This window comes from Lapillicoccus sp. (assembly GCF_046595215.1).
Taxonomy (GTDB): domain Bacteria; phylum Actinomycetota; class Actinomycetes; order Actinomycetales; family Dermatophilaceae; genus Lapillicoccus.
The window spans coordinates 1-48,675 of sequence record NZ_JBKJPP010000024.1; the positions used below are offsets into that span (position 1 = coordinate 1).

General features: G+C 71.4%; 47 protein-coding genes. 37 read left to right on the forward strand and 10 right to left on the reverse strand.

All coding sequences use genetic code 11. The annotated features are described in order from the left end of the window. Positions 1-71 precede the first annotated feature (71 nt). From ACLL9L_RS02250 to ilvA, 4 genes are read left to right on the forward strand one after another with little or no spacing between them, the layout of a single operon-like run. Positions 72-1,259, forward strand: a complete 1,188-nt coding sequence (locus tag ACLL9L_RS02250) for a cystathionine gamma-synthase (RefSeq protein ID WP_411283019.1) — start codon at positions 72-74, stop codon at positions 1,257-1,259. A gap of 3 nt (positions 1,260-1,262) precedes the next feature. Continuing rightward, positions 1,263-2,576, forward strand: coding sequence for a glutamate mutase L (locus tag ACLL9L_RS02255; protein WP_411283020.1), 1,314 nt, complete (start codon positions 1,263-1,265; stop codon positions 2,574-2,576). A 9-nt stretch (positions 2,577-2,585) separates the two neighbouring features. Beyond that, complete coding sequence (locus ACLL9L_RS02260; protein ID WP_411283021.1) at positions 2,586-3,341, forward strand: VanZ family protein; 756 nt, start codon at positions 2,586-2,588, stop codon at positions 3,339-3,341. 9 nt (positions 3,342-3,350) lie between these two features. Continuing rightward, complete coding sequence (gene ilvA, locus ACLL9L_RS02265) at positions 3,351-4,568, forward strand: threonine ammonia-lyase (protein WP_411283022.1); 1,218 nt, start codon at positions 3,351-3,353, stop codon at positions 4,566-4,568. 29 nt (positions 4,569-4,597) lie between these two features. On the opposite strand, the gene greA is transcribed toward ilvA, so the two are convergent. Together greA and ACLL9L_RS02275 are read right to left on the reverse strand one after the other, a co-directional pair. Beyond that, positions 4,598-5,086 carry a transcription elongation factor GreA gene (gene greA, locus ACLL9L_RS02270; RefSeq protein ID WP_411283023.1) on the reverse strand — a complete coding sequence of 163 codons (489 nt, stop codon included), beginning with the start codon at positions 5,084-5,086 and terminating at the stop codon, positions 4,598-4,600. A 228-nt stretch (positions 5,087-5,314) separates the two neighbouring features. Next, positions 5,315-5,692 carry a DUF4307 domain-containing protein gene (locus tag ACLL9L_RS02275; RefSeq protein WP_411283024.1) on the reverse strand — a complete coding sequence of 126 codons (378 nt, stop codon included), beginning with the start codon at positions 5,690-5,692 and terminating at the stop codon, positions 5,315-5,317. A gap of 120 nt (positions 5,693-5,812) precedes the next feature. On the opposite strand from ACLL9L_RS02275, the gene mca reads away from it, so the two are divergent. The 3 genes from mca to ACLL9L_RS02290 all read left to right on the forward strand — a co-directional run bounded on the left by mca (position 5,813) and on the right by ACLL9L_RS02290 (position 7,677). Beyond that, a complete protein-coding gene (gene mca / locus ACLL9L_RS02280) occupies positions 5,813-6,790 on the forward strand; it encodes a mycothiol conjugate amidase Mca (RefSeq protein WP_411283064.1) in 978 nt (325 codons plus the stop codon). Beyond that, on the forward strand, positions 6,790-7,047 hold the full coding sequence (locus tag ACLL9L_RS02285; RefSeq protein WP_411283025.1) for a hypothetical protein: 258 nt from the start codon (positions 6,790-6,792) through the stop codon (positions 7,045-7,047). Before mca ends, ACLL9L_RS02285 begins: the two co-directional genes overlap by 1 nt. A gap of 240 nt (positions 7,048-7,287) precedes the next feature. Then, positions 7,288-7,677: a VOC family protein gene (locus tag ACLL9L_RS02290; RefSeq protein ID WP_411283026.1), complete on the forward strand. Its 390-nt coding sequence runs from the start codon at positions 7,288-7,290 to the stop codon at positions 7,675-7,677. Between the two features lie 13 nt (positions 7,678-7,690). Here the strand turns inward: ACLL9L_RS02290 and trhA are convergent, their stop codons facing one another. Beyond that, complete coding sequence (gene trhA / locus ACLL9L_RS02295; protein ID WP_411283027.1) at positions 7,691-8,389, reverse strand: PAQR family membrane homeostasis protein TrhA; 699 nt, start codon at positions 8,387-8,389, stop codon at positions 7,691-7,693. A gap of 128 nt (positions 8,390-8,517) precedes the next feature. On the opposite strand from trhA, the gene ACLL9L_RS02300 reads away from it, so the two are divergent. The 3 genes from ACLL9L_RS02300 (at position 8,518) to ACLL9L_RS02310 (ending at position 12,070) form a co-directional block, all read left to right on the forward strand. Then, a complete protein-coding gene (locus tag ACLL9L_RS02300) occupies positions 8,518-9,279 on the forward strand; it encodes an isoprenyl transferase (RefSeq protein ID WP_411283028.1) in 762 nt (253 codons plus the stop codon). 439 nt (positions 9,280-9,718) lie between these two features. Beyond that, positions 9,719-10,954, forward strand: a complete 1,236-nt coding sequence (locus ACLL9L_RS02305; protein WP_411283065.1) for a PhoH family protein — start codon at positions 9,719-9,721, stop codon at positions 10,952-10,954. Between the two features lie 363 nt (positions 10,955-11,317). Continuing rightward, the gene (locus ACLL9L_RS02310; RefSeq protein WP_411283029.1) at positions 11,318-12,070 is read left to right on the forward strand and encodes a hypothetical protein; all 753 of its coding nucleotides are present in this window, start codon (positions 11,318-11,320) and stop codon (positions 12,068-12,070) included. A 111-nt stretch (positions 12,071-12,181) separates the two neighbouring features. Here the strand turns inward: ACLL9L_RS02310 and coaA are convergent, their stop codons facing one another. Then, positions 12,182-13,147 carry a type I pantothenate kinase gene (coaA, locus tag ACLL9L_RS02315; protein WP_411283030.1) on the reverse strand — a complete coding sequence of 322 codons (966 nt, stop codon included), beginning with the start codon at positions 13,145-13,147 and terminating at the stop codon, positions 12,182-12,184. A 41-nt stretch (positions 13,148-13,188) separates the two neighbouring features. On the opposite strand from coaA, the gene glmS reads away from it, so the two are divergent. From glmS to ACLL9L_RS02370, 11 genes are all read left to right on the forward strand, one after another. Beyond that, positions 13,189-15,048 (forward strand): glutamine--fructose-6-phosphate transaminase (isomerizing), encoded by a 1,860-nt coding sequence (gene glmS, locus ACLL9L_RS02320; RefSeq protein ID WP_411283031.1) that lies wholly within the window; start codon positions 13,189-13,191, stop codon positions 15,046-15,048. A 22-nt stretch (positions 15,049-15,070) separates the two neighbouring features. Beyond that, on the forward strand, positions 15,071-15,421 hold the full coding sequence (locus tag ACLL9L_RS02325; protein WP_411283032.1) for a holo-ACP synthase: 351 nt from the start codon (positions 15,071-15,073) through the stop codon (positions 15,419-15,421). Positions 15,422-15,424: 3 nt separating this feature from the next. After that, the gene (locus ACLL9L_RS02330) at positions 15,425-16,909 is read left to right on the forward strand and encodes a bifunctional ADP-dependent NAD(P)H-hydrate dehydratase/NAD(P)H-hydrate epimerase (RefSeq protein WP_411283033.1); all 1,485 of its coding nucleotides are present in this window, start codon (positions 15,425-15,427) and stop codon (positions 16,907-16,909) included. A gap of 79 nt (positions 16,910-16,988) precedes the next feature. Continuing rightward, positions 16,989-18,170 carry an alanine racemase gene (gene alr / locus ACLL9L_RS02335; protein ID WP_411283034.1) on the forward strand — a complete coding sequence of 394 codons (1,182 nt, stop codon included), beginning with the start codon at positions 16,989-16,991 and terminating at the stop codon, positions 18,168-18,170. Then, entirely contained in the window at positions 18,167-19,387 is a 1,221-nt protein-coding gene (locus tag ACLL9L_RS02340; RefSeq protein WP_411283035.1) for an alpha/beta fold hydrolase, read from the forward strand. The genes alr and ACLL9L_RS02340 overlap by 4 nt, the downstream gene beginning before the upstream one ends. After that, on the forward strand, positions 19,377-19,943 hold the full coding sequence (tsaE, locus tag ACLL9L_RS02345; RefSeq protein ID WP_411283036.1) for a tRNA (adenosine(37)-N6)-threonylcarbamoyltransferase complex ATPase subunit type 1 TsaE: 567 nt from the start codon (positions 19,377-19,379) through the stop codon (positions 19,941-19,943). Before ACLL9L_RS02340 ends, tsaE begins: the two co-directional genes overlap by 11 nt. Before the next feature lie 10 nt (positions 19,944-19,953). After that, positions 19,954-20,628, forward strand: coding sequence for a tRNA (adenosine(37)-N6)-threonylcarbamoyltransferase complex dimerization subunit type 1 TsaB (tsaB, locus tag ACLL9L_RS02350; protein ID WP_411283037.1), 675 nt, complete (start codon positions 19,954-19,956; stop codon positions 20,626-20,628). Continuing rightward, positions 20,625-21,077, forward strand: a complete 453-nt coding sequence (rimI, locus tag ACLL9L_RS02355) for a ribosomal protein S18-alanine N-acetyltransferase (protein ID WP_411283038.1) — start codon at positions 20,625-20,627, stop codon at positions 21,075-21,077. The genes tsaB and rimI overlap by 4 nt, the downstream gene beginning before the upstream one ends. Next, complete coding sequence (tsaD, locus tag ACLL9L_RS02360) at positions 21,074-22,120, forward strand: tRNA (adenosine(37)-N6)-threonylcarbamoyltransferase complex transferase subunit TsaD (protein ID WP_411283039.1); 1,047 nt, start codon at positions 21,074-21,076, stop codon at positions 22,118-22,120. Before rimI ends, tsaD begins: the two co-directional genes overlap by 4 nt. 169 nt (positions 22,121-22,289) lie before the next feature. Beyond that, a complete protein-coding gene (locus tag ACLL9L_RS02365) occupies positions 22,290-23,321 on the forward strand; it encodes a nucleoside hydrolase (RefSeq protein ID WP_411283040.1) in 1,032 nt (343 codons plus the stop codon). Positions 23,322-23,411: 90 nt separating this feature from the next. Continuing rightward, a complete protein-coding gene (locus ACLL9L_RS02370; protein WP_411283041.1) occupies positions 23,412-24,236 on the forward strand; it encodes a ribokinase in 825 nt (274 codons plus the stop codon). A 72-nt stretch (positions 24,237-24,308) separates the two neighbouring features. Here ACLL9L_RS02370 and ACLL9L_RS02375 read toward each other — a convergent pair whose 3' ends face one another. Continuing rightward, positions 24,309-25,535 (reverse strand): THUMP-like domain-containing protein, encoded by a 1,227-nt coding sequence (locus tag ACLL9L_RS02375; protein WP_411283042.1) that lies wholly within the window; start codon positions 25,533-25,535, stop codon positions 24,309-24,311. 214 nt (positions 25,536-25,749) lie between these two features. Here ACLL9L_RS02375 and groES point away from each other — a divergent pair, with 214 nt between their 5' ends. Continuing rightward, on the forward strand, positions 25,750-26,043 hold the full coding sequence (groES, locus tag ACLL9L_RS02380) for a co-chaperone GroES (RefSeq protein ID WP_411283043.1): 294 nt from the start codon (positions 25,750-25,752) through the stop codon (positions 26,041-26,043). 156 nt (positions 26,044-26,199) lie between these two features. Then, positions 26,200-27,819 (forward strand): chaperonin GroEL, encoded by a 1,620-nt coding sequence (gene groL, locus ACLL9L_RS02385; protein WP_411283044.1) that lies wholly within the window; start codon positions 26,200-26,202, stop codon positions 27,817-27,819. 164 nt (positions 27,820-27,983) lie between these two features. On the opposite strand, the gene ACLL9L_RS02390 is transcribed toward groL, so the two are convergent. After that, positions 27,984-28,280, reverse strand: a complete 297-nt coding sequence (locus tag ACLL9L_RS02390; RefSeq protein WP_411283045.1) for a WhiB family transcriptional regulator — start codon at positions 28,278-28,280, stop codon at positions 27,984-27,986. Between the two features lie 276 nt (positions 28,281-28,556). On the opposite strand from ACLL9L_RS02390, the gene ACLL9L_RS02395 reads away from it, so the two are divergent. From ACLL9L_RS02395 to ACLL9L_RS02410, 4 genes are all read left to right on the forward strand, one after another. Continuing rightward, complete coding sequence (locus tag ACLL9L_RS02395; protein WP_411283046.1) at positions 28,557-30,371, forward strand: PHP domain-containing protein; 1,815 nt, start codon at positions 28,557-28,559, stop codon at positions 30,369-30,371. Beyond that, entirely contained in the window at positions 30,368-30,973 is a 606-nt protein-coding gene (locus ACLL9L_RS02400; protein WP_411283047.1) for a hypothetical protein, read from the forward strand. Before ACLL9L_RS02395 ends, ACLL9L_RS02400 begins: the two co-directional genes overlap by 4 nt. Positions 30,974-31,043: 70 nt before the next feature. Continuing rightward, positions 31,044-32,561 carry an IMP dehydrogenase gene (gene guaB / locus ACLL9L_RS02405; protein WP_411283048.1) on the forward strand — a complete coding sequence of 506 codons (1,518 nt, stop codon included), beginning with the start codon at positions 31,044-31,046 and terminating at the stop codon, positions 32,559-32,561. 7 nt (positions 32,562-32,568) lie between these two features. Further along, positions 32,569-33,492 carry an acyltransferase domain-containing protein gene (locus ACLL9L_RS02410; protein ID WP_411283049.1) on the forward strand — a complete coding sequence of 308 codons (924 nt, stop codon included), beginning with the start codon at positions 32,569-32,571 and terminating at the stop codon, positions 33,490-33,492. Between the two features lie 34 nt (positions 33,493-33,526). Here the strand turns inward: ACLL9L_RS02410 and ACLL9L_RS02415 are convergent, their stop codons facing one another. Beyond that, positions 33,527-34,300, reverse strand: a complete 774-nt coding sequence (locus tag ACLL9L_RS02415; protein WP_411283050.1) for a hypothetical protein — start codon at positions 34,298-34,300, stop codon at positions 33,527-33,529. A 91-nt stretch (positions 34,301-34,391) separates the two neighbouring features. Here ACLL9L_RS02415 and ACLL9L_RS02420 point away from each other — a divergent pair, with 91 nt between their 5' ends. Both ACLL9L_RS02420 and ACLL9L_RS02425 read left to right on the forward strand, forming a co-directional pair. Then, a complete protein-coding gene (locus ACLL9L_RS02420) occupies positions 34,392-35,513 on the forward strand; it encodes a GuaB3 family IMP dehydrogenase-related protein (protein WP_411283051.1) in 1,122 nt (373 codons plus the stop codon). A gap of 56 nt (positions 35,514-35,569) precedes the next feature. Continuing rightward, positions 35,570-37,162, forward strand: a complete 1,593-nt coding sequence (locus ACLL9L_RS02425) for a succinic semialdehyde dehydrogenase (protein ID WP_411283052.1) — start codon at positions 35,570-35,572, stop codon at positions 37,160-37,162. A gap of 595 nt (positions 37,163-37,757) precedes the next feature. Here ACLL9L_RS02425 and ACLL9L_RS02430 read toward each other — a convergent pair. After that, positions 37,758-38,381, reverse strand: a complete 624-nt coding sequence (locus tag ACLL9L_RS02430; protein ID WP_411283053.1) for an RpiB/LacA/LacB family sugar-phosphate isomerase — start codon at positions 38,379-38,381, stop codon at positions 37,758-37,760. A 52-nt stretch (positions 38,382-38,433) separates the two neighbouring features. Then, entirely contained in the window at positions 38,434-39,534 is a 1,101-nt protein-coding gene (locus ACLL9L_RS02435; RefSeq protein WP_411283054.1) for an alcohol dehydrogenase catalytic domain-containing protein, read from the reverse strand. Positions 39,535-39,723: 189 nt separating this feature from the next. Between ACLL9L_RS02435 and ACLL9L_RS02440 the strand changes: the two genes are divergently transcribed. From ACLL9L_RS02440 to ACLL9L_RS02470, 7 genes are all read left to right on the forward strand, one after another. Next, positions 39,724-40,515, forward strand: coding sequence for a triose-phosphate isomerase (locus tag ACLL9L_RS02440; protein WP_411283055.1), 792 nt, complete (start codon positions 39,724-39,726; stop codon positions 40,513-40,515). Between the two features lie 109 nt (positions 40,516-40,624). Continuing rightward, positions 40,625-41,293 (forward strand): DUF2291 family protein, encoded by a 669-nt coding sequence (locus ACLL9L_RS02445; protein WP_411283056.1) that lies wholly within the window; start codon positions 40,625-40,627, stop codon positions 41,291-41,293. Continuing rightward, on the forward strand, positions 41,290-42,882 hold the full coding sequence (locus ACLL9L_RS02450; RefSeq protein ID WP_411283057.1) for a sugar ABC transporter ATP-binding protein: 1,593 nt from the start codon (positions 41,290-41,292) through the stop codon (positions 42,880-42,882). Before ACLL9L_RS02445 ends, ACLL9L_RS02450 begins: the two co-directional genes overlap by 4 nt. Further along, complete coding sequence (locus ACLL9L_RS02455; protein ID WP_411283058.1) at positions 42,879-44,042, forward strand: ABC transporter permease; 1,164 nt, start codon at positions 42,879-42,881, stop codon at positions 44,040-44,042. Before ACLL9L_RS02450 ends, ACLL9L_RS02455 begins: the two co-directional genes overlap by 4 nt. 58 nt (positions 44,043-44,100) lie before the next feature. Then, positions 44,101-45,108 carry a D-ribose ABC transporter substrate-binding protein gene (locus tag ACLL9L_RS02460; protein ID WP_411283059.1) on the forward strand — a complete coding sequence of 336 codons (1,008 nt, stop codon included), beginning with the start codon at positions 44,101-44,103 and terminating at the stop codon, positions 45,106-45,108. A gap of 126 nt (positions 45,109-45,234) precedes the next feature. Beyond that, positions 45,235-46,074, forward strand: a complete 840-nt coding sequence (locus ACLL9L_RS02465) for a DeoR/GlpR family DNA-binding transcription regulator (protein WP_411283060.1) — start codon at positions 45,235-45,237, stop codon at positions 46,072-46,074. A 66-nt stretch (positions 46,075-46,140) separates the two neighbouring features. After that, positions 46,141-47,868: a dihydroxyacetone kinase family protein gene (locus tag ACLL9L_RS02470; RefSeq protein WP_411283061.1), complete on the forward strand. Its 1,728-nt coding sequence runs from the start codon at positions 46,141-46,143 to the stop codon at positions 47,866-47,868. Here the strand turns inward: ACLL9L_RS02470 and ACLL9L_RS02475 are convergent. Continuing rightward, entirely contained in the window at positions 47,852-48,247 is a 396-nt protein-coding gene (locus ACLL9L_RS02475; protein ID WP_411283062.1) for a hypothetical protein, read from the reverse strand. The genes ACLL9L_RS02470 and ACLL9L_RS02475 overlap by 17 nt on opposite strands. Positions 48,248-48,441: 194 nt before the next feature. On the opposite strand from ACLL9L_RS02475, the gene ACLL9L_RS02480 reads away from it, so the two are divergent. Further along, positions 48,442-48,660 carry a hypothetical protein gene (locus ACLL9L_RS02480; protein WP_411283063.1) on the forward strand — a complete coding sequence of 73 codons (219 nt, stop codon included), beginning with the start codon at positions 48,442-48,444 and terminating at the stop codon, positions 48,658-48,660. Positions 48,661-48,675 lie beyond the last annotated feature (15 nt).

Consider the following 48,675-nt stretch of genomic DNA (forward strand, 5'->3'; position numbering starts at 1 on the left):
GCCGGGCGGAGGCAGTTGCCGCGCAGGAGGTAGCGGGTCGGGCTCGTAGTGAGCGGCGATAGCCTGCCCCCATGACCTCCCCGCCCGCCGATCACGGTTTCGCCACCCGCGCCATCCATGCCGGTCAGGAGGCGGACGCCGGCACCGGCGCCGTCGTCACGCCGATCTATCAGGTCTCGACCTACAAGCAGGACGGCATCGGCGGCTTCCGCGGGGGCTACGAGTACTCCCGTTCGGCCAACCCGACCCGCACCGCCCTCGAGGAGTGCCTCGCGGCCCTCGAGGGCGGCGGCCGCGGCTTCGCGTTCGCCTCCGGACTCGCCGGCCAGGACACGGTCGTGCGCTCGCTGCTCACCCCCGGTGACCACGCGGTCGTGCCGTCGGACGCCTACGGCGGCACCTACCGCTACTTCAACAAGGTGGCCGGGCCGCAGGGCATCGAGCACACCATCGCGTCCCTGTCCGACGTCGACGCCGTCCGCGCCGCGATCCGCCCCGGGACCACCAAGCTCGTCTGGGTCGAGACCCCCACCAACCCGCTGCTCAACATCGCCGACATCCGCGCGCTCGCCGAGGTCGCCCACGCCGCCGGCGCGCTGCTCGTGGTCGACAACACCTTCGCGACGAGCTATCTCCAGAACCCCCTGGCGCTCGGAGCCGACATCGTCACCCACTCGACCACGAAGTATGCCGGTGGGCACAGCGACGTCGTCGGCGGCGCCGTCGTCACCGCGCAGGACATCACCGTCAAGGGTCTCGAGGACGCGTCCGAGCGAATCGCGTTCCACCAGAACTCGATCGGGGGAATCGCCGGCCCGTTCGACGCATGGCTGGTGCTGCGGGGGCTCAAGACCCTCGCGGTCCGGGTCGAGCGGCACTGCGACAACGCCGAGGTCGTCGTCGAGCACCTGATGGGCCACCCCGCCGTGGAGGCGGTCTTCTACCCCGGCCTCGACACCCACCCCGGACACGACGTGGCGGCCAGGCAGATGAAGCGCTTCGGCGGCATGGTCTCGATCCTGCTGAAGAACGGCGAGCAGTCGGCGGTCAACGTCTGTGCCGCCACGAAGATCTGGACCCTCGGCGAGTCGCTCGGCGGGGTCGAGTCGCTGATCGAGCACCCCGCCCGGATGACCCACGCCTCGGTCGCCGGCACCGAGCTGGAGGTGCCGCGCAACCTCGTGCGCCTCTCGGTCGGCATCGAGGACGTGGGCGACCTCGTGGGCGACCTCGACGCGGCCCTCTCCGCGCACGGCTGAGCGGTGGGGCAGGTCCTCTGCGTCGACTTCGGGTCGACGTTCACCAAGGCGGCCCTGGTCGAGTCCGGCTCGGGCGAGGTCATCGGCTCGGCCTCCACCCCGACCACGATCGGCACCGACCTGCTCGACGGCCACCGGACTCTGCTCGCTCGCCTCGGTGTCCCGGAGGGGACCCCCGCCGTCGCCTGCTCGAGCGCCGGCGGGGGACTGCGCCTCGCGGTGGTCGGCTACGAACGAACGGTCACGGCCGAGGCCGGTCAGCGGGTCGGTCTCAGTGCCGGCGCCAAGGTCGTCCACCTCTGCGCCGGCCCGCTCGACGGGGCCGCGGTCGCCGGGCTCCGCGCGGCCCGCCCCGACATCATCCTGCTCGTCGGGGGGACCGATGGCGGCAACGCGGACGTCCTGCTGCACAACGCCATTCGGCTGGCGAGGGCGCGCCTGCCCGTGCCGGTGGTCGTCGCGGGCAACGTCGATGCGCGCGACGACGTGGTGGCCACCCTCGCGGCGACCGGCCGGCGGCTCGTCGTCGCCGACAACGTCGTCCCCCAGATCGGGGTCATCGCCCCGCAGAGCGCCCGCTCGGCGATCCGGACCGCGTTCCTCGAGCACGTCATCGGCGGCAAGGGACTCTCCCGTGACCCGCGCTTCGCGCAGCTGGTCCGCGCCCCGACGCCGGACGCCGTCCTGCGCGGCGTCGAGGTCCTCGCCGACGTGCACGGCACCGACACCCTCGTCGTCGACATCGGCGGCGCGACGACTGACGTCTACTCCTGCGTGACCCCCGAGGGCGAGGACGCGACCCTGCGCAAGGACGTCGTCGCCCCGCTCTGGCACGCCCGCACCGTCGAGGCCGACCTGGGCATGCGCTGGAACGCCGAGGGCGTCGTCGAGGCGGCCACGAGGGAGGGCCTCCCGACGAGCGAGGGCCTCCGGGCGTATGCCGCGTCGCTCGTCGCGCGCCCGGCCCACCTTCCCGCCGACCCCGACGAACGCGGTATGGACCTCGAGCTGGCGCGGCTGGCCGCCCTCGTGGCGGTGCGCCGCCACGCGCGACCAGCCGGCCCTGGAGAGCGGCCCTGTGCGCTCGGCAAGGTCGGGCTGGTCCTCGGCTCCGGGGGGGTCCTGCGGCACCACCCGGCGGGCGAGGTCCGCCCCGTCCTCGAGGCCGTGACGACGGACCACTGCGGGGGCTGGAAGCTGCCGAGCGGGGCACGGACCGGCGTCGACACGGCATACCTGCTCGCCGCCGTCGGCCTGCTCGCGGACCGCGATGATGGGACCGCGACGGCGTTGGCGCGCCGGATCGTGCAGGAGTGAGGTGGGGGGATGGGCCTGACATTCAACGACATCGGGGCTCTCGTCGTGCTGCTCACCCTCGCGGTGTGGTTCGCGTGGCTGCTGCGCGGTCGCTCGCCCCGCACGTGGCCGTGGTCCCTCGTCCTGCTGCTGCCCGTGGCCGTCGCGCTCGCGGTGGTCGCCATCGACGACGGGTCCCCGGTCTACCTCTGGCGGTTCATCAGCCTCGACGAGCCCTTCGTGCCGAGCGTGGTCGTCGTCGTGTCGCTCCTCGTGGCGCTCGTCCTCCGGCTGCGTCACCGGCCCTGGCGCAGCGCGTTGTGGGTCGGCGCCTCCCTGCTGCTCATCGGGCTCGCGACGGTGCCGTCGCAGTCTGGCCGGCCCTCCCTCGCGGGCGACCCGGCAGCCCGGCTGCGGGCGTGCGTGGCTGATCCGCACCGCTGGCTCCCTCCCGGCCTCAGCAACGTCGGCGCGAGCCAGCTGACCGCGGAGACGCTGCCCAACGTCGCGCTCTTCGTCCCCCTCGGCGTCGGCATCGTCCTCGTCATGCGGCGGTCGGCGTGGGGACGGGTGCTCGGGGCCGCGGCGCTGAGCATCGGGATCGAGAGCTATCAGGCCGTCCTCACCACCCGGGTCTGCTCGCCCGTCGACGTCATGGCCAACTCCCTCGGAGCGGCTCTCGGCTACGTCCTCGGAGCCCTCGCCCTGGGCGTGGCCCGGCGCCTGCACCGAGACGTCGGCGAGCCGGTCGTCGTCCCGCACGCCGGGCCCGACGCAGGTCGATAGCCTTCGCGCATGACCCCCCTGCCCGTCACCGCCGACGACATCCACGCCGCGCAGGCGCTGCTTGACGGGGTCGTGCGACCGACGCCGATGGAATACAGCCGGGCCCTGTCCGAGCGGGTCGGCAGCGAGGTGTTCCTCAAGTGCGAGAACCTCCAGCGGGCCGGGTCGTTCAAGATCCGCGGTGCCTACACGCGGATGGCCAGGCTGAGCGAGCAGGAGAAGGCGCGCGGCGTCGTGGCGGCCAGTGCCGGCAACCACGCCCAGGGCGTGGCCCTCGCGGCCCAGCTGCTCGGGATCCACTCCAAGGTCTACATGCCGCTCGGGGCCCCGATGCCCAAGCTCGTGGCGACCCGGGCCTACGGCGCCGAGGTGGAGCTCATCGGCACCACGATCGACGAGTGCCTGGTGGCCGCCCGTGCGTGGGAGGCCGAGACGGGCGCGGTCCTCATCCATCCCTTCGACCACCCGGACATCGTGGCGGGACAGGGCACCTGCGGCCTCGAGATCCTCGACCAGTGTCCGGACGTGCGGACCATCGTCGTGTGCACCGGCGGGGGAGGCCTGCTCGCCGGGATCGCCGCCGCCGTCAAGGCGACCCACCCCCACGTGCGCGTCATCGGCGTGCAGGCCGAGCAGGCCGCGGCATACCCGATGTCACTCAAGGCCGGCCGGCCCGTCCCCCTCGAGAGCATGGCGACGATGGCCGACGGCATCGCCGTCGGGTGTCCCGGCGAGGTGCCCTACGCCATGATCGAGCAGCTCGTGGACGGCATCGAGACCGTGAGCGAGGCTGCCCTCTCACGGGCGCTGCTGTTCCTCCTCGAGCGCGCCAAGCTCGTTGTCGAGCCGGCCGGAGCCGCTGCGGTCGCCCGGCTCCTCGACCCGTCGTCGCGCCAGCTCGAGGGTCCCGTCGTCGCCGTCCTGTCAGGAGGCAACATCGACCCGCTGCTGATGCTGCGGATCATCCGGCACGGCCTGGCGGCGGCCGGGCGCTACCTCCAGTTCTCGGTCCGGGTGCCCGACCGTCCGGGCTCCCTGGCCCGGCTGCTCGCCGACCTCGTCACGGTCGACGCCAACATCGTCGAGGTCCAGCACTCGCGCAGCGAGTCGAGCCTGCTCGTCCACGAGGTCGAGATCCACGTCGAGTGCGAGACCAAGGGACCCGACCACCGCGAGGAGGTGCTGCGCTCGCTGCGGACGATCGGCTACCGGCTGATCTTCCACTGATCCCGAGCGTCTGATCCTGCGCCTCGTGCTCAGGCCTTGTAGGGCTGCGCCTTGAGGATCTTCACCGTGATCGTGGTGCCTGAGGGCGTCTGGTACTTCGCGCTCTGGCCGACCTTCTTGCCGTTGATCGACTTGCCGAGGGGTGACTGCTCGGAGAAGACCTCGAGGCCGCTGTCGCCCTTGATCTCGCGGTGGCCGAGCAGGAAGGTCTCCTCCTCGTCGAACATCTCGACCGTGACGAGCATGCCCGGCTCGACGATGCCGTCGTCGGCCGGGGTCTCCCCGACCTTGGAGTGGTCGAGCAGCTGCGTCAGCTGGCGGATCCGGGCCTCCATCTTGCCCTGCTCCTCCTTGGCCGCATGGTAGCCGCCGTTCTCCTTGAGGTCGCCCTCCTCACGAGCCGCCTCGATGCGCTTGGCGATCTCGCTGCGGCCCTCGCCGGACAGGGTCTCCAGCTCAGCCTTGAGACGGTCGAACGCCTCCTGCGTGAGGAAGCTCGTGGGCACGGTCTCGGTCACGTGGTACTCCTTGGATTGCCCCCGTCGCCGTCGCACCGCATGACGGGCTGAGGGGTGGTGCGTCGTGGTGGCGCCCGGGCTCGTCACTGGCGGCGCCCAAGCAACAGGGTCCGGACCCGCGACGGTCCAGACCCAGGTGGTGAAGCATCCAGCGTAACAACTTCCCGTATGCCGTGCACCCACCGCCGCCCCCGCCGCTGCCCCCGTCCTCGCCGCCGCCGATGCCGTTCAGGTGCGGACGCAGTCCTGGACGACGCCCGTGACGGCGCGGGCGGCCGTCCTGATGGTCGCGACGTGGTGCGTCGTGCCCTCCGCGCCGGGCGGGATCGCGACGACGGCGCTGCCGACGACGCCGAAGTGCCCGTCGAGGGCCCGCAGGGTGCAGCTCAGGCTCAGCTGCGGCGGCCGGGTGACGTCGAAGCGGATCAACACGCTGGAGTCGTCGACGACGTCATAGGCCACCGTCGTCGCCGTGATTCGGTTGCCCGAGTCGTGCAGGGAGACCCAGCTGATGGCGGCCACGGCCAGGACGATGGCGACGGTCCCGAAGAGCCACCAGCGCCCGGTGCCGGGAGCCGGCCGGGGGAGCGCCCGGACAATCGCCATGTGGTCGTGCCTTCCGGTGCGAGGAGGCGTCACCCTCGGTGACATGATGGTCAACCGTAGATCGAGCAGGAACGGACGACGGAAGCAGGTACGCCGGTGGATCCCCGAGGGCTGCGGCTGATGGCCGTGCATGCGCACCCCGACGACGAGTCGAGCAAGGGTGCGGCGACGACCGCGAAGTACGTCGCCGCCGGCGCCGAGGTCCACGTCGTCTCCTGCACGGGCGGGGAGCGTGGCGACATCCTCAACCCGCAGCTCAAGCAGGACGTGCACATCCTGCGCGACCTCGTCCAGGTGCGCCGGGACGAGATGCGGGCTGCCCAGGAGATCCTCGGGTGCGGCCACACCTGGCTCGGGTTCGTCGACTCCGGCCTGCCCGAGGGCGACCCGCTCCCGCCGCTGCCCGAGGGGTGCTTCGCCCTCGAGCCGATCGAGGTGACCACCGAGGCGCTGGTCCGGGTCATCAGGGAGCAGCGCCCCCACGTCATGACGACCTACGACGAGATGGGCGGCTACCCCCACCCCGACCACATCACCTGCCACACCGTCTCGATGTCGGCCTTCGCGGCCGCCGGCGACCCCACGGCATACCCCGACGCGGGTGAGCCGTGGCAGCCCTTGAAGATCTACTACAACCATGGCTTCACCCGCGGGCGGATCATGGCCTTCCACGAGGCGCTCGTCGCCCGGCAGATGGAGTCGCCCTACGTCGACTGGATCAAGGCCTGGGAGAAGCGTCCCGAGCGGACGATCACGACACGGGTCGAGTGCGGGGCCTGGTTCCCCGTCCGCGACCGGGCGCTGATGGCCCATGCGACGCAGGTCGACCCCGACGGCACGTTCTTCCGGGTCCCCCTCGACCTGCAGCGCGAGATCTGGTCGACCGAGGACTACGAGCTGGCGCTGTCCTACCTGCCGTTCGACGGACCGGAGGACGACCTCTTCGCCGGCGTGGGGTCGCTCCACGAGGCGGACGCCCTGGCGTCCAAGGCCGGTCTGACGCTGGCCCATGACGGTCGGACGACCCCGGAGCCCGTCGTGGCAGCGGCCGACGAGCGGGCCGGCCAGCAGCCCGGCCAGCACGACGAGGACGCCTGATGGGCGGCACCCCGTCCACCGACATCGGGCCAGGGCTGGGCGCGTTCATCGCCTTCTTCGCCCTGGCGATCATCTTGTGGTTCCTGATGCGCAACATGAACGGCCGGATGCGCCGGATGGCCTACCGGGAGCGGGAGCGCATCGAGGCGCTCGAGGCGCAGGAACGCGCGGCATCGGGCGCGACCGGCGCCGCAGACGACGCACCGCAGGACCCGGGCGGGTCCGGGCCACCGGGCAGATCCGGGCCCGCGGCCTGACCTGCACCGTTCCCACGAACGCGGCCGCCGGCGAGTCGACAGCGACCACCAATGGGCCGCGACCGAAGCCCGCCGCCACGTGGACGAGGGACCTGGGGTCAGGCGTCCGGGGGTGGGGCGTCGGGGGTGAGGCTGCCAGGGGCACCGTCGGGCTCTGGCCCTCGGGCCCGCGCGGACGTAGGGTGACGGGTTGTCGGGTCGTCCCACCCGGCCTTGCGGACCCACGTGGAGGTGGCGGTCATGAGCGGTCGTCTGGTGCACTTCGAGATCCCCTTCGACGACGGGGAGCGAGCGCGGGCGTTCTACCGCGAGGCCTTCGGCTGGAGCGTCATGACCATGCCGGAGATGGACTACACGATGGTCTCGACCGGTCCGTCGAGCGAGGAGGGTGGACCGTCGGAGGCCGGCTACATCGGCGGCGGGATGCTCCAGCGCAGCGCCGTGCAGCAGGCGCCGGTGGTCACGATCGACGTCGACGACATCGACGCGGCGCTGGAGAAGATCGAGAGCCTCGGCGGGAAGACCGTCGTGCCCCGCCAGCCCGTCGGCGGGATGGGCTTCACGGCATACTTCACCGACACCGAGGGCAACCTCACCGGGCTGTGGCAGACAACGCCTCAGGCGGGCTGACCGTCCCCCCGCGTCAGGCGGTGACGCCGACGCCGTAGACGGCGAGCGAGGCCGCGACGTAGTGGGTGACGAAGGCCGCCACCGTGAAGGCGTGGAAGATCTCGTGGAAGCCGAACCAGCGCGGTGAGGGGTTTGGCCGCTTCGTGGCGTAGACGAGCGCGCCGAGCGTGTAGAGCAGCCCCCCGACGGTCATGAGCGTGACGATCGCGGGTCCGCCGTTGTGCAGCAGCGGGCCGAAGTAGAAGACCGCGACCCACCCGAGGGCGACGTAGATAGGCGTGTAGAGCCAACGCGGCGCCCCGACCCAGAACACCCGGAAGAGGACGCCCCCGAGCGCCCCGAGCCACACGATGAGCAGCAGCGTGCGCGCCTGGTCGCCCGGGAGCAGCGTCAGCGCGAAGGGCGTGTAGGAGCCGGCGATGATGAGGAAGATGTTGGAGTGGTCGAGCCGCTTGAGCACGCCGTTGGCGCGCGCCGACCACGTACCGCGGTGGTAGAGCGCCGACGTCCCGAACAGCAGCGCGGCCGTGACCGTGAAGACGAGGGCGCCGACCCGGGCCTTGCCCTCGGGCGCTAGCAGCGTGAGCACGAGGCCGGCGACCAGGGCGAGGGGGAACGTGCCGGCGTGGAGCCACCCCCGCAGGCGTGGCTTGACCGCGGCGACGAGCTCCTCGACGGGACCCTGGTCGGGCGTGACGGGTTGGCTGCTCATGCACTCCACACTAACTTACTGAACCGTAGGTTACGGAAGCGTAGGTTGTGAGGCCGGGCACGAGGTGGGGCCGGAAGGGTAGCGTGGTGAGGCGGCATCGCACCGGCGCGGCGGCAGAGGGAGGGCACGTGGGTCTCAACGACCTGCTCTACGGCGTGTACGAACGACGGCTCGCGCGCCGTCTGGGTGCTGACGCGGCCCCACGGCACGTCGGCGTCATGCTGGACGGTAACCGGCGCTGGGCCCGGGCCAACGGCTTCGAGACCAGCGACGGTCACCAGGCCGGTGCCGACAAGATCAAGGACCTGCTCCAGTGGTGTGAGGACGCCGGCGTCGAGGTCGTGACCCTCTGGCTCCTGTCCACCGACAACCTCAGCCGCAGCGACGACGAGATCGTCCCGCTGCTGAGGATCATCGAGACCGCCGTCTCCGACCTCGCGGCGGAGGGACGCTGGCGGCTCCACCCAATCGGCGCGCTGGACCTGCTGCCCGTCGAGACCGCCCTGAGCCTCAAGGCCTCGGCAGAGGCCACCCGCGAGATCGGCGGACTGCACGTCAACGTCGCCGTCGGCTACGGCGGCCGGCAGGAGATCGCGGACGCCGTGCGCGCCCTGCTCCTGGAGCACGCGGCGCTCGGGACCCCGATCGACCTCATCGCCGAGTCGGTGAACATCGAGGAGATCGAGGCGCACCTCTACACCAAGGGTCAGCCCGACCCCGACCTCGTCATCCGCACGTCGGGCGAGCAGCGCCTCGGCGGTTTCCTGTTGTGGCAGAGCGCGAAGTCGGAGTTCTACTTCTGTGAAGCCTACTGGCCCGACTTCCGCCATGTGGACTTCCTGCGCGCCCTGCGGTCCTACGCGGAGCGTGAGCGCCGGTTCGGGCGCTGAGACCGCGACGTTGCAGGCGGATGAACTCTGCGCGCCACTGCGCGACACTCCGCCGTTGTGCACGCAGACCCGCGCGGATCGACGTACCGTCGACAGTGACGCAGGGCACCCCGTCCGGCGTTCGGGAGGGCTGATCAGATGGAGCGACACCAGCTCCGAGCGGAGGGCCGGTCCCGGTCCGCCTGCGCTGTGGCGGCCCGGTCCCGGCACCTCGTTCGCGAGTAGGCACGCCTTGCCGTGTGCCGCCTAGGAGTCGGAATTGGCTACGAACCGTCGTTCCACGTCCACCGCCTCAACCGCGCCGCCCCGCGCGCGCACGAGCGATCCGGGCAGCAGCCCGGCCGCGGATCCGCTCGCCGGCAGCGGGCCGGATGCGCAGGGCCCGACCAACAAGACGTTCGTCCTCGACACGTCGGTGCTCCTCTCCGACCCGCGGGCGATGCTCCGGTTCAAGGAGCACGAGGTCGTCCTGCCGATCGTGGTCGTGACCGAGCTCGAGGCCAAGCGCCACCACCCGGAGCTCGGCTACTTCGCCCGCCAGGCATTGCGCCTGCTCGACGACCTCCGGATCAGTGAGGGCCGCCTCGACAGGCCCGTGCTCGTCGGTGACGAAGGCGGCACCTTGCGGGTGGAGCTCAACCACACCGACGCCACGGCGCTGCCGGCGGGGTTCCGGTTGGGGGACAACGACACGCGGATCCTCTCGGTGGCCAAGAACCTCGCCGACGAGGGCTTCGACGTCACGGTGGTGAGCAAGGACCTCCCGATGCGGGTGAAGGCCTCGGCCGTCGGTCTTGCGGCCGAGGAGTATCGCGCCGAGCTCGCCGTCGACTCGGGCTGGACCGGCATGAGCGAGCTCGACGTCACCGTCGAGGAGATGGACTCGCTCTACGAGAACGGTCGCGTCGAGCACGCTGCGGCTGCCGAGCTGCCCTGCCACACCGGCCTCGTGCTGCTCTCGCCGCGGGGAAGCGGTCTGGGGCGCGTCGGGGCCGACAAGCAGGTGCGACTCGTGCGCGGTGACCGCGACGCCTTCGGCCTCCACGGGCGCAGCGCCGAGCAGCGCATCGCCCTCGACCTGCTGCTGGACCCCGACGTCGGCATCGTCAGCCTCGGCGGGCGGGCCGGCACCGGCAAGTCGGCCCTCGCGCTGTGTGCGGGGCTCGAGGCGGTCATGGAGCGCCGACAGCACCGCAAGGTCGTCGTCTTCCGGCCCCTGTATGCCGTGGGCGGCCAGGAGCTCGGCTACCTCCCGGGCACGGAGGCGGAGAAGATGGGCCCGTGGGGCCAGGCCGTCTTCGACACCCTGGGCGCGCTCGTCTCGACGGAGGTCGTCGAGGAGATCATCGACCGGGGGATGCTCGAGGTCCTGCCCCTGACCCACATCCGGGGACGTTCGCTGCACGACGCTTTCGTCATCGTCGACGAGGCCCAGTCGCTCGAGCGCAACGTCCTACTCACCGTGCTGTCGCGGATCGGTCAGAACTCCAAGGTCGTGATGACCCACGACGTCGCCCAGCGCGACAACCTGCGGGTGGGCCGCCACGACGGGGTCGCCGCGGTCATCGAGGCGATGAAGGGCCACCCGCTCTTTGCCCACGTCACCCTGACCCGCAGCGAGCGCAGCCCCATCGCCGCCCTCGTCACCGACCTCCTGGAGGGCATCGTGCTCTGAGGACGGAGCCCTGCGGACCGGCGGGACGAACGACGGGAAGCAGCCGTGGATCGGTGACGTCCTGTGCGGGCCGCACCGCCAGCATCCCGTCGTTGGTCCCGGACACGTTCGGGCTGACCATGCTCAGTGCCGGTAGCGCGCCCCTGGTGACCCGGGCGTCACAGAAGCCTCACCGGCATACCCAGGATTTGGCCGGGGTGCCGGGGGCGTGGCACAGTTCGATGCGAAACATCTCGTTTTGGTAACGCAGCCACCGGTGCCCCCGTCACCGGTGACGGCTCGCGACGTGTAGCGGGCCGGTGCCTGGCAGTGGTCGTCCCCCGGGGGACGACCACTGCTCCATGTGAAGAGGAGCTCCATCGAATGGGAACCCCGTACGCCGGCCGACACCGGCCGGCCCGGTCGACACCTGACGTCCCCACCGCCGCAGGCGTGCGACACGTCTCGGCAAGGGTTCTCCGCCGCCCGCTGCTGTCCGGCGGCGCGGCGCTCGTCCTCGTCTGCGCCTCGGCTGCCACCTACGCCAAGGCCGGCGACGTCACGAGCGGGCCCGCCGCGACGCTCACCGTGCCCGCCGCCGCCACCAGCCAGGCGAGCGAGAGTCGCGCCGATCAGCTGGACCAGATGGACCGCAAGCGCGACGCCCCTGGCGTCGCCGGGCAGGCCGCCGCCGTCGCCCAGGCCGCCGCCACCGCCCAGGGCGCGGCTGCGCAGGCCGCGGAGCTGGCCCAGCTGACTGCCGAGCGCCAGGCCACCGCCGACCGTGCGGCCCGGGACGCCCAGCGTCAGGCCGTCGTGGCCAGCGCCCAGCAGGACCCCCGCTCCGTGGCCCGCTCGATGCTCGGTGACTTCGGGTGGAACGACTCGCAGTGGCGCTGCCTCGAGCAGCTGTGGACCGGCGAGAGCGGCTGGAACTACCAGGCCGCCAACGCCTCCTCCGACGCCTACGGCATCCCACAGGCACTGCCCGCCGCCAAGATGGGCACCGTCGCTGCCGACTACCGCACCAACCCGGTCACCCAGATCACCTGGGGGATGCAGTACGTCAAGGCCACCTACGGCAGCCCGTGCGCCGCGCTCGGCAGCTGGAACTCCCGCTCCCCGCACTGGTACTGACCGGACCCGCCCCAGACCAGCCCCCCAGCCCCTTTCCCTCGGTGGAGGTATATCCGAGCTCTCTAGCGCTCGGATATACCTCCACCCAAGGGGTGAGAGCCTCCAACCCGGTCAGAGCTTGCGCAGGCGCACCCGGCGGACGCTGTGGTTGGGCCCCTTGGTCAGCACGAGCGAGGCACGCGAGCGGGTGGGCAGGATGTTGTCGGTCAGGTTGGGGCCGTTGATCTCCTGCCAGATCCCGGCGGCCTTGGCCCGCGCCTGCTCGTCGGACAGCGCGGCATACCGGTGGAAGTAGGAGTCCGGGTTGGCGAACGCCGTCTGCCGCAGCCGCAGGAAGCGCTCGATGTACCAGGCCTCGATGTCCTCGACCCGGGCGTCGACGTAGACGGAGAAGTCGAAGAAGTCGCTGACCGCCATCCCGGTCCCGCCGTCGGCCCGGATGGGGGGCGCCTGCAGGACGTTGAGCCCTTCGACGATGAGCACGTCGGGGCGGCGCACCGTGACCCGCTCGGTGGGGACGATGTCGTAGGTCAGGTGGGAGTAGACCGGCGCCGTGACCTCGTCCCTGCCGGCCTTCACCTCGGCGACGAAGCGCAGCAGCGCCCGGCGGTCGTAGGACTCCGGGAAGCCCTTGCGCGCGAGCAGGCCCCGGCGCTCGAGCTCGGCGTTCGGGAGGAGGAAGCCGTCCGTCGTCACGAGCTCGACCTCGGGGGTCCCCGGCCAGCGGGCCAGCAGCTCACGCAGGATGCGGGCCGTCGTCGACTTGCCGACCGCGACCGACCCGGCCACCCCGATGATGAAAGGCGTCCGGGGCGGCCGCTCCCCCAGGAAGTTGCTGGTGATGCGGTGCAGCTGACCGGTCGCGCCGACGTAGTAGTTGAGCAGTCGCGACAGCGGGAGGTAGACCTCCTCCACCTCCTGGAGGTCGAGGCGGTCTCCCAGGCCCTGGAGCCGGCTCACGTCCTTGGCGGTCAGGCCCAGCGGATGGTTCTCGCGCAGCCGGGACCACGCCGCGCGGTCGAGCTCGACGTACGGCGACGGGAGCGCGCGGCGATCGGTGGCGGTCTGCTGTGACACGCGCACATTCTGTCTCATCGGGCCCCGTTAGGGTGGCCTGCATGTGTGGGATCGTGGGCTACGTGGGTCCGAATGTCGACGGCACGGCTCTCGACGTCGTCATGGAGGGCCTGGCCCGACTCGAGTACCGGGGGTACGACTCAGCCGGGGTGGCGCTGATCGACGGTGACCACGTCGTGACCGAGAAGCGGGCCGGCAAGCTGGTCAACCTGCGCGAGGCGCTCGTGGTGCACCCGGTGCCCCCGTCGAGCACCGCGATCGGTCACACCCGCTGGGCCACGCACGGCGGACCCACCGACAACAACGCCCACCCGCACCGGGGCGGCACCGACGGCAAACTGGCGCTGATCCACAACGGGATCATCGAGAACTTCCACTCGCTCAAGTCCCGCCTCGTCGACGACGGCGTGACCTTCACCTCCGAGACCGACACCGAGGTGGCGGCCCACCTCGTGGCCCGCGCGTTCGAGCAGACCGGTGACCTCACGGACGCGATGCGGGTCGTCGTGGCCGACCTCGAGGGCGCGTTCACGCTGCTCGCCGTGCACGCCGATGCGCCCGGCGTCGTCGTCGGCGCCCGTCGCAACAGCCCCCTCGTCGTCGGCCTCGGCGACGGCGAGAACTTCCTCGGCTCGGACGTCTCGGCCTTCATCGGGCACACCCGGGAGGCGTTGGAGCTCGGCCAGGACCAGATCGTCACTATCACCCCCGGGTCGGTCTCGGTGGTCGGTTTCGACGGCAGGCCCGCGCAGGGCACGGCATACCACGTCGACTGGGACGCGGCGGCGGCCGAGAAGGGGGGCTATCCCAACTTCATGACCAAGGAGATCCACGAGCAGCCCCACGCCGTCGCCGACACCCTCCTCGGACGCACCGACGAGAGCGGCCGGCTCGTCCTCGACGAGCTGCGGATCTCCGAGGACGCCCTGCGCGCCATCGACAAGATCGTCGTCATCGCCTGCGGCACCGCGGCCTACGCCGGCATGGTCGCCAAGTACGCGATCGAGCACTGGACCCGGATCCCCTGCGAGGTCGAGCTGGCCCACGAGTTCCGCTACCGCGACCCGGTCATCAACGAGCGCACCCTCGTCGTGTCGATCTCGCAGTCCGGCGAGACGATGGACACGCTCATGGCGGTCAAGCACGCCCGCCACCTCGGCGCCCTCACGATCTCGATCTGCAACACCCACGGGTCGACCATCCCGCGCGAGTCGGACGCCGTCCTCTACACCCACGCCGGGCCGGAGATCGCCGTCGCCTCGACCAAGGCGTTCCTGGCGCAGATCACCGCGACCTACATCCTGGGCCTCTACCTCGCCCAGTTGCGCGGCGGGACCTTCGCCGACGAGGCGCACGCGGTGATGAAGGAGCTGCAGGGCATCCCCGACAAGATCCAGACGGTGCTCGACTCGATGGACCGCGTCCGTGAGGTCGCCCGCTTCATGGCCGACACCCGCTCGGTGCTCTTCCTCGGTCGCCACGTCGGCTACCCCGTCGCGATGGAGGGGGCGCTGAAGCTCAAGGAGCTCGCCTACATCCACGCCGAAGGGTTCGCCGCCGGCGAGCTGAAGCACGGCCCGATCGCCCTCATCGAGGCCGGGCAGCCGGTCTTCATCATCGTCCCGTCACCGTCCAGCGAGCACGGCCTGCACGGCAAGGTCGTCTCCAACATCCAGGAGATCCGGGCCCGCGGCGCCCGCACCCTCGTCATCGCCGAGGAGGGCGACGAGGACGTCGTGCCCTTCGCCGACGAGGTCATCCGGGTGCCGGCGTCGGCCCCGCTGCTCGCCCCGCTGCTGACCGTCGTCCCCCTGCAGATCTTTGCCTGCGAGCTGGCGACGGCCAAGGGCCACGACGTCGACCAGCCCCGCAACCTCGCCAAGTCGGTCACGGTCGAGTGAGCGCCGTGGGAGGTGGGCAGGGGTGATCGTCGGGGTGGGCATCGACGTGGTCGACATCGAGCGCTTCGGCAAGACGCTCGAGCGGACCCCGGCGCTGCGCCGGCGGCTCTTCACCGAGGAGGAACGACACCTCGGACTCGCCTCTCTCGCAGCCCGTTTCGCGGCGAAGGAGGCCCTGGCCAAGTCCCTCGGCGCCCCGGCCGGGATGTCGTGGACCGATGCCACCGTCGTCAAGGACGTCGACGGCCGGCCCCACCTGCGCGTCACCGGCACGGTCGCGGCCCGCGCGGACGCGCTCGGCGTCGACTCCCTCCACCTGTCCCTCTCCCACGACGCCGGGATCGCCTCGGCCGTCGTCATCGCCGAAGGCTGACCCATGATCGAGGCCTATGCCATCGCCGACGTGCGCACCGCGGAGGCCGCGACGATGGCCCGCCTGGCCGAGGGCGAGCTGATGGCCCGGGCGTCGGGTGGCCTCGCGCAGGTCGCCGCCGCCCGTCTCGCCGGCCGCCGCGGCCGCCGCGTCGTCGCCCTCGTCGGCCGCGGCAACAACGGCGCCGACGCCCTGTATGCCGTGGGCCTGCTCGCGCAGGAGGGCCACAACGCCGCGGCGGTCACCACCGAGGACGGCGCGGTCGAGCACGCAGTCGAGGCGGCCCGGGCCGCCGGCGCGACCGTGCTGAGCGGGGTAGACCCGCAATGGCGGGCCCTGGTCGAGGAGGCCGACGTCGTGCTGGACGGCATCACGGGCATCGGCGGCCGGCCGGGGCTCTCCGCCGAGGCGCGCGCCTGGGTCGACGCGGTCCCCGGCGACGCCTGGGTCATCGCCGTCGACCTCCCGAGCGGAGCCGACCCGGCCGGCGAGGTCGCCGCCGACGACATGGTCTTCGCGGACGAGACGGTGACCTTCTCGGTCGCCAAGCCCGTCCACCTCCTTCCGCTGACCGAGCCGGCCGTCGGCCGGCTCACCACGGTCGACATCGGGATCGAGCTCGACGGGCTGCGGCCCGTCGTCGAGAGGCTCACCCACGACGACGTGGCCGCGCTCTGGCCGGTGCCGACGGCGAGCTCCGACAAGTACTCCCGGGGCGTGGTCGGCATCGTCGCCGGCTCCCCGACCTATCCCGGTGCGGCCGTCCTCAGCGTGCTCGGGGCCCTCGGCGGCGGCCCCGGCATGGTGCGCTACCTCGGGCCGCCCGAGGTGGGCCACCTCGTGCACCAGGCCGCCCCGGAGGTCGTCACGGCTGCCGGGCGGGTCCAGGCCTGGGTCGTCGGCTCCGGGATGGACCCGCAGGACGAGACGGAGGCCGGCGCCCTGCAGCGTCGTCGCGCGCAGGAGGCCCTCGACAGCGACCTGCCCGTCGTCGTCGACGCCGGGGCCCTCGACCTGATCGACCGGCGCGAAGCCCCGACCCTGCTCACGCCGCACGCCGGTGAGTTGGCCCGGCTGCTGACCCGGCTCGGGGCGGGGCCCGGGGGAGGCAGCGGGCGTGGTGCGGTCAGCAGGGCGGACGTCACCCGGGACCCTCTGGGGCACGCGCGTGCCGCGGCGGCCCGCACCGGAGCGACCGTGCTCCTCAAGGGCGCCCACACCCTGGTCGTGTCACCGGAGCCCGCCGACCCGGTCCGCTCCCAGGCCGACGCGCCCGCGTGGCTGGCGACGGCCGGCGCCGGAGATGTCCTCGGTGGCCTCCTCGCCACCTTGCTCGCGGCTGGCCTGAGCCCGCTCGACGCGGGGTCGCTCGGGGCCCTTGTCCACGGCGTCGCAGCCGCCCGGTGCAACCCCGGGGGGCCGATCCGGGTCCGTGACCTGGCCCACGGCATACCGTCGACCGTCGCGGCCCTCCTCACCCGCGGCTGAGCACGCGGCTGAGGCACTGGCCCGGTCCGGGTGGATCCGCTCCGACGTCCCCGGCCCACCTGACACACTGGTGCCTGCGATGACCGACCACCACCCCACGAGCGCGACCGTCGGCGTCCCGGCAACCGCCCTGATCGACACCGCCGCCATCAGCGCCAACGTCAGGGCGCTGCGCGAGCACGCCCCGGGTGCCGCCCTGATGGCCGTCGTCAAGGCGGGCGGCTACGGCCACGGGCTGCTCACCAGCGCCCGGGCCGCCCAGGTCGGGGGAGCCGACTGGCTGGGGGTCGCGCAACTGGCCGAGGCGGTCGCCCTGCGTGAGGCCGGCATCAGCGGACGGCTCTTCAGCTGGTTGCACGTCCCGGGGACCGACTTCGCCGCGGCCCTGGAGGGTGACATCGACCTCTCGGCGTCCGCGCCCTGGGCCCTGGAGGAGATCGCGGCCGCGGCCGCCGCCACCGGACGGACCGCCCGGGTGCACCTGAAGGTCGACACGGGACTGGGGCGCAACGGTGCCTTCGGCGACGACTTCCTCGACCTCGTCACGGCGGCGCGTCGGCTCGAGGCCGCCGGCGCGCTGTCCGTCGTCGGGGTGTGGTCGCACTTCGCCTACGCCGACGAGCCGGAGCACCCCACGGTGCGCCACCAGCAGGAGGTCTTCGAGGAGGCCGTGCGGGCCGCCGAGCGGGCCGGCTGCCACCTCGAGGTGCGCCACCTCGCCAACTCTGCGGCCACCCTGACCAACCCGGCGGTGCACTACGACCTCGTCCGGCCCGGGATCGCGCTCTACGGGCTGTCGCCGGTGCCCCGGGTGGGGGGTCCGGCCGCCTTCGGGCTGACGCCGGCGATGACGCTCACGGCCCGGCTCGCGAACGTCAAGCGGGTTCCCGGCGGGCAGGGGGTCTCCTACGGGCACACCTACACGACCCCGGGCGAGACGGTGCTCGGCCTCGTCCCGCTCGGCTACGCCGACGGCATACCTCGTGGTGCCTCGAACGTGGGCCCGGTGGCCGTCTGCGGTCGGCGGCACACCGTCGCCGGGCGGGTGTGCATGGACCAGTTCGTGCTCGACCTTGGCCCGGACAGCACCGCCCGGCCCGGCGACGAGGTGCTCGTCTTCGGGGCCGACCCGAGCGGCCCGAGCGCCCAGGACTGGGCCGACGCGACGGGCACGATCAGCTATGAGATCGTCACCCGGGTCGGGGCGCGCGTCCCGCGCGTCGCAGCGGGGACGGTCTCGACCGAGGAGGACCACGGGTGAATCTCTCGACCGGCAGGAGGGGCCTCATCGGCCTCGGGGTCGGCCTCGGCGTGGCCGGCGCCGCCACGGCCGCCGGGATCGTGGCCGACCGGGTCAACCGGCGACGCGGCGACGCCCTCGAGACCGGGGAGCGCCTCGTCGCGGTGGCGTCGACGGAGATCGTGGTCGTCGCGGACGACGGCGTCCCGCTCCACGTCGAGATCGACGAGCCGGACGAGGGCAGCGAGACCCACCTGGACGGGATGCCCAAGCCGACTGTCGTGCTGTCACACGGCTACTGCCTGACGTCGGAGTGCTGGGTCTTCCAGCGGGAGGCCCTGACCCGGGCCGGCTACCGCGTCGTCGCCTGGGACCAACGGGGCCACGGCCGCTCGGAGAAGGGTGCCAGGGAGTCCTACACGATCACCCAGCTCGGTGAGGACCTCTTCCGGGTCGTCGAGGCGACCGCTCCCGAGGGCCCATTGGCGCTGGTCGGGCACTCGATGGGCGGCATGACGACGATGGCCCTCGGCGCGAGCCGCCCCCAGTTGGTCAAGGAGCGGGTCATCGCCTTCGGCTGCATCTCGACCTCCCCCGGGGGGATCGCGCTGGCCAACGGCGACATCGCTGCGAGTGCCGGACGGATCCTGCTTGAGCGGCTCGGGCCCCGGGTCGCCGGCCTGTTCGAGTCCCGACCCGAGCTGCTCCGGGGGCTGCTCAAGGCCAACAGGGAGCTCGAGGACTTCCTCGTCGACCGCTACTCCTTCTCGTCGCCGGTCCCGCGGAGCGTCATCGCGCTCACGGCCAAGATGCTGCTCGGCACCGACCTCGGCGTGATGTCCTCGTTCACCCCGGCCTTCGAGAACTACAACCAGGTCGCCGCGCTGGCGCACTTCGACGGGGTGGAGACCCTCGTCTTCAACGGCGAGCACGACGTGCTGACGCCCCCACAGCACAGCGAGGCGATCGTGCGGGCGATCCCCGGAGCCGAGCACGTCATCATCCGCGATGCCGGACACGTCATCATGCTCGAGCACCCGGACCTGCTCAACGAGCAGCTGGCCGCTCTCTTCGAGCGGGCGGTGCGGGCCATCGACCGCGACGTCGACGTCGAGCGAAAGCCGCGGGTGCGCCAGATCGTCACGGACCTGGGGAAACGGCGCCGGATGGAGCGCGGTCTCGAGCGTCGCAGGTCCGACGGTCCGGGCCGGCGCAGCCCCCGGGACCATGCCTCCTGAGGCAGCACCCGGCGTCGTGCGCACGATCACCCTGGCCACCGCAGACGACACCCGGGCCCTGGGCGCGGGGCTCGGCCGGCTGCTGCGCGCAGGCGACCTCCTGGTCATGACCGGCGACCTCGGCGCGGGCAAGACGACCCTGACCCGGGGCGTCGGCGAGGGACTCGGGGTCCGGGGCCCGGTCACCTCCCCGACCTTCGTCATCGCCCGCGTGCACCCGACGGAGGTCGGCGGTCCGGCGCTGGTCCACGTCGACGCCTACCGCCTCGGGGGCCGGCTCGAGCTCGACGACCTCGACCTCGACGCCTCCCTCGAGCAGAGCGTCACCGTCGTCGAGTGGGGGCACGGCGTCGCAGAGCCGCTCTCCGACGACCGGATCGAGGTCGTCCTGCAGGTTCACGCTGCCCACTCCACCCACGACCCGCTCGACTCCGCTGACGCCGGGGACGACGAGTCGCGGACGGCGTCGATCACGACGGTCGGGGCCCGGTGGGCCACCCCGTCCGCCGTCGCGGCCCTGGACGCCCTCGTCCTGCGCCCCGGGTCCCCCGGATAGCCTGAGCACCGTGCTCCTGCTCGCCCTCGACACCTCCACGACGGCGATCACCGTGGCCCTGCACGACGGGTCCTCGGTGCTTGCCGAGTCCACGACCCTCGATGCCCGCGGCCACGCGGAGCACCTCGCGCCGGGACTCGTCCGCGTGCTCGAGCAGGCCGGTGGGGCCCCGCGCGACATCACGCACGTCGCCGTCGGGCTCGGCCCGGGCCCGTTCACCGGGCTGCGGGTCGGCATCGTCACCGCCCGCACCCTCGCCCTGTCGGTCGACGCCACTCTCCACGGCGTGTGCAGCCTCGACGCCCTCGCCCACGCGGCCTGGGGCACCGGTGTCGTCAGTGACGGGGCACTCCTCGTCGCCACCGACGCGCGCCGCAAGGAGGTCTACTGGGCCCGGTATGCCGTGGCCGCCGGGGGAGCGACCCGGGTCACCGAGCCGGCCGTCGCCCTGCCCGGCGACCTGCCGTCCGACGTCGTGGGCCTGCCGGCGGTGGGGCGCGGGCCGGTGCTCTACCCGCGGGACTTCGGGCCGCACGGCATACCGCTCGACGTGTCCGCGGGCTGGCTGGCCGACCTCGTCGTGGGACGGCTCGCGCGCGGGGAGGCCGTCGACGAGCAGGAGCCGCTCTATCTGCGACGCCCGGACGCCGTGCCCTCCGTGCGGACGAGGTCGGCGATCGGATGAGCCTGCGCGAGATGGCCTGGCTCGACATCCCGGTGCTCGCCGCCCTCGACGCCGAGCTGTTCCGCGACGACGCCTGGAGCGAGCCGACGTGGTGGGGCGAGCTGGCCGGGCGCCCGGGCCGCGACTACGTCGTCGCGGCCGACGGCGACCGCATCAGCGGGTATGCCGGGCTGCACCACGGCGGGGACGTCGCGGACGTGATGACCATCGCGGTCGCGCCGGGGGAGCACCGGCGCGGAGTCGGCGACGAGCTGCTGACCGAGCTGGTCGCCCGGGCCGGCCGGGGCGGAGCCGGGGCGCTGATGCTCGAGGTGCGGGCCGACAACGGGCCGGCGCTCCGGCTCTACGCGCGTCACGGGTTCGAGCAGGTCAGCGTCCGGCGCCGCTACTACCAGCCGGGCGACGTCGACGCGATCGTCATGCGGCGACGGATCGGAGGGGGGCGATGAGCGACGAGCCACTCGTCCTGGGCGTAGAGACCTCGTGCGACGAGACGGGGGTGGGGATCGTGCGGGGGGAGACGCTGCTGGCCGACGCGGTCGCGAGCAGCGTCGACGAGCACGCGCGGTTCGGTGGTGTCGTGCCCGAGGTGGCCAGCCGGGCCCACCTCGAGGCCATGGTGCCGACGATCGCCCGCGCTTGCCGCGACGCCGGGGTGGCGCTGACCGATCTCGACGCGATCGCCGTGACGTCCGGACCGGGGCTGGCCGGGGCCCTGCTCGTCGGGGTGGCCGCGGCCAAGGCGCTCGCGGTGGGGCTCGACATCCCCATCTACGGCGTCAACCACCTCGCGTCGCACGTGGCGGTCGACATCGTCGAGCACGGGCCACTGCCCGAGCCGACCATGGCGCTGCTCGTCTCCGGTGGCCACTCGAGCCTGCTGCTGGTGAGCGACGTGACGCACGACGTCCGGCCGCTCGGTGCCACGATCGACGACGCCGCGGGAGAGGCGTTCGACAAGGTGGCGAGGGTGCTGGGGCTGCCGTTCCCCGGAGGGCCGCACATCGACCGGGCGGCACGGGAGGGCAACGCGATTGCCATCGACTTCCCGCGGGGGCTGACATCGGGCAAGGACATGACGCGACACCGGTACGACTTCTCGTTCTCAGGACTCAAGACCGCCGTCTCACGATGGGTGCAGCTGCGCGAGCAGTCGGGGGAGTCGGTCGTGGTGGCCGACGTGGCGGCGAGCTTCCAGGAGGCCGTCGTCGACGTGCTGACGCGCAAGGCGGTGCTGGCCTGCCGCGAGCAGGGGGTCGAGGACCTGCTCATCGGCGGCGGCGTGGCCGCGAACTCCCGGCTCCGGTCGATGGCCCAGGAGCGGTGCGACGCCGCGGGGATCCGCCTGCGCGTGCCCCGGCCGGGGCTGTGCACGGACAACGGCGCGATGGTCGCGGCGCTCGGGGCCCAGATGGTGCTGCGGGGCCGGACCCCTTCGCTGCTCGACCTGCCCACCGACTCCTCGATGCCGGTGACCCAGGTCCAGTCCTGACCCGGGACGGGCGCCGGGGGGGCCACAACGGCTCTGGAGGCCGCACCGGCTCGTGGATGGTGGGCTTGTTGCGTGGCCCGGCCCGAGAACCACCGTCGAGGCCGGCGCGGTCGGCCTCCTGACGCCCTGTCACCCGGACCGCCGGTCATCTGGCGGTAGCGTCGTGAGCATGCCCGTCGACGATTCCCTGCCCGGCGCCCGGGCCTCGACCGGGTCGTCGTCATCCCGCAGGCCGGTGGTGCTCGACGTGGACACGGGGGTCGACGACGCGTGCGCGATCCTGCTCGCCGCTGCGCACCCGGCCCTCGACCTGCGGGCGGTGACCTGCGTCGGTGGCAACGCGCCCGTCGACGACGTCGTGGCCAACACCCTGACCGTGCTGGACGCCGCCGGGCGAGCCGAGGTCCCCGTCGCCAGGGGCGCGGACCGGCCACTCCTCGAGCCGGCGGCCCACGCCCGCCACGTCCACGGCGAGGACGGGATGGGCGACCTCGACTGGCCGCGCTCCTCGCGGGTCCCGGATCCGCGGCACGCGGTCGAGCTGCTTCGCGACGTCCTGCTGTCCGCCGCTGCTGCGGGCGAGTCGGTGACCCTGGTGCCCCTCGCGCCGCTGACCAACATCGCCCTGCTCCTGCGGACCTATCCGTTGGTGGCCAACGGGATTCGAGAGATCCTGTTCATGGGTGGCGCCGTCGCGGTCGGCAACGCGACGGCCTCGGCCGAGTTCAACATCTTCCATGACCCGGAGGCCGCGGCGATGACCCTCGACGCGGCCGCCGAGCTCGCGATCCCGGTGACGATGTATGGCCTCGACGTCTTCTACGCCCCGACCGTCTCCCGTGCCGAGGCGGCCGAGCTCGTCGCTGCCGGCGGCCGGGGGAGCGCCGAGCTCGGGGGTCGGCTCATCGCGTTCCAGTGCCAGCGCTTCGACCGGCCAGCAGCGACGATCGGCGACGCCGGGGCGGTGTGCGCCGTCATCGACAGGGACGCCCTGACCTGTGAGCGGCGACCGGTCCGCGTCGAGCTGGCCGGCAGCTGGTCACGGGGCCGGACGATCGTCGACCGCCGCGAATGGTCCGGCGACCGGGCCCACGACCCGCACGGGCCGGCCCCCGGCGTCATCGACGTGGCGCTCGACGTCGACGCTGCCAGGTTCTCCCGCCTCTGGCTCGACACCGTCGCCGGACGCCTCGGCTCCTGAGCCGGCGACCAGCGAGCGCGGCTGGCACGGCTGGCGTGGCGGACACGGTGGACACGGCAGGCGGATCCGGCGGAGTGAGAGGATGCCCGGATGGGTCGAGTCGTCGTCGTCGGATCACTGAACATCGACCTGGTCACCCACGTCGAGCGGTTTCCCCAGCCCGGCGAGACCCTCCTCGGTCAAGGCCTCGAGCGGCTCGCCGGCGGCAAGGGAGCCAACCAGGCCGTCGCGGCCCGCGAGGCCGGTGCCGAGGTGGTCATGGTCGGCGCTGTCGGGGACGACGATGCGGGTCGCAGCTATGCAGCGCGCCTGCGGGGGCTGGGGATCGACACCCGGCTCGAGATCGTCGCCGGTCCCAGCGGGCACGCGATGATCACCGTCGACGAGGCGGGGGAGAACGTCATCATCGTCGTCCCCGGCGCCAATGCCCAGCTGGGGGAGAGCGCCCTCTCGGCCCTCGACGAGCTGGCCGCGGGCGACGTCGTCCTCGTCCAACTCGAGATTCCGTTGACCACTGCAGCGATCGCGGTCCGGCGGGCCTGCGCGCGCGGGGCGCGGGTCGTCATCAACTGCTCGCCGTATGCCGGGCTGCCGCCGGACGTCCTCGCGCTCGCCGACCCGGTGGTCGTCAACGAGTCCGAGGCGGCCCTCCTCGCCGACGGCGAGCTGGTGGCGACGTCGCTCCTCGTGACGTTCGGGGCGGCGGGGGCGATGTGGGACGGCGAGCGGGTCGACGGGGTGGCCGTCGCCGCAGGGGACGTCCTCGACACGACGGGCGCCGGGGACGCGTTCTGCGGCGCGTTGGCAGCAGCCCTCGCCGCGGGGGCCGACCGGTCCGGTGCCCTGCACCTGGCCGCCGGAGCCGGCGCGCGTGCCGTTCGACGCGTCGGCGCCCAGCCCGATCCGGCACTCTGAGGCGCGGTCGCACCCCTGGCAGGCGCGCCGGAGCGCACCGGGGGCTGGGACATCACTGAGGACGGCGGCGGGTCAGCCTGCGCGGACCACGAGCACGTGGGGCTGCGAGCGCACCCGGGTCAGGATCACGGTTGCCTCCCCCGCACCCTTGACTCGCAGCTGTCTGCGGACCGTGTCGGGGTCGAGCGGGACGCCTCGCTTCTTGATGGTCAGCCGCCCGATGTCGTGGTCGCGCAGCCACGCACGCAGCGCCTTGACGTTCCAGGGCATCGCCTCGACGACCGAGTAGCGGTGGGACCAGGAGATGTCGAGGGCGCGGTTGCTCGAGACGTAGCCGACACCATGGTCGAGCTCGGCCCCGTCAACCGCGTTGGCGAGCGCCCCCGTCAGCCCGGCCCGGATCACGGCTCGATCGGGCTCGTAGACATACGAACCCATCTCCGCGAGCGATCCAAGCGGTTCCGGGGAGTCCTCCGCGTCCGCCTCGGTGAGGGTGACCGCGACGCTGCCGGCACGGCATACGGACGCGGTCCGACCAACGGTCTGGACGAGCGGGCCCCACCACACCGCGCACTCGACCACCTCGCCGTTCCACGACGTCCACGCGGCCTCGGTGCCGGCGGGGACGGCCTGGTGCGGGAAGGTCGGGCTGAGCTTGGCGCCCGTCGCGGGGACGGCCCGGGCGAAGTCCTGCACCTGGTGCCAGGTGGGCGAGATTGCGTCGAGGGAGAAGACCCGCCGGGTCCTCCCGGTGATGTCGGCCGCGCCCCGAGCCCGACGGGCGGGGTCGAGCCAGAGGCCCGTGTGCCGGGTGGCCTCCCCGGTGGGCAGGGAGACGTCCTCGGCGCGGGCGTGGGCCACGTCGGCGTCCGGCCAGTGCCGCAGGTTGACGCCGGCCACGACGGCCGTGACCTCGTCCGAGTCGACGGCGCGGACCGCGAGGTCGAGGCCGGCCAGGGCCATCGCGTCGGCGCCGATCCCGCAGCCGAGGTCGTGGACGGCGCGGACCTCAGCGCGCAGGTAGCGCGAGGCGTGCCGGGCGGCCACCTCGAGCCGGGTGGCCTGCTCGAGCCCGTCCGGGGTGAAGAGCATCCCGTCGGCGAAGGCGCCGAGCTTGTCCCGACCGCGGGCCCGCAGCCGGGACTGGGTCAGTGCGGCGGAGACGACCTCGGCGCTGAACCCCGCCGAGCGCAGCCGGGTCTGGAGGGCGAGCTCACCCGCGGCGTCGTAGGGCGGCAGCGACTGCAGCAGCCCCCACCCCTCGCCGCCGACGAGCAGGGCGATCGAGGCGAGGTCCATGTCGTCCATCCTCGCAGGCCCCCGGCGAGCGTGGGACGACCGCATTCTGGCACTCGACTTGACCGAGTGCTAGCCGCGAACCTAGATTTGGCATCGTTGGCACTCTCCACCTGGAAGTGCCAGCCGCCCGGTGTGATCGACCCCCGCGACGGCGACCGGCCGGGCACGAAGACATCCCATCCGTATCGACATTCCCGAAGGGGAGGTCAGCATCGTGTCGGTTTCCATCAAGCCGCTCGAAGACCGCATTGTGGTCAAGTCCCTCGAGGCCGAGCAGACCACGGCGTCCGGTCTCGTCATCCCGGACACCGCCAAGGAGAAGCCCCAGGAGGGCGAGGTCCTGGCTGTTGGTCCCGGTCGCATCGACGACAAGGGCAACCGCGTCCCGCTCGACATCAACGTCGGCGACAAGGTCATCTACAGCAAGTACGGCGGCACCGAGATCAAGCACGGCGGTGAGGAGTACCTCATCCTCAGCGCCCGCGACGTCCTCGCGATCGTCGGCTGAACGAGCCCCAGGCAACACCGCTTCACAGCAGGTATGCCGTGAGCCCGCCCGGGCGTGAGGGTCACCTCCCGCCCGGGCGAGCCCGGCACAGGAACGAAACCACCAGCCGGCGGGCGCCTCCCCGAGGTGAGCACCCGGCATACGCAAAGGAAGTTCATGGCCAAGACGCTGGAGTTCAACGACTCCGCACGCAAGTCGCTGGAGCGTGGCGTGGACGCGCTCGCCAACGCAGTCAAGGTGACGCTCGGCCCGAAGGGTCGCAACGTCGTCATCGACAAGAAGTGGGGCGCCCCGACGATCACCAACGACGGCGTGACCATCGCCCGCGAGATCGAGCTCGAGGACCCCTACGAGAACCTCGGCGCGCAGCTCGCCAAGGAGGTCGCGACCAAGACCAACGACGTCGCCGGTGACGGCACGACCACCGCGACCGTCCTCGCCCAGGCGATGGTCAAGGAAGGCCTGCGCAACGTCGCGGCCGGCGCCGCCCCCTCCGCCCTCAAGCGCGGGATCGACAAGGCCGTCCAGGCCGTCAACGACCGCCTGCTCGAGCACGCCCGTGAGGTCGACGGGACCAAGGAGGTCGCCGCGGTTGCCTCGTTGAGTGCCCAGGACGAGACGATCGGCACGCTCATCGCCGAGGCGTTCGACAAGGTCGGCAAGGACGGGGTCATCTCCGTCGAGGAGTCCTCGACGACGGTCACCGAGCTCGAGTTCACCGAGGGCATGCAGTTCGACAAGGGCTACATCTCGGCGTACTTCGTCTCCGACCCCGAGCGCATGGAGGCCGTCCTCGAGGACGCCTACATCCTCATCAACCAGGGCAAGATCTCCGCCATCTCCGACCTGCTGCCCATCCTGGAGAAGGTCGTCCAGGCCGGCAAGCCGCTCCTCATCGTGGCCGAGGACGTCGACGGTGAGGCCCTGTCGACGCTCGTCGTCAACAAGATCCGCGGCACGTTCAACGTCGTCGGGGTCAAGGCTCCCGGCTTCGGTGACCGCCGCAAGTCGATGCTGCAGGACATCGCCATCCTGACCGGTGGTCAGGTCGTCTCGCCCGAGGTCGGCCTCAAGCTCGACCAGGTCGGCCTCGACGTGCTCGGTCAGGCGCGCCGGATCGTCGTGACCAAGGACAACACCACGATCATCGAGGGTCTCGGCGAGAAGTCCGAGGTCGACGGCCGCGTGAACCAGATCAAGGCCGAGATCGAGCGCACCGACTCCGACTGGGACCGCGAGAAGCTCATGGAGCGCCTCGCGAAGCTCGCCGGGGGTGTCTGCGTCATCAAGGTCGGCGCGCACACCGAGGTCGAGCTCAAGGAGAAGAAGCACCGCATCGAGGACGCCATCTCGGCGACCCGCGCGGCGATCGAGGAGGGCATCGTCGCCGGTGGCGGCTCGGCCCTCATCCACGCCGTGTCGGCCATCGACGAGCTGAACCTCGAGGGCGATGAGGCCACGGGTGCCTCGATCGTGCGCAAGGCCGCTGTGGAGCCGCTGCGCTGGATCGCCGAGAACGCGGGCGTCCAGGGCTACGTGGTGACCTCCAAGGTGGCCGAGCTCGAGGTCGGCAACGGCTTCAACGCGGCGACGGGCGAGTACGGCGACCTGATGAAGGTCGGCGTCATCGACCCGGTCAAGGTCACCCGGTCGGCGCTGCGCAACGCCGCCTCGATCGCGTCCATGATCCTCACGACGGACACCCTCATCGTGGAGAAGAAGGAGCCCGAGCCCGAGCCCGCCGGTGGCGGACACGGACACGGACACGGTCACTGACCGTGATCTCCTGACCGGCGGAGGGTGACATGCCCTCCGCCGTGGGAGCATGCACGAGGGCCGCATCACCGCCGAGAGGCGGGGATGCGGCCCTCGTGTGCAGGACGGCGCGATTGGGCGACCACCTGCGCGAGCGGGGGGCCGGCTCAGCAGGCGGCGCCGGCTCAGGAGGCGGCGGAGGCCGCCTGGCTGCCGGCGGCGACCGCTTCTCGCTCGTCCTCGGTCATGGCGCCCCACACGCCGTACGGCTCACGGACGCGCAGGGCGTGCTCGCGGCACTGGGTGAGCACCGGGCAGCCCCCGCAGACGGCCTTGGCCGCCGAGTCGCGGTCGCGGCGGGCCGGTCCCCGTTCACCCTCTGGATGAAAGAACACGTCCGGGTTCTCGCGCCGGCACGAGCCGTTGAGCTGCCAGTCCCACAGGTCCGCAACCGGACCCGGTAACCGCGAGATCTCTGCCATCTGGATGCCTCCGCCTTCATGATTCGAGGTGGTGCAGGCGTCGGTGCTCGGGACGGGCGGGACGCCACGGCTGAGCCCCGGGGGGCCCACTCCACCTGCTCGACGCTAGCGAGGGGTCCCTCCTGCCCTCTTCCGGGCTTGGTCAACACTCCGTAAAGAATTGGTCTTCTCGTCTTTGCTCATCTGCTGTTCATCTCGTGGCAACCGCCTGCCGCTGCCCATCGCTCTTACCCTTCTCAGGGCACGCATGGTGCCTCGAACTCGACGGAGGCATTGATGGCTGACGACCAGCACCCCGACACGCACCCGCACGGCCACTCGCGCGAGGCAGCCCACTCGCACGAGGCAGCCCACGCGCCCGAGGCAGGCCACGAGGACGAGCACCACCAGGCTGGTGCCGGCCCCGAGCCGGAGATTCTTCCGCCGGCGCTCGACCTGTCGATCCCGGACTCCGAGCTCTCCCCCGGTCAGCTCGGCCGTCGTGGGTTCCTCCACCGCGCCGGGCTCCTCGGGGCCGCTGCAGCCGGAGCCGGCGTCCTGGCGACCGGACCGGGGGCCGGGTCGGCCGCGGCGGACTCCGAGGACGACCGGGAGCACGGGCCGCGCGGGCAGGGCCATCGCCCCGTCGACGCGCGGAACCTGCTGTGGCTCGTGGGCGACCACCACATTCACACCCAGTACAGCCCGGACGCCCAGTACCTCGTCTCGCAGCAGGTCGACAGGGCGAGCCAGTACGGCCTCGACTGGATGGTCATCACCGACCACGGCAGCGTGGGCCACGCCAAGATCGGCGTGGAGAAGGTCCACCCCGACATCGTCCAGGCCCGCAAGGACAACGCCCGCACCCTGGTCTTCCAGGGCCTGGAGTGGAACATCCCGGCCGCCGAGCACGGCACGGTGTTCGTCGCCCCCGGCGACGGCGACGTGGCGCTGCTGAAGGAGTTCGAGAACTCCTTCGACGGCGTCGTCACCAACACCACCGCCTCGACCGCCGCGAACGAGGCGGTGGCCCGGTCGGGCCTTGCCTTCCTCGGCACCTCGGTGCGCTCGAAGCGGGTCGCCGACGCACTGATGCTGGCCAACCACCCGGCCCGCAAGGGCATCGACAGCCCCCACGAGATCCGCGGGTGGCGCGACACCGAGCCGACCATCGCCGTCGGCATGGAGGGCGCCCCCGGCCACCAGGCGGCCGCCATCCCCGGTGCCGGCCACGAGAGGAACGGCCGCGGCTACTACGACAACGCCCCGTCCGCCGCCAGCTTCCCGGGCTACCCGGCGGAGTCCTACGTGACCTACGGGGGTTTCGACTGGATGACCTCGACCGTCGGCGGCCTATGGGACTCACTGCTCGCGGAGGGCAAGAGCTGGTGGATCAGCGCGAACTCGGACTCGCACCAGATCTACGGTGACCGCTTCAAGCCGGGCCCCGACGACCTCAACACGACCGGCAGCCGGGGTGCCCCCGTCGACACCGGCGCGCCGATCGCCGGCTACGGCGACTTCTGGCCGGGCTACTACAGCTCCACCGTCGTCGGGGCGACCGACTTCTCCTACGGCGCCGTCATGGCCGGGATCCGCGCCGGGCGGATGTACGTCGTCCACGGTGGCCTGATCGGCGGCCTGTCGGTCAGTGTGGGTGGGGACGACTCGGGGGCGACCACCCTCGGCGGGACGGCCACCTTCGAGCGCAACCGGCGCCCGCGGCTGACGATCGACATCGCCCTCGCCGACCGCCCGAACTACCACGGCGACGTGCCCGTGCTGAAGAAGGTCGACGTCATCGTGGGACGGGTGACGGGACCCGTCACGAATCCCGACTCGTTCCTGGCCCCCGACACCCGTGTCGTGCGCAGCTTCGATGTCCCGGCCTCGGCCCGCGGCGGCGTCGTGAGCCTCACCCACGACCTCGCCAGGATGGACGGCCCGTTCTACGTCCGGCTGCGCGGGAGCGACGGCAGGCGCACGGCGCCGGGACTGCTCGGGGCCTCCGTCGACCCGTCTGGCCCCAAGGTCGACGCGCTCGGCAACGCCGACCCGTGGCAGGACCTGTGGTTCTACACGAACCCGATCTTCGTCATGCCCCGTCAGTGAGCACGACCTGCGTCGGGCTGGCCGCGGGCCAGCAGGACCGCTCCGAGATGGAGCACCTGCTGGCCGTCGCGGTCCAGCTCCTCGACGGGGTCGTCCTCGCGTGCACGCATGTCGTCGACGGGGCCTGGGCCGCCTCCGTCGAGACCACGGCCGACGTGGGCCGGTCCGGCGAGCTGTGGGCCCTCCTGCAGGAGCATGGCGCTGGCGACGTGGCCGTCTGCGTGCGATCTCGGGGCGACGACCCCCGGATCGACGACCCCCGGGTCGACGTCGCTGGCCCCGTCGGCCTGCGGCACGCGGCCGGTCAGGCGTCCCTCGAGCTCGCCGGGCGCCTGGCCGGTCGGGCGGTGCTCTTCCCGGGGCAGGGCCGCCTCACCGGTGAGGTCGCCACCGACGACGTCCCGGCCCTCAGCGCGATCCGTGCCGTCGAGGGGATCGCCGGCACCCCGACCGTCGGGACCCGGCTGGTGACCCGCGACTTCGTTCGCCCGGTCCTGCGGGCCGGCGCGCTCGTCCTGCAGGTGCGCCCCTTCGGCGAGGAGGGGACCGTCGCGCCGTTCGAGGTGCCGGACCCGACCCCCTGCTGCGCCGCTCACGGATGAGCTGGCCGCGCCTCCCGCCGCGCCACCTGCCGCGGCGGGTCGGGCCGGTCGGGTCGATTAGAATCTGGCAATGAGTCATGGTCCGTCCGAAGTCCCTGCCAAGTTCGCCGCCCTCGGCCTGACCTATGACGACGTGCTCCTGCTGCCCGGCGAGACCGACGTCATCCCGAGCGAGGTCGACACCACCGCGCAGCTGACCCGGGAGATTGTGCTCAAGGTGCCGCTCGTCTCCTCCGCGATGGACACTGTCACCGAGTCCCGGATGGCGATCGCGATGGCACGCCAGGGCGGCATCGGCGTGCTCCACCGCAACCTCTCGATCGACGACCAGGCCTACCAGGTGGACCTCGTCAAGCGGACCCAGACCGGGATGATCTCCAACCCCGTCACGATCGGTGCCGACGCCACGCTTGAGGACCTCGACCAGAAATGCGGCCAGTACCGCGTGTCCGGCCTGCCCGTCGTCGACGCCGACAACCGCCTCCTGGGCATCATCACCAACCGCGACCTGCGCTTCACCCCGGTCGCGGAGTGGGCCAGCACCAAGGTCGACGAGGTGATGACCCCGATGCCGCTCGTCACTGCCCCGGTCGGCATCAGTCGGGACGACGCCACCTCCCTGCTGCGCCAGCACAAGCGTGAGCGGCTGCCGATCGTCGACGACACCGGCCGGCTCGCGGGGCTCATCACCGTCAAGGACTTCGTCCGGTCCGAACAGTTCCCGCACGCCAGCAACGACGGCCAGGGACGCCTGCTCGTCGCCGCGGCCATCGGCTACTTCGGCGACGCGTGGAAGCGCGCGACGACCCTCGTCGAGGCGGGCGTCGACGTCCTCGTCCCCGACGTCGCCAACGGCCACGCCCGGCTCATGCTCGAGATGATCGCCCGGCTGAAGTCCGACCCCGCCACCAGGCACGTCCAGGTCATGGGCGGCAACGTCGCGACCCGCGCCGGCGCCCAGGCGCTCGTCGACGCCGGGGCCGACGCGGTCAAGGTCGGTGTCGGGCCCGGGTCGATCTGCACCACGCGCGTGGTCGCGGGGGTCGGCGTCCCGCAGGTCACCGCGATCTACGAGGCATCGTTGGCCTGCAAGCCCGCCGGCGTCCCCGTCGTCGGCGACGGTGGCCTGCAGTATTCTGGCGACATCGCCAAGGCGCTCGTCGCCGGGGCCGACACGGTGATGCTCGGCTCGCTGCTCGCCGGCTGCGAGGAGAGCCCCGGAGACCTGATCTTCGTGGGCGGCAAGCAGTTCAAGACCTACCGCGGCATGGGTTCCCTGGGGGCGATGGCCTCGCGCGGCAAGAAGTCCTTCTCCAAGGACCGCTACTTCCAGGCCGACGTCACGAGCGACGACAAGATCGTCCCCGAGGGCATCGAGGGCCAGGTCGCCTACCGCGGACCCGTGCAAGCGGTCGCCCACCAGCTCATCGGTGGCCTGCACCAGTCGATGTTCTACGTCGGGGCCCGCACGATCCCCGAGCTGCAGGAGCGCGGCCAGTTCGTCCGGATCACCGCGGCCGGCCTCAAGGAGAGTCACCCGCACGACATCCAGATGGTCGTCGAGGCACCGAACTACAGCACCCGCTGACGGCGCCGTGGCCACCGCCCCGGGCGAGGCGCCGGGCCAGGCCCTGGCCGAGGCAATCCGGCTCTTCGACGTCCCCGCCGCCGATGTCGCACCCCTGCTCGCTGCCCACGACGCGGTATGCCGTGACGACGGGTTGCGCCGCTGGGTCGCCGCGGCCGCGGGACCGCTGCGGGCGGCCATGGGCCACCCGTCACCCGGCCCGGCCCTCGACCGCCGTCCGGACGCGCCGACGGACGTGGCCCGCTACCTGCCGGTGCTCGTCCTGGCCGACGTGCTCCCCGACATGCGCGCCCACCACCGCTCCCTCGGGGTGGCCCAGGACGTCACTGCGGCGACGCTGGCGGACGTGGGGCGGATGCTGGCTCGCAACCGGGTCTGGGAGGGCGAGCCCGGTCTCGGGGACGAGCTCGCCGGCTGGCTCACCCGGCACCTGCACGGCGCCCTCTTCCAGATCGGCCGTCTGCAGTACGAGCGCGTGATCCTCGGGGAGGGGCTGGGTGCGGAGCTGCGCATGAGCGGGTTCCCCTGCGGTCCGGGCGATCTGACGCTGAACCTGCACGTCCCCGAGACCGGTGCCCGACTCGATCCGGAGGCGGTGGGTGCCTCCCTGACGGCGGCCCGGACGTTCTTCCGGCGGCGGTTCCGCGACGAGCGCCCGGTGGGCATGACCTGCCACTCGTGGCTGCTCGACCCCCGGCTGGCCGACCACCTCCCTGCGGACAGCAACGTCGTCGCGTTCCAGAGGCGGTTCGCCCTCGGGCCGCCGCGCGCCGAGGACGGAGACCTGTCGGTGCGCAAGTTCGTCTTTGGCGACACGACGACACCCGTGCGGTCGCTGCCACAGCGCACCCGGCTGGAGAAGGCGGTCGTCCGCCACCTCCGCACCGGTGGCCACTGGCAGGTCCGCAGCGGCTGGCTGCCAGCAGGCTGAGCCCGGGCCGAGCCCGCAACCCGGGCCGGCCAGCTCAGATGTGCTCGGGCGCTGCCGTGCCGAGGACGCGGAGCCCGTTCGCGAGGACCACGCGTGCGGCCTCCGCCAGTGCTGGCTCCTGGCTCGGCGCCACCTGCAGCCAGGCGAGCGCCGCCGCGGCCACCCTCTCGAGGTGGCGACCAAGGACGGCGGGATCGTCGGCACCGACTGCCCGGTCCACGACGCCGGGGACGTCCGCGAGCAGTCCGACCAGCCCCTGCCTCGGCCCCGTCACCAATCTGTCCGTGGCGTCCGGCACGTCGACGGTCCCAGCCACCGTCGTGCTGGACGCACGGTGGTCGGTGAGCCTGGTGAGCCGGGCGTGGGCGAGCTGGACGAGCAGCACCGGGTTGGCGAGGGTGCGCGGCATGTTGACGGCCGCCTGGACCCACGTCGGCGGGGGACCGAGCACCAGGGCGCCGTCACCACCGCGGCCGTATGCCGTCCTCTCCGCCAGGACGGCCGCCACCACCGCGTCGGCCGGGTCGTCGGACACGGTGATGTCGAGGAACCCGTCCCCGCTGACGACGACCCGACTGATGCCCGGCGCCGACCCGAGCCGCTCGGCGAGCAGCTCGGCGAGGTGGGTGGACGGCATACCGGCGGCGGCAGCCAGCCGCAGGGCGATCGGGGTCGACCAGTCGCCGTGGCCCCCGGGGCCAGGCCTGGTGACCACGACCCGGGCCCGGGGGTCGACGTCGAGGTCGCCAGCAGCGACGGCCTCCACCAGCACCGCACCGACCAGCTGCGCGAGCTCGTCCGGGGTCACCGTCCGAGCGTAGGCGTGCAGGTCCCTCGACGACCGCGGCGGCGCCATCACACCCTCTGCGCACACCCGGACCTCCCGATAGCCTTGCGCGGTGACTGAGATCGAGATCGGCCGAGGCAAGCGGGGCCGCCGGGCCTATTCCTTCGACGACATCGCTGTCGTGCCCTCGCGGCGCACCCGCGACCCGGAGGAGGTCTCCGTCTCGTGGCAGATCGACGCCTACCACTTCGAGATCCCCGTCATCGCGGCGCCGATGGACTCGGTAATGTCACCGCGGACCGCGATCACCCTCGGCAGGCTCGGCGGGCTCCCGGTCCTCGACCTCGAGGGGCTGTGGACCCGATATGAGGACCCGGAGCCGTTCCTCGAGGAGATCGTCGGGCTCGAGCCGGCCAAGGCAACGGCCCGCATGCAGCAGATCTATGCCGAGGAGATCAAGCCCGAGCTCATCTCGGAGCGGCTGCGTGAGCTGCGCCAGGCGGGGGTCACCGTCGCCGGCGCGCTCAGCCCGCAGCGGACCCAGCAGCACTGGAAGACCGTCGTCGACGCCGGGTGCGACCTCTTCGTCATCCGCGGGACGACGGTCTCGGCCGAGCACGTCTCCGGCCGGGCCGAGCCACTCAACCTCAAGCGGTTCATCTATGAGCTCGACGTGCCCGTCATCGTCGGCGGCGCCGCGTCCTACACCGCGGCCCTGCACCTCATGCGCACCGGCGCGGCGGGCGTCCTCGTCGGATTCGGGGGAGGGGCGGCCCACACCACCCGGCGCACCCTCGGCATCCACGCACCAATGGCGTCGGCGATCGCCGACGTCGCGGCGGCCCGACGGGACTACCTCGACGAGTCCGGGGGCCGCTACGTCCACGTCATCGCGGACGGTGGGGTCGGCACGTCCGGTGACATCGTCAAGGCGGTCGCCTGTGGCTCCGACGCGGTGATGCTCGGGGCCGCGCTGGCGCGGGCGACCGACGCCCCGGGCGCCGGGTTCCACTGGGGCCCCGAGGCCCACCACGGAGAGCTCCCGCGCGGTGAGCGCGTCGAGGTCGGGGCGACGGGGTCGCTCGAGGAGATCCTCTTCGGGCCCGGTCACGTCGCGGACGGCACCACGAACATCATCGGGGCGCTGCGCCGGGCGATGGCCACGACCGGCTACTCCGACGTCAAGGAGTTCCAGCGCGTCGAGGTCGTCGTCGCGCCCTACCAGCAGGTCTGATCCTCGGCCCCGTCGTCGGTGGCTCGCCCTCCGTCAGAGACCTACCCTTGGGCACCATGGCCCCCGACACGATCGCCGACCCCGAGACCGACGCCTCCGCAACGTATGCCGTGGAGCCGTCGACGGCGCGTCGCCTCACCTCCCGAGTGGTGTGCGCACCCCGCCCGCAGTGGCGCACGATGACGAGCCCGATGACGGGCGCGCCGATCGCGTCGCTCCCTCTGTCCACCCCGGCCGACGTCGCGGTCGCCGTGTGCGCGGCCCGCGCCGCCCAGCGTGGCTGGGCCCGGACGCCGCTGGAGGTGCGCTCGGCGATCATGCTGCGGCTGCACGACCTCGTCCTCGAGCGCCAGGTCGAGATCCTCGACCTCGTCCAGCTCGAGGCGGGCAAGGCGCGCGCCCACGCGTTCGAGGAGGTGGCCGACACGGCCATCTGCGCCCGGCACTATGCCCGCTCCGCCGCGGCATACCTGCGTCCGCAGCGCCACGCCGGCGCCTTCCCGCTTCTCAGCCAGAGCGTCGAGCTGCTCCATCCCAAGGGGGTCGTCGGGGTGATCTCGCCGTGGAACTACCCCTTCTCGCTCGCGATCACCGACCTCATCCCGGCCCTGCTCGCCGGCAACGCCGTCGTCCTGCGGCCCGACCTGCAGACGGCGCTGACAGCGCTCAAGGGGGTCGAGCTCCTGGCCGAGGCCGGCCTGCCCGAGGGGGTCCTCCAGGTCGTGCTCGGCGACGGCGAGAGCGTCGGGCAGGCGGTCGTCGAGACGACCGACTACGTCTGCTACACCGGCTCGACCGCGACGGGGCGCCTCGTCGCGCAGGCCGCGGCCAAGCGGCTCGTCGGGGTCTCGCTCGAGCTCGGCGGGAAGAACTCCCTCTACGTCCGGGCCGACGCCAACCTCGGCAAGGCCGTTGCCGGCGCCGTGCGCTCCGCCTTCGCCTCGGCCGGACAGCTCTGCATGCACACCGAGCGACTCATCCTCCACGAGCAGATCGCGGACGAGTTCCTCGAGCGATTCGTCGTCGCCGTGCGCGCGATGCGGCTCGGGCCGGAGCTCGCCTACGGCATCGACATGGGCAGCCTCCTGTCTCCGGGACAGCTCGAGCGCACCGTCGCCCACGTCGAGGACGCCCGGAGCAAGGGCGCCTGCGTGCTGGTCGGTGGGCGCGCCCGACCCGACCTCGGGCCGTACTTCTACGAGCCCACCGTCCTCGCGGGCGTCACCGCGGCGATGGACTGCCGCGACGAGGAGACCTTCGGGCCGGTCGTCTCGGTCTACCGCGTCGCGAGCGACGACGAGGCGGTCAGGCTTGCCAACGACTCCGACTATGGGCTCAACGCGAGCATCTTCACCCGGGACGTGCGGCGTGGGCGCGCCATCGCCCGCAGGATCCGGGCGGGCACGGTCAACATCAACGACGGGTATGCCGCGGCGTGGGCCTCGACGGCCGCCCCCATGGGCGGGATGAAGGACTCGGGGCTGGGCCGCCGGCACGGCGCAGAGGGGATCCGGAAGTACACCGAGTCGCAGAACGTCACCGCGCAGCACCTCGTGGGGTTCGCGCCCGCCCTCGGCCTGTCCGACGAGCAGTGGACGCGCGGGCTGACCCTGGCGCTGGTCGCGATGCGCAAGCTGGGGCGGTCCTGAGTGTGGCCGTGGCACGGCGTCAAGCAGATCGGGTAGAGCCCACTTGAGCTCCGAACGATGGGGCAACTCGGACGGTGACCTGGCATCTCCTGAGCTGGAACCAGATACATTGAAGGCCACGTCTTTCACCCCAAGAGTCGGCGTCTTCGATCGTTGGCTCTCGATGGCGGGTGGCGTCTGAACCAGGACAGCACCTCCTGAAAGGTGAATGGCCCAGACGCAGTCGTTGCGTATGCGCGCAGTCGGTCCCAGACCGTAAGAGACTCGACATTGGGCACTCGCTCAGGTTGCCACACCCTTGACCGCGACGAGGAGCCAGGCCGAGCCGCCCGCCAACCTTGCCGTGCGTCCTACCGCCGCCTGCAGGGCCAGTCACTTGGGACTAACGTCGATGCGGTTCTGGTGACTGGACGCTTGGGCGGCGGGCGGGGGCTGGGCCTTCTGTTAGGTCGCCGCGTGAGGTGACTCCATGACCGGTGCGACCATCCTTCTGCCGTTCCAGCGTGCCACGATGTCGCCCGGCGTAGCTGGCGAGGTATGACACGGGGCCCTGTCGCCCATCGCCGACCTGATCCGCTGAACCTCTCGCGGGCTGTCAGGTCGTCGGGGCCCCGGCACGTCGCACGCCGTGTGGTGGTTCGACGGCACCGGCGTCGATGGACCCCGTCGGCACCTCCTGGCCGTCCCACGCCGCGTCCTCACCCTCGAACCCGGTGATGATGTCGATGTTGGCGGCGGAGTGCGAGGCCGGGTCGAACTCGTAGCCTAGCCACTCGCGCGCCAGGCGCCGGGCCAGCTCGAGACCGATGACCCGCTGGCCCATCGTCAGCACGTGGCAGTCGTTGGACAGGATCGAGCGTTCGACGCTGAACGAGTCGTGGGCCACCGTGGCCCGCACGCCCGGCACCTTGTTGGCGGAGATGGCCATCCCGATGCCGGTGCCGCAGATGAGGATCGCCCGGTCGGCGTCCCCGCGGGCGATGGCCTGCCCCGCGAGGATGCCGACCTGTGAGTAGGAGGCGTCGTCGGCCAGCTCGTTGAGGCTGCTCACGTCGACCAGCGAGGCAACCCGCTCATCGCGCGAGAGGTCGTCGGCGAGGACGGCCTTGTAGTCGGCGCCGGCCGAGTCGCTGCCGATCAGCAGGCGGTAACGGGGCGGCGCCGTGGACGTGCTGTCCTCGGATGTCACGTCGTCCGACGTCGTCTGGTCGGATACCATGTGTAGCTCCCTTTGAGGTTCTTGAGGGTGACCGGGCCGTGGACCGACAGGGTCACTCAGGGATGAGGGACACCTTGATCGAGGCGTCGCCGGCCGCGACGAGGTCGAGGCCCTGCTGGAACTGGCTGAGCGGGAGCTGGTGGGTGCAGATCTCGTCCATGGGCAGGGTTCCGGACTCGATCATCCGGATGGCCGCGGGCCAGCAGTGCGGGCCGAGGTGCGCGCCGAGGACGTCGAGTTCCTTGTCGTCGCTGATGATCGACCAATCGACGGTGACGTCCGAGCCGAAGACGCTGTACTCGACGTAGGTGCCGAGCTTGCGCAGGAGGTTGAGGCCCTGCAGGACCGCCGAAGGGTGGCCGGTGCCCTCGAGGTAGACGTCGGCTCCGTAGCCGCCGGTGAGCTCCTGGACCAGGGGGAGGGGGTCCTGTTCGGCGATGTTGACGGTGTGCGTGGCGCCGCACTTCTTCGCCAGCTCAAGCTTCGCCGGGGCCATGTCGAGGGCGACGATGGCCGCGGGCGACTTCGCGGCCGCGCCGGCGATCATGCCCAGACCGATCGGGCCGCATCCAGCGACGACGACGACGTCCTCGAAGACGATGTTGGCCCGTTCCACGGCGTGGAGGGCGCAGGACAACGGCTCCGCGAAGGCCGCGTGGGCCGGCGGCACGTCGCCACTGATCTTGTGCACCCGGGCCTCCCGCGGGAAGACCATGTAGCTGGCCATGCCGCCCGGCGTCTTGCGCTTGAACCCGAACATGATGTGCGGTCCGCACATCCAGTACTGCCCGCGCTGGCAGTAGCGGCACTCCCCGCAGGGGACGATCTGCTCGGCCACGACCCGGTCGCCGACGGCGACGTCCCACCGCTGCGCCGCCTCGTCGTCGAGACTGACGATCCTGCCGACGAACTCGTGGCCCGGGATGACCTCGGTCTCGGCCCAGGCCGCCCGGTTCTCGTCGCCCCAGAACTTCGCGGCGCCGTGGTAGCACTTGAGGTCGCTGGCGCAGATGCCGACCGCCTCGACCTTGACGAGCGCCTCACCGGCACCGGCCTGGGGGGTCCCCACCTGCTCGAGCCGGTAGTTCTCCGGGGCGTGGCAGACCACGGCGGTCATGGTCGTGGGCGGGTCGACGACGTCGTTGTCAGCCATCAGGTTCTCCTAGGTGAGGTCGAGGGGGACGGCGCCTGCCCCACCGGGTGGCCGGGCTCCCAGGGCGCCTGCCGAGGGGGCCACATGGGGATGTTCCCTCGGTTCCGTTTCCAATCTAACACCATCGAGCGGGAAAATAACATAGAATTTGCGCGAATCAGCGAGTCCAATGTCGAGTGTAGGAGTGACATGGCGACGAGTGACATGTTGAGATCGACGGTGTGGGTCGGGACGAGCTGGAAGATGAACAAGACCCTCGACGAGGCGCGCAGCTATATCGACGAGGTCTGCGGAGCGACGGTCGGCACGGAGGTGCAGCTCTTCGTGCTGCCGGCCCACACCGCACTGGCGGCGGTCCGGGACCGTATGCCGCGTGGGAACCGGCTGCTGCTGGGTGCCCAGAACGCGCACTGGGGCCCCGAAGGCGCCGGCACCGGGGAGATCTCGATGAGGATGGCCAAGGACGCGGGCGCCCGCATCGTCGAGATGGGCCACTCGGAGCGGCGGGAGCACTTCGGCGAGACCGACGCGACGGTCGCGGCGAAGGCCAGCGCCGCTCTCGATCACGCGCTCATTCCGTTGATCTGCGTGGGCGAACCGTTGGCAGTGCTGGAGGCTGGCGACGCGTGGCCTTTCGTCTCCGCCCAGGTGCGTGCGGCCCTGGCGGCCGTGCAGCCGGCGCAGGTGGCAGACATCCTCGTGGCCTACGAGCCGGTCTGGGCGATCGGCGCCGGCGGTCGCCGCCCGACGACCGAGCAGGTTGCACCGGTGATGGCGAGCCTGTCGCAGCTCCTCGCCGAGCTGGGGGAGGGCCGCCCGCCGCGCGCGTTGCTCTACGGGGGCAGCGTGGACGAGTCGAACGCGGTGGAGCTGCTGGCGATCCCCCACACCGACGGGCTCTTCGTCGGCCGAGCCGGCTGGGACGCCGCCCGGTTCCTCTCGGTGGCGGCGCAGGCGGCCAGCACAGTCGCAGTCCCGTGACCACAACGTGGCCGGAGGTGTCGCGAACGCTTGTAGGTTGTCGGTCTGAGGTGTAACTTTCACGTTAACAACGTAGTTTTATCGCTCTCCAACGATGTAGGAGCGTTCCGTGACAGCTCTCCGGCACAGTCGCACCCGTCTCATCGGGCTCGTGCTGCTGCTCGCCCTCGTCGTGGCGATGCTGCTCAACACGAAGTTCCTCACACCGCAGGCCCTCGCCAACATCGGCCCCAAGCCGTTCGACCCGGCGCAGACGGCCGCGACCCTGTTCACGAAGGCCCAGACCGACGTGGCATCGAAGGGCAAGCCGCTGACCGAGGTGCTGCCCGCCGTCCAGGCCGACATCAAGGGCGCCGCGGCCAAGTACGGCGCGGTCAGCCCCGCGGAGAACTCCTACGTCTTCGCGGTCACCGCCACGGGCATCGTGGGCGACGTGACCACCGCCGACGACATCAGGCTCCAGATCACCGGGCTCCCTGCCGGGTCGACGATCCTCGTGCCGACGACGGCCGCGATCAACGGGACCGTCCTACGCGACGCGATGGGCTTCAAGTTCGCCGAGGCGCCCGGTCAGACCCAGTTCCAGTACGTCGGCGACGAGCTCAAGAAGCTGATGCAGGGCAAGGTGGTCGCCCCGGCCGGTGACCCCACGAAGCTTAAGGGCAAGACGGTGACGGTCACCGGGGTCATCGGTATCACCGCTTCGCCCGGCTCGAACACCGTCCCCACCGCGAAGCCGGTCAACATCCAGCCCGTCAAGATCGAGGTCGCGTCATGAGCGCCGCCCCGACCGCGCCAGCCGAGCCCACCGACATGGTGGCGGCCGCGGACGGCGAGGTGGTCCTGCGGGCCGTCGACATCAGCCAGACCTACGGGGTGACGCGCGCCCTCAAGAGCGTGAACTTCGAGGTCCGCCGAGGCAAGGTGACCGTGCTCTTCGGGGAGAACGGGGCCGGCAAGTCGACCCTGATGAAGATTCTCTCCGGGGTCGAGACGCCCACGGGCGGCCACATCGAGCTGGACGGCGAGGTGGTCAGGCTGGACTCGACCACGTATGCCGTCGCGCAAGGGATCTCGATCATCCACCAGGAGCTGAACCTGTGCGCGAACCTCAACGTGCGCGACAACATCTTCATCGGCCGCGAGCTGCGGACCAGGACCGGGGCCATCGACTACACGCGTGAGCACGAGATCACCGCCCAGCTCATGGAGCGCCTCGAGGAGCCCATCCGGCCCACGACGCTGGTGCAGGACCTGCGGGTCGGGCAGCAGCAGATCATCGAGATCGCCCGGGCGCTGGCCGCCGACGCGCGCATCCTCATCATGGACGAGCCCACGTCCGCGCTGTCAGCAACCGAGGTGGAGGTCCTGTTCAAGGTCATCCGCGAGCTGACCAGCCACGGTGTCGCGATCGTCTACATCTCGCACCACCTGGAGGAGGCCATCGAGATCGCCGACTACGCGGTGGTCTTCCGCGACGGCGCCCTCGTGGCGACAGAGGTGGCCGAGCGGATCGACCTGCCGTGGGTGGTCCGTCAGATGGTCGGCCGCGACGCCGACTACGACTTCCGCGACGAGCCACGTGACTACGCAGACGTCGCCCTGTCCGTCGAGAGCGTCACCGTCGTTGACGCGGAGGCCGGTCGCGTCGCGGTCAACAACGTCTCGCTGGAGGTGCGCCGGGGCGAGATCGTCTGCATCTACGGACTGATGGGCGCCGGGCGAACCGAGCTCATGGAGGCCCTCGCGGGCCGCGACCCCGTGTCCACGGGACGGATCCTCCTCGATGGCAACGACATCGCGGGCACCACGGTGCAGGAGCGCATCGGCCTGGGTCTCGGCCTCGTGCCCGAGGACAGGCAGCGCGACGGGCTGATCCAGATGATGTCGGTCGGGCGCAACATGTCCCTGCCCAGCCTGCTGAACCGGGTCAAGAACTCGTTCATCGAGCTCGGCAAGGAGAAGGCGTCGATCGCCAGGCAGAGCCTCGACGTGCGGGTCAAGACGTCCGGGCCGAACGCCCCGATCACCTCGCTGTCCGGCGGGAACCAGCAGAAGGTCGTCATCGCCAAGATGCTCATGGCCGACCCCAAGGTCCTGCTCCTCGACGAGCCGACGCGCGGCATCGACGTCGGCGCGAAGGGCGAGATCTTCGCGTTGCTGTTCCGGGAGGCACGCCGCGGCCTGGCCGTCCTCTACGTCACCTCCGAGGCCGGTGAGGCGCTGACCGCCTCCCACCGAATCCTCGTGATGAGCAGGGGCCGGATCGTCCGCCAGTTCGACCCCCGCAGCTGCACCCGCGACGAGCTGATGACCGCGTCGGGCGAACACGGCACCGACTACGACCCGAACGGAGACCCCCGATGAGCCAGCAGACGACCACTGCGTCCGCGTCCCCCGCCGGCGCCCCGGCCCCCGCGGCGGAGGGCAAGGCCAGCCGCATCAACGTCAACGCCCTGCTCGTCGAGGGCCGCGCGCTGATCGCGCTCATCATCATCATTGTCCTGTTCTCCGTGCTCAGCAGCAACTACCTCACGGCCGGAAACCTCACGAGCATCACCAAGCAGGTCGCCTTCAACGCGATCATCGCTCTCGGCATGCTCCTCGTCATCCTCAACGCCGGCATCGACCTGTCCGTCGGGTCGACCGTCGGCCTCAGCGGTGCAATCGCCGGCAACCTGTTCCGGGGTCTGCACCTGCCGTTGAGCGAGGCGATCATGCTGCCGAAGGTCTGGGTCATCGTCGTGCTCGCGGTGGCTGTCGGGATGCTCATCGGGCTCATCAACGGGCTGCTCATCTCGCGGCTGAACCTGGCCCCGTTCATCGTCACCCTCGGCATGCTCTACGTCGCCCGGGGGCTGACCCAGGTGTTCCTCAATGGCCAGAACATCACCGACGAGCTACGCGGCCAGCCTGGCTTGGACAACACCGGGTTCCTCGAGACGTTCGCATCCAAGCCCCTGGGGATTCCGCTGGCGGCGTGGGTCATGGTCGTCCTCGCTGTCGCCTTCTCGATCCTCATGACCCGCACGCCCTTCGGCAGGTGGCTGTATGCGACCGGTAGCAACCCCCGCGCCGCGCAGCTGTCGGGAGTGCCCGTCAAGAAGGTCCAGACCCGCATCTACGTCCTCTCCGGCATGTGTGCAGCCATCGTCGGGATCCTCCAGATCGCCAACATCAGCGCCTCGACCGCTGACCTCGGCCAGTTCTACGAGCTGAACGCCATCGCGGCCGTCGTCATCGGCGGGGCCGCGCTGTCAGGTGGCCGGGGCACCGTCCGCGGCACCATCATCGGCGCCTTCGTCATCGGGTTCCTCGCGAACGGGCTGGTCATCATCGGCGTCTCCCCCTTCTGGCAGCAGGTCGTCACCGGCGCGGTGATCATCCTCGCGGTCGCCGTCGACCAGATCCAGCAGATCGCCCAGCGGCGTCGCAACGCCCGGCGGGCGGTGGCGAGCGTGCAGAAGAGGACACCGTCCACGCCGTCGACACCGTCGACGCCCGCATCGCCTGAAGCCGCCGCTTGACCTCACGCGAGACCTCCCCATCGCACCGCAACACCCGTCATCCCTCGAAAGGAACCTCATGATCGCCAGCAAGACGGCCCGCATCCTCATCGCGGCCACCGCCCTCGCAGGTCTGGCCGCCTGCGGCAACACCTCCACCCCTGGCACGTCCGCACCTGCGGCCAGCACGGCCGCCAGCGGGGGCGGCGGTGCGGCCGCCGGCGGGACCATCGCCATCATCACCGTGGACCCGTCGAACCCGTACTGGAAGGCCGAGGTCGACACGGCCAAGGCCGCCGCCGAGGCCCTGGGCTACAAGACGACGACCGGGGCGCACAAGAACAAGCCTGACCAGCAGGAGTCACTCATCGAGACGGCGATCAACAGCAAGGTCGCCGGCATCATCCTCGACCCGGCGGGCGCCAAGGAGAGCATCTCAGCGGTGCAGAAGGCCGTCGACGCCAAGATCCCGGTCGTCCTCATCAACGCGGAGATCAACAAGACCGGCCTGGCCAAGGCCCAGATCGTCTCCAACAACGCGCAGGGCGCGACCGTCGGCGCCGAGGAGTGGACGAAGGCGATGAACTACAAGGGCGAGTTCGTCGAGCTGTTCGGCGATCCCAGCGACAACAACGCACAGGTGCGCTCCGACGGGTACAAGGCCGTCATCGCCCAGTACCCCGACCTCAAGCAGGTCGGCAAGGAGATCGCCAACTGGGACCGCCAGCAGGGGCAGGACAAGATGGAGGCCCTGCTCTCCGCGCACCCCACCATCACGGGAGTCATCGCAGGCAACGACGAGATGGCCCTCGGGGCCATCAACGCCCTCAAGGCCGCCGGCAAGCTGGCCAACGTCAAGGTGCTCGGCTTCGATGGCAACCAGGACGCGGTGAACGCCGTGACGGCTGGTGACATGGTCGCCACCGTGCTGCAACCCATCGTCGCCGGCACGAAGAAGGCCGTCACGCAACTCGACGGCGTCATCAAGAGCGGGAAGACCGGCGTCGCCGACGAGAAGCAGGCTCTCGACTGCGTGCTCATCAACAAGGCCAACGCCTCGAAGTTCAACAACTTCGTCCCGCAGTGAGCTCGACGGGCCCGGCCGCCGCTCTCGGCGGCTGGGCCCGACGGAGGGACGTCCCTTCGTCGGCACGGCATACTGAATTCGGACATGCCCGAAAGGTGTGTGCGACCTCGCATCCAGGAGACCACGGTGACACAGCTGGAGTATCCGCCGGCCAGCGTCGGGTCACGCAAGCGCAAGACCGAGCAGCGCAAGCAGCTCATCACCGAGGCGCTCGTGGCGGCCGGGGTGGCCACTCCCCAGGACCTGGCCGCGCGGTTCGGGGTCAGCATCGTCACCATCCACCGCGACCTCGACGAGCTCGAGCGCCGCGGGATGGTTCGCAAGTTCCACGGCGGCGTCACGGCGCAGCCATCGGGGGTCTTCGAGTCCCAGATGTCGCACCGGCTGGCCACCATGGCGGTCGAGAAGGCCGCGATCGCCGCCGCAGCACTGAAGTACGTCGAGCCGGGCGAGTCGGTGATGCTCGACGACAGCACCACGGTGATGCGGATGATCGACGGCTTCGCCGACCTCGTTCCGCTGCACGTGGCCACCCCGTTCGTGACCGGTTTGCGCAGCCTCACCGAGCTCGCCAAGGCCAACGACGGGCTCACTGTCATCGGCATCGGCGGCCGCTACGACGTCGCCCACGACTCGTTCGTCGGGGTGCAGACCAACGAGCAGGTGCGCGGCCTGCACGTCGACGCCCTGTTCATGTCGACGTCCGCCGTCTCCACCATGGACATGTACCACCAGGAAGAGCAGATCATGATGCTCAAGCGTCAGATGCTCGAGTCGGCCAGCAGACGCTATCTCCTCGTGGACCACAAAAAGCTCGGCCAGAAGGCGCTGCTCAAGATCGCCTCCCTCACCGATCTCGACCTCATCATCACCGACCCCGGCGCGGACCCCAGGATCCTTGCAGCGTGGAGCGACATGGGCGTCTCCTACGAGATCGCCCAGATCGTCGAGCCGTCCGCCGTCTAGCCGGTCCACCGCCGTCACGAACCTCAGCGGCCGCCGACGCCGTCACGCCAATGGAGGGAACCCAGCATGACCCACGTCTACAACGACCCTGCCGACTTCCGGAGCGAGGTCCTCGACGGCTTCGCCGCGGCATACCCGCAGTATGTGCAGCGGGTGACCGGCGCGTCCGGCTTCACCCGCGCCGGCGGGCCCCTAGAGGGCAAGGTCAGCCTCCTCATCGGCGGGGGATCAGGGCACTACCCGTCCTACTCCGGGGTCGTCGGCACTGGCTTCGCCGACGCCGGGGTCCTCGGCGACATCTTCGCCTCGCCCTCAGCGGAGCAGGTCTACCGGGTGGCGAAGGCGGCCGACGGCGGCGCAGGCGTCATCCTGTCGTTCGGCAACTACGCCGGAGACCGGCTCAACTTCGGCCTCGCCCGGGATCGGCTCATCGCCGAGGGGATAGACACCCGTATCGTCTTCGTCACCGACGACATCGCCTCCGCGTCGGTCGAGGAGCACGAGAAGCGGCGCGGCATCGCCGGCACCTTCACCGTCTACAAGATCGGCGGCGCGGCAGCCGAGGAGGGCTTGTCTCTCGACGAGGTCGAGCGAGTCATGCGCGCCGCGAACGCCGCCACCTTCTCCTTCGGGGTGGCGTTCGAGGGCTGCACGCTCCCCGGCGCACACAAGCCGCTGTTCGTCGTCGAGGACGGCCAGATGGACTTTGGGCTAGGCATCCACGGCGAGCCGGGCATCTCGTCGCGGCCCTGGATGCCGGCGCGAGAGCTGGCCGAGGAGCTGGTCCGCACCGTCGTGGCGGAGCGTCCCGCCGACGCGAGCGGGCGGGCCGCGGTGCTGCTCAACGGGCTGGGAGCGACCAAGTACGAGGAGCTGTTCGCCCTCTGGGGTAACGTCTCTACGCTGCTGCAGGAGGCGGGGGTCGAGCTGGTCATGCCGGAGGTCGGCGAACTCGTCACCAGCCTCGACATGGCCGGCTGCTCGATCTCGGTGACCTGGCTCGACGACGAGCTCGAGCGGCTGTGGACCGCGCCCGCGCAGACCCCCGCCTTCCGACGGGGCGCCGTCGCCGAGAGCAGCCAATTCTCCCGGCACCACGTAGTCGCCGCAGAGGTGGCACCAGAGGCTGACGAGCAGGGGAGCGAGGCGTCCATCGCCGCCGGCCGGGTCGCCCGCCGCGCTGTCGCCGCGCTCCACGCGGTGGTCGAGACCAACAAGGACTACCTCGGCGAGATCGACGCCATCGCGGGGGACGGCGACCACGGCATCGGCATGTCACGCGGGTCAACCGCCGCACTCGCGGCCGCGAACGACGCCGACGGGGGAGTCCATAGCGTGCTCGGCGCCGCCGGGGCGGCCTTCGGGGACCGCGCCGGCGGGACCAGCGGGGTCCTATGGGGGATGCTGCTCGACGGTGTCGGGCGCGCGCTGGGCAACACCGAGGCCGTCACCGCGACGAGCGTGGCCGCGGCGGTCAAGCATTCAGCGGTCGACCTCCAGCGGTTCAGCAAGGCCAGCCTGGGCGACAAGACCATGCTCGACGCGCTGTTCCCCTTCGTCGACTCCCTGGTGGACGAGGTGGCCGGCGGCGCGCCGCTCGGCGTGGCGTGGGAACGGGCCGCCAGCAAGGCCGTCACCGCCGCCGAGGCCACGGCGCCGCTGGTCCCGAAGATCGGTCGGGCCCGGCCGCTGGCCGAACGCAGCGTGGGGACCCCGGACCCCGGTGCCGTCTCACTCGGACTCATCGTCACCGCGATCGGGCAGGAACTGCGCGAGGTCACCTGTCTCGGCTGACGTCGCCGGGAGCGACCCGGCCCAGCCGACTGCGCGGGGTCGGCCCGGGTCGGGGCCAGGCGGACTCAGACGGCGTGCGGAAGCCTCGGGGCTCCCGCTGCAGGTCCTCACGCACGGCCTGGAGCCGAGCCCTGGCCACGTTGGACCGGTGCTGCGGGCTCAGCCGGCGGACCTGGTTGTCCCCGCCCGGCCCGGGCTCTCTCGGCGCCTCGGCCCGCTGTGCCTGCTGTCCGTTGGGCTGCGCCCGCGCCTGCCGCAGGGCCGTCTGCCCGTCGAGCAGGGAGTCGATGACACCATTTGGGCCCCGCGTGGTGACCATGAAGTCCCTGATGGCGCGGTTGCCCCGGAACCACTCCGCATCGACCGTCGGCTGGCTCATCCCGAGACGCCGGGCGATCGCGGCCGCAAGCCACAACGACTACGTCGTCGTAGACATGCGAGGCACGTTCGCGGAAGGTAAATCTCTTCGAGAGATGGTTGATGATGTCGGCTTGCTAGGCCTCTACCGGCACACTTACCAACTACTAGAGCGGTGTTGCCCACTCTGAATGGTGGTCTATCGAAATCCACTCGATGGAGCGGTGCCTCCACATCCTCCACATCATCCACCGCGGCCACCTCATCCCGAGCCTCGACCTTTCCTACGGCGGGAACGTCGAACTCGCCAGGTCATGGGTCATTGCGCTCAACGCACTGATCCGAATGAGCCTCCACCTCCTCGGAACCGACGAGCAAGCCGTCGCGAACGCGTTCGACTGGCTCGAGTCGCTTGACGACGAAGGAGCAGGCTAGTCCGATAAATTCCGC

What these genes read in the sequence shown, in the direction of transcription:
- ACLL9L_RS02285 (WP_411283025.1), top strand. Translation starts at nt 6,790, where the DNA reads ATGGGCGGCACCCCGTCCACCGACATCGGGCCAGGGCTGGGCGCGTTC.
- trhA (WP_411283027.1), bottom strand. Translation starts at nt 8,389, where the DNA reads ATGAGCAGCCAACCCGTCACGCCCGACCAGGGTCCCGTCGAGGAGCTC.
- rimI (WP_411283038.1), top strand. Translation starts at nt 20,625, where the DNA reads ATGAGCCTGCGCGAGATGGCCTGGCTCGACATCCCGGTGCTCGCCGCC.
- ACLL9L_RS02455 (WP_411283058.1), top strand. Translation starts at nt 42,879, where the DNA reads ATGAGCCAGCAGACGACCACTGCGTCCGCGTCCCCCGCCGGCGCCCCG.
- ACLL9L_RS02260 (WP_411283021.1), top strand. Translation starts at nt 2,586, where the DNA reads ATGGGCCTGACATTCAACGACATCGGGGCTCTCGTCGTGCTGCTCACC.
- ilvA (WP_411283022.1), top strand. Translation starts at nt 3,351, where the DNA reads ATGACCCCCCTGCCCGTCACCGCCGACGACATCCACGCCGCGCAGGCG.
- guaB (WP_411283048.1), top strand. Translation starts at nt 31,044, where the DNA reads ATGAGTCATGGTCCGTCCGAAGTCCCTGCCAAGTTCGCCGCCCTCGGC.
- glmS (WP_411283031.1), top strand. Translation starts at nt 13,189, where the DNA reads ATGTGTGGGATCGTGGGCTACGTGGGTCCGAATGTCGACGGCACGGCT.
- ACLL9L_RS02365 (WP_411283040.1), top strand. Translation starts at nt 22,290, where the DNA reads ATGCCCGTCGACGATTCCCTGCCCGGCGCCCGGGCCTCGACCGGGTCG.
- ACLL9L_RS02330 (WP_411283033.1), top strand. Translation starts at nt 15,425, where the DNA reads ATGATCGAGGCCTATGCCATCGCCGACGTGCGCACCGCGGAGGCCGCG.
- ACLL9L_RS02390 (WP_411283045.1), bottom strand. Translation starts at nt 28,280, where the DNA reads ATGGCAGAGATCTCGCGGTTACCGGGTCCGGTTGCGGACCTGTGGGAC.
- ACLL9L_RS02310 (WP_411283029.1), top strand. Translation starts at nt 11,318, where the DNA reads ATGGGAACCCCGTACGCCGGCCGACACCGGCCGGCCCGGTCGACACCT.
- tsaE (WP_411283036.1), top strand. Translation starts at nt 19,377, where the DNA reads ATGCCTCCTGAGGCAGCACCCGGCGTCGTGCGCACGATCACCCTGGCC.
- ACLL9L_RS02435 (WP_411283054.1), bottom strand. Translation starts at nt 39,534, where the DNA reads ATGGCTGACAACGACGTCGTCGACCCGCCCACGACCATGACCGCCGTG.
- ACLL9L_RS02275 (WP_411283024.1), bottom strand. Translation starts at nt 5,692, where the DNA reads ATGGCGATTGTCCGGGCGCTCCCCCGGCCGGCTCCCGGCACCGGGCGC.
- ACLL9L_RS02470 (WP_411283061.1), top strand. Translation starts at nt 46,141, where the DNA reads ATGACCCACGTCTACAACGACCCTGCCGACTTCCGGAGCGAGGTCCTC.
- ACLL9L_RS02460 (WP_411283059.1), top strand. Translation starts at nt 44,101, where the DNA reads ATGATCGCCAGCAAGACGGCCCGCATCCTCATCGCGGCCACCGCCCTC.
- ACLL9L_RS02430 (WP_411283053.1), bottom strand. Translation starts at nt 38,381, where the DNA reads ATGGTATCCGACCAGACGACGTCGGACGACGTGACATCCGAGGACAGC.
- ACLL9L_RS02440 (WP_411283055.1), top strand. Translation starts at nt 39,724, where the DNA reads ATGGCGACGAGTGACATGTTGAGATCGACGGTGTGGGTCGGGACGAGC.
- ACLL9L_RS02425 (WP_411283052.1), top strand. Translation starts at nt 35,570, where the DNA reads ATGGCCCCCGACACGATCGCCGACCCCGAGACCGACGCCTCCGCAACG.
- ACLL9L_RS02450 (WP_411283057.1), top strand. Translation starts at nt 41,290, where the DNA reads ATGAGCGCCGCCCCGACCGCGCCAGCCGAGCCCACCGACATGGTGGCG.
- tsaD (WP_411283039.1), top strand. Translation starts at nt 21,074, where the DNA reads ATGAGCGACGAGCCACTCGTCCTGGGCGTAGAGACCTCGTGCGACGAG.
- groL (WP_411283044.1), top strand. Translation starts at nt 26,200, where the DNA reads ATGGCCAAGACGCTGGAGTTCAACGACTCCGCACGCAAGTCGCTGGAG.
- ACLL9L_RS02480 (WP_411283063.1), top strand. Translation starts at nt 48,442, where the DNA reads ATGGAGCGGTGCCTCCACATCCTCCACATCATCCACCGCGGCCACCTC.
- ACLL9L_RS02475 (WP_411283062.1), bottom strand. Translation starts at nt 48,247, where the DNA reads ATGAGCCAGCCGACGGTCGATGCGGAGTGGTTCCGGGGCAACCGCGCC.
- ACLL9L_RS02290 (WP_411283026.1), top strand. Translation starts at nt 7,288, where the DNA reads ATGAGCGGTCGTCTGGTGCACTTCGAGATCCCCTTCGACGACGGGGAG.
- ACLL9L_RS02375 (WP_411283042.1), bottom strand. Translation starts at nt 25,535, where the DNA reads ATGGACCTCGCCTCGATCGCCCTGCTCGTCGGCGGCGAGGGGTGGGGG.
- ACLL9L_RS02305 (WP_411283065.1), top strand. Translation starts at nt 9,719, where the DNA reads ATGCTCCGGTTCAAGGAGCACGAGGTCGTCCTGCCGATCGTGGTCGTG.
- ACLL9L_RS02370 (WP_411283041.1), top strand. Translation starts at nt 23,412, where the DNA reads ATGGGTCGAGTCGTCGTCGTCGGATCACTGAACATCGACCTGGTCACC.
- ACLL9L_RS02395 (WP_411283046.1), top strand. Translation starts at nt 28,557, where the DNA reads ATGGCTGACGACCAGCACCCCGACACGCACCCGCACGGCCACTCGCGC.
- mca (WP_411283064.1), top strand. Translation starts at nt 5,813, where the DNA reads ATGGCCGTGCATGCGCACCCCGACGACGAGTCGAGCAAGGGTGCGGCG.
- alr (WP_411283034.1), top strand. Translation starts at nt 16,989, where the DNA reads ATGACCGACCACCACCCCACGAGCGCGACCGTCGGCGTCCCGGCAACC.
- ACLL9L_RS02250 (WP_411283019.1), top strand. Translation starts at nt 72, where the DNA reads ATGACCTCCCCGCCCGCCGATCACGGTTTCGCCACCCGCGCCATCCAT.